This window comes from Brevibacillus antibioticus (genome assembly GCF_005217615.1).
GTDB classification, from domain to species: Bacteria; Bacillota; Bacilli; order Brevibacillales; family Brevibacillaceae; genus Brevibacillus; species Brevibacillus antibioticus.
Genome location: NZ_SZNK01000001.1, coordinates 4,950,344 through 5,008,014 on the forward strand (window position 1 = coordinate 4,950,344; position 57,671 = coordinate 5,008,014).

The window sequence follows — 57,671 nt, forward strand, 5'->3', positions numbered from 1 at the left end:
AGACTGGGACGAATCTAAACTCCCGAATCATGTGAAAGAAACGTATGAGGAAGTGCTCGAGCTGGTGCCGCAATTACAAGAATACGAAAAAAAAGAGGTAATAAATAGTTATGGAAACTATATCATTAACATTGATAAAAAGAAAAGGGGAGAATATCCATCAGCAACGATTGAAATTAATGGGGAAACAGGCGATTTCGTCTATTTCGAGCACATTTCCAATCTCGAGGAATCATCGAATCCGCCTTCTGATGAATTAGCGAAAGAAAAAGCAACGGAGTTCTTGAAAGAAATACTGGATGATAAGTTTGAGCAATACAAATTTGATAACATCAAAGAACATACCGTTAGGACTCGTAATGACGATGAAGATGGAAGCGAAATCATTGTTGAGCGTGATGTCAAACGGGTATATTTCACTACAGAGAATGACAATTTGTTGAATCTTGAAGTGATCGTGGACACTGAAGGTACCATCTATAGCGTATTACCCATTTTAACTGAAGAGAAGTTGGACCAAAAAATACGAAAAGCTGCCGAGCGGGTATTTGAGGTAGTTCCTGAGTTGAAAGAGGGGCCATATAAAATATTTAGAAGGGATCGAAGTGCAAATAAAAGTTTTAAAAGACCTGAGTTGAGCCTAATGCGAGACGAGATCCTCTATAGTAACAATAATGGGGCCTTTATTATTGACAACATCACCGGGGAGTTGAACAATTTATACATTGATGAGACGGATGAAAAATCCAATACCCCCATTAGTAAAGAGGTAGCGAAGGTAAAAGCGGCGCAATTTATACAGCAGGTTATCGAGGACAGTGAGAAGTACAAATTTGTGGCACTTGGAACGCCGTATTCGGAAGTAAATGATTCGGGGACGGTCGTTGGATTTACAACACCTTTTCCAGAGGATGAACGGTATGTAAAACATTTGCAAGTGTATGTAGCTCAAAATGGAAAAATCCTATCGGTAAAAGCTAATGTAGAAGAAGAATCTTTTGATTTTGAACAACACTATAAAGATCTAGAACAACCTTTGGCTAGAGAAAAGAAGTAATCATAGCTGAAAGCCTCCGATCATGATTCGGAGGCTTTCTTCTTGTCGAGTAGATTCACCATATCACCTTTTTACCTGATCTCGCATCAATCCCGGTTCGTGTTGTCTCTTTTTTTATGATCGTATAAATCAATTGCGGAGGTTGATTTGCACCTGATAGCCCGGGGTTGTTCGCGTACACCAATTCCAGCGGACTATCTTCCAAAAGACGCTCGATTGCTGTTTCTTGAAGAATGACGTTAACAGGTTCTGGTAAGGTATCCGTACTTGTAGTCAAATCTCCATCGATGCGAACTGCTTGCTCCGTTTCAAGGTCTATCGAAACCTCGAAGGTACGATCAATAATGGCGATGTTATGGTGCATTGCTTGGAATTGGATGGTTATCTGAGACGTAGATGAATTACGGATGATGTTTTTGACACGTAATTGCTGAATGCTTTTATCGAGAAACTTCTGTAAAAAGAGAGAAGCTGATTCAATATAAGCCTCTGTCGGCTTCGGATCGGGTATCTTTTTACTGCTCTCTTCTTCTTTTTCTTTTTCATGAAAATAATAGCTGACGACCTGGCCTGTATCGGCGATCACATCCATTGAAACACTTTTCTGCTTATTGGCAGAAAACCATTTATAAACAGTAATGTTCTGAGGTTGTTTGCCGTTATTATTGGATGAATCATATTGAAAAGCCATTTCATGCATGGGGAGTTGGAGCTCCTTAGAGAGGAATGCAGCAGCCTCTTTTTCATCACGTACAAATTGCCCCCCATGTGGTGTAATCGGAATGAGTTGCTTTTGCTCTTCTTTTTTAACCGTTCCGTCTATGGCATTGATGTTTCTGAATAAACCGGGAAAATAGACGAGCTTTGATTGATTTCTGACATAAGCGAGCTCCACTGAATCCCCAAAAACTTGTTGAGCCTGCTCCATAGGAATCGCTTTGGCCGGGTCAGGAAACAGCTGCGTATTCCATTGTTTATTTCCGCTGAGTGCCAACGATTGCGTTTTCTCTCCTTGAACCTGCACGAGATAGCCGCTATCCAAGTAAGGAATACCATTTACCAACCTCGTGAAATAATACTGCCCTGTTTTCTCATTGGAGAGAGAGGAGTGAGCCTGGTATTCATTGACGTTTTCGCCCACGATTTTTTGAAGGTGAGTCCAAACAGGAGCAGGAATATCAGGCGGGGCAACCGGTGGACTTATTGGCGGACTTACTGGTTGTCTCTGTTGGCTTTCTCCAGTCGGAGTTTGGTTGATCTGTTCCGGATTGATTTTGGTTTTGTCGACTTGCTCAGTCCGAGCTTTACTTGTTTCCTTTGGAGAAGTCTTTGTAGGGGGATTCTTCTTTTGTACGGTCGGTTCCTTACTTATTGGATGCTTGGGCAATATCGGCAGCTCGGTTTTGGGCGGCTCTACGACTTCAGCAGGTGGAAGAGAAACGGTTTTCGGCTTTTCCACACCCACGTCATGCATATTCGCAAGTCCAAAGACCAAAAAAGCAGCCGCTGCGACTCCACCTGCTTTAGCAAGCACCAGCAGCTTTTGCTGTTGCTTTAATTTTCGTGCCCTTTTTTGCAAATCATTTTGCAGATACGTCACGAAATCTTCTCTGGGCTGTTCAGAAAGAGACATTTCCTTTAGTTGGTCGAGAAGCTCTTTGTCGTTATCGTTTAACGTTTTCAGTTTGCAACCCTCCCGGATAGTAATGAGGCTTGAGCTTCTGCTGCAAGATCTGCAATCCGCGGCTAAAATCTGTTTTTACCTTGGATTCTGTACATCCGAGGATTTCTGCTGTTTCTTTAATGCTGAATTCCTTGATTCCACGTAAATAAACAGCCATACGGTGCGCTGGTTTTAACTTTCTGATCGCATCCATCAATTCATGCTGCGTTTCTTTGCTCTCCCAAGAGCTCTCTGGAATGCCATCTTTGGAATGGAGCCTTTTCAGCCATTCGCTAGGTAACAGCTCGTACATTTTTCTGCGGCGGTACGCGTCAATCGCTGTATATTTGGCAATGGAAAAGATCCACGTCTTCATTTCAGAGCGTCCGTCATAGGTGGGAAGAGCCTTTAACAGACGAATAAAAACTTCTTGAGTCAGGTCCTCGGCTTCGGTGTGATTTCCAGTAAAGTAGAGAAGGAACTGATAAATATCCAAATGGTACTTCTTATGGATGGACAATATCTGTTGCTCTAGATCATGCAAAAAGGCTCCCCCTAAACCCCGAAATATACTGCTCACCTATTAGTCGTAAGAAACTGGAAAAAGGTCGCGTTTTTTTGAGGAAAATAAAAAAAGAGACCGTTCAAACTTAAACGGCCTCTCCTTGTACTTCGCTCACGAAGGCATGTGTATTCTCTTCTGTGTCTTTGAAGAAGGTCATCCATGTTTCTGTTTGCCCCATTTTGGCTACGAGATGTGGCTCGTCGATAAACGGAACGCCCCTATTTTTAAATTCTTCAAAAGCGGTTTGAATGTCATCCACGTGAAAGTAAAGGACGGAGCTGGCGTGTGCAAATTGTTCTTTTTCCGGCAGGCTCAGCATGAGGCGAAGTCCGTTACATTCAAAGAACGCCATATTGCCTGTCTGAAACAAAAGAGGGAGCCCGAGTTGCTCTTTGTAAAAATGGACGGCCTTTTCTAGGTTTTTGACAGGGATGCCGATTTGCCCTACTTTTTGAATCAGGTTCGTTTGCATGATAAAGTCCCCCTTTTGTTCGCGTTTCCTTATCAGAATAAACGAATCCAAAGATTATTTCTTATCCAAAATCACTTTTTTTCTGAATGACAGAGGAGAAATCCCGGCATGCTGCTTAAACATTTTGCTAAAGGAAACAGGGTTACTGAATCCAACCTCAAAGGCGATGTCGGTCATACTGAAGTCCAGTTTGGCTAACAGCTGCTTGGCTCGTTGTATCCGGTATTCCGAAATATGCTGGTGGGGCGTTTTTCCATACACTTGGGCGTACGTTCGCAATAAATGGTTGGGAGATAAACAAGCAATCTGTGCGATCTCATCGAGCCTAATTGGATGATCATAAAAAGCCCGTATATAATCGTGGGCGGTACTGATTCTTCGATATAGCTCTTCGCGCGTTGATTGCCGAAGCGCGTGCAAAGCGTCCATTTCTTTTCTTACATCGAATTGTCCGAGCAATATGGTCTGCATAATCTGGTGAAATTGTTCTTCATAACCGATGGATTCCCGATCAAGGAAGGTGAGACCATCTTTCAAAGTCGTTAACTGGGAAGTGAGTGTATGGCTCGTATGATAGGTTTTTTCAAAGAAACCAATAGAAGCTGTGTCTTTATAAGGATCGCTAAGTAGTCTATTCGTCGATTCCTTGAGCGATTGGAAAATCTTCTCTGCAAAACCATGCTTGAAGAATATACAAAACGATTCCACTTCCTCATCTTCCTCGATGGAAATGGTATACTCCCCTTCATTTAGCAAGAGATACCTGCCCTCTTCCACAGCAAAAAAGCCTTTACTCGTCTTGTAATGTGCTCTTCCATTACGAAATGTTTTAATGGAAAGCTGCCCATCCCCTTCCCAGTAAAATTGCTTGCTTTTTGCGTGGAGAACATAGTTCCTGGAAGGCTTGTCGGTCATTTCACGATATCCTGCAACGTCTTATCGATATGGGCAAAACGGAACTGGTATCCTTCACGCTCAAGCCTTTCTGGAATGACCCAGCGGCTTTTTAACACCAGCTCTGTTTCCGTTCCGATCATTATAGCTCCCATTTCTAGCATCCATTTGGGAGAAGGCAGTCCGAAGCTTCGATTCATTACGCTGCGAAAGTGCTGCATGAATTCACGGTTTGTGACGGGATGTGGAGAAGAACAATTGAATACCCCGCTTAAATCTTCGCGTTCTTTTAAAAAGAGAATAATTTGATACACATCTTCAACATGTATCCAGCTAAAGCGCTGATTGCCCGATCCTTGGACACCGCCAAGACCAAAGCGAACTAGATTCTTGTAAGGCTCGATCACACCGCCGTTTTCGCCTAGCACGATCGCCAGACGTAAGGATACTTGTCTCGTATGCGGCAAATCAAAGGAAAAGAAGGCCGCTTCCCATTGCTTGGCGACATCGACGGAAAAGCCAGTTCCAATCTCCCCGCTCGCTTCTGTCATGGGACGATCCTCCGCGTGCCTGTAAATGGTGGCCGTGCTGGAGTTGATCCAAAGCGATGGCGGATTTTTGCAAGCCAATATTGCCTCGCCGAGTATATGGGTGGTTTCTGTCCGAGATTTCAGGATTTCTTCCTTGTTCTTCTCATGGTAACGACAGTTGACGGATTTGCCCGCCAGGTTGATGAGCAGCTCGGAATCTTCCAAAGCTTCCACGATTTTCGCGTGATTGTCCCACGTTATATGAGGGGAAGTTCTGGCGATGACCGTTACTTCGTAGCCAAGTTGATTGAATTTGTCTGCCAGATACTTGCCGATAAAGCCAGTGCCGCCGGCTAGAATGACTTTCTTTTTCATAAGATCAACTCGCTTTCTGCAGTTTCGAATTTCTTACAATAATTGTAACATAATGTAAGGTTGCGGCAGCATGTATCCGTCATGTCTCTTCACCCAAATGGGAAGAGCTTTTATTGATTAGCGAAAATTTGAAAAGTCCGTATGCCAGATAGATTTCGATAGCATGTAGTGTTCGGAAACAAAGCAACGTGAAAAATTCCAATCATTTTGGCGCAGGTGATCCAGCGATGTTTGCGCAGTCATAAATTGATAGCCGGCGATATATGCTGTGATAAACTCGCTCCAGCTGTTATAGGCTTGCTGCGCTTGTCTCACAGCCTGTAGCTTAAACTGCCGAGCTTCCTCTTTGCTGATATAGCCGCCTTCCCGTCTCGTACCGCTCAGGTAGGAGACCCAGGCATAATCATAGGCGGCAATCCCTTCATCTGGGAGTCTTCGCAGATAGTAATGAACGACCTTTGCCTTGCCGACGCGATCCTGATCTGGTTCCAGAGAGTTGATATATTCCGCGCGTCCTGACTCTGATAACGCTGATAAGAAATGGTGAAGCCGGGAAAAATCTTTCCGCTCGCCTTCATTTAGCATCCACGATAGTCTCTCTTTCTGACTCGCTGCGTCTCTTATTCCCCGTTTGCTATAGTTATCCTTTATTTCGATGAGGACTGTATCTGCCCCGATCCCAATAGCTGAATGCATACTGTTGGTAAAGAAGTGAAATTGTTTTTCTCTTTTACGCTTGAATGTGAACATGTATGAAAAGTTCACTCCTTGTTAATAGACTCGAGTGATGATATACAGCTTGTACAGTGAACCAAAGAAGAAGCGATACAAGACCAAAAGAAGCAGCCCGTAGAAATAAATCTCCAACGGTGGGCTCGGAATCGTCATATACCTTACGTCGATCATTTGATTTTGATGGAGCTTGGTGAAATCGAACATAGGGTTCAACTCCAACTGCTGTAACATCTTCTCTGTGTCCATCAGTACCTTAGGCGGTATATCCATTACCTGCCCCATTTCAAATTCTAAGATTCCGGTTTTTTCAATCTCGATCGAACTTTCCTTCGTAATGACAAGGATAGGCGTATCACCCAGATAGCCAATATTCACCCAGCCTGAAGGAGTAATGCTTCTGATGGCTCCGGTTTCATTGAGCGTTAGATAATTGTCGTAAGCGATGGAGCTATTTCCGTCCTTATTGGTTTTGGAATATCGATAAATTTTCAGATCATGGAGATTCGTTATCTTCGTCTGAACAAACTGATTGGGTCCTATCTGTCCCAAAGCTTCTGGCGATGATATGTTGACCAGTCCATTCAAGTGAAGCTGAATATATGAAATGGGAGTTAATTTTGTATGATCCACAAACGCGTTGAATAGAAGAGATTGAAAAAGCATGATGAGAGCAAGGGCCACCGTAGCTATGGCTACTTGAAAATGAATGGCTGGCTTTATTTGTTTATTCAAGCCTTCCCGTTCGCCCAGCTCCGCAGTCAGTTGCTGTAAGGCAAGCTTCCGTTCTTTGGCTGGCAGCTTCTTTGCTTGCTTCATCATGCTTCCACGAATCTGGGTGAGCAAAATGAGCGCCTCGTAATCGTGCGGACTGTTTGCGAGCAGCTGTTCAAATGTGACTTTTGCTTGAGCTGCATTACCCAGCTTCAGCTGACATTTTCCAAGTAGGCTCAGTGCTTCCGGATGGTTTGGGAGTTGAGACAAGATGTACTCGCAGTCCTTCTGAGTCTCGGTGATATGTTGTTTGTGGTACCATATGTAGGCTCGAGCCAGGTAGCTGTCGATATCGTCTGGCTGAATGCTAATGATACGGGAATATGCGTCGAGTGCACCATCCGTGTCTCCGATGCGCTGGCAATACTCTCCCTGGAGACGAAGCAATTCGGGTTCATCGGCAAATAAGGCAATAGCCGCGTTAAGTGAGCTGCTTGCTTGCTCCAGTTGATTTTCTTTCAAGGCTTGATAAGCTGCATCGCGGTAAGACAAAAATAGATCAAGATCGAGATGGGGCGCCGCAAGCAACGTGTCAAAACGCAATCCTGGCTCGTCTAGCTGCTTCAGATAGTATTGGCAAAAATTTTTCGAGTGCTTGTCCATATAAAGAGGCTTTTGAATAAGCTCTCGCCATTGAAAGCAATCCTCTAGTAGTAACCACACGCTTTTGGGCAAATGGTGGTGCTCGTGTAGAAAGTGAAAGAGGCGATCACTGACGATTCTGCTCTGATGTATATTCCACACTAAGTCAGAACGGAGCAGCTTTGTCCAATTTTCCGGATAGATTCTGGAAGGGAAATCGTCGTACAAAGCTTTTACTTGCTCCATAATAGTGTCTATCTGTGCAACTGGATCATTGCGCTCTGGTTCGGCGTCCATATGTTGAAAGGGCAGCCGACGCTGAACAGTGAGGATGGGAGTATCCTCTTCCATTTGTACAGGGGGTTCTGCATCGGCTATGGATGTCACTTCTGCCTTTGGTTTTCCCTGTCGCTGCTTCGCCATCTTGATGGCCAGATCGTATGCTTCTCCCAGTTGTTGGTAGCCCTCCGAATCCTCTTCCGGGTGATGCAGCTTCAGCTTTTTCGCATAGGCTTTTTTAATCGTCGAAATATCATCGGTAGGATCGATGTCCAGTATCCTCCAAATATTCACAAGTCGTCACGCCACCTTTTACGTGTGATTCATCTGTTGTTTCATGATTATAATCGACTAGGATAATTTTAACTATCATGGAAAAATAAAAAAGACGCAGACCTTCTTTCCTTGTGAGAAGAAGCTCCGCGTCTTTTGACAGGTATGGTCGTTGCAATTTCGAACGGCGTAAACACATCATAGGGTTGCAGGTAGGTAAGACTCTTCCCACTGAGTCGGTTTTGTTTGTCCAATCTAGCCCAAACAGCTATCTACCATCCTGCTGGAATCATCAAAGAAGTATTATATCCCCAGTAATATCTAGTGCACTATATTTCGCGATTTCTTGTGGCGTTAACGACTCAGACTCGCCAATTTCTGTATTAACATCAAAGATGACTGTATTTTTAATTGTACCTTTAATTTCACCTGTTGTCTTATTTAATACTAAAGCAGCATCAGTAAACTTATAGTAGTGATCTTCAACCTTTTTCGGGAAATTTGCACCAAATCTACCTGTTACTTCAATAGGAGCTGTAAATTCCATTGATTCTTTTAATTTTGTACCAACCATCGTTATTTTTTTCTTACTTTTAGCAGGAACCGTGACTTCTACAGTTGCTGTAGCAGTTTTTGATTCTGTTTCAGATTTTGACTCACCTACAGTGGTACTAATCGAAAATTCCAGCCCTGACTGGAAAACTCCTTCGATACCAAAACTCGTTGATATCGTTAAACCTGTCGTGCTTTCTGATGACCATGATTGCTCATTCATCCAGCTCGCTTGAACTTCTAATGTAAGGGTTGCTTTTTCCTTTCCACGATTTACAGCCGTATGACTACTAACTACTTCATCTATTGGAGGTTGACTGGCTCCGTTTGAATAAGAGAATGGTCCTACTGTTTTATAGCATGGATGACCATAACGCTCTGTGATAGCAGGTTCAACAGCATCAAAATACGTTTCACTGTTAAGCGCAATACCATCGGGATTAACCCCGTATCTATTCTTAAATGCCTGCCTAACACTTTCTGGACTTGAATTTAACGCAGGTAAATCTGCAAATAATAGCTTTTCTTGAACTGACATTTCCCAACCTCCCGTAATTGGTTTTTATTTACACTATTAGGTAAGTGATTTGATAAGAACATCAAATTACTCTATTTGGTAAATTCCTCTTATGACCTAGGGCTGTCATCAAGATTTAGCTGTGCCTTGTTTTTGCTGATCAGGACGATGTGTATCCGTAGAAAATAACCATCACGGACATAAGAAAGCCCCACCTTTACACGTGAAAGGTGAGGCAACGATAGTACACCAAGTCGTTAAGTTTTTACTCTTCCGGCGTTCGATCCAGGAACAGCCGCGTTACCTTTGTGTAATCCCCTTTTTCCACTTCTGTTTCCGTCGCCTTTTCTTCCAAAGGATCATGACCGGACATGCTTGGCGCTACTGTAGGCTCGTGCTCGGCAGAACCTTGCTTTTTCTCCATGATTCACCACTCCTTTTGCCAGTAGGGTGTGATGGATAAAGCGTTCTTATTCTCGCACTCATTTATACAAGAAACCCCATCAAGCGTTTCACTTGGTCGGTGTTTTCGCGGGATGTCAGCGACTCCAGAAGAGTAAACGCCACATCAAAAGCGGTCGATGGATTGTACGAGGTAATAATATTGTTGTCGATCACGATGGATTGGTCAGGGATAACATTCGCACCCATTGCTGCCAGCTGCTTTTGTCTCAATTGGTTGTTCAGGTTGTAGGTCGTTGCGTTTCGTCCATGTAAAATCCCACTTTTGCCGAGGGGCAGTGCGCCAACACAGATGGAGGCGATCACTTTGCCTTGCTTTTCAAATTCACGGATGAAAGCGAGAACGTCCTCGCGATAAGCATCCTCATAAAAGCCTGCATGCTCAAAACCGCCAGGCAGTGCTAGTGCATCGAAGTCATTTACATCCGCCTCATCGATCACCATTTCGGGGATTACGGTAAAATTCCACGTGCATTTCAACTCTTTGCGCGTTCCCACCGTCACCAGCTCCGTTGTCCCGTCGCCCTCTTCCTTATTCCAGCCGATTACATCTGTAAATACGCTGGCCTCTACTGCTTCAAAACCATTCGGTAATAACAAGCACACTTTTTTCATCGAAAATCAGCTCCTCTGTTCGAATCGTTCAAGCCGTACCGGTACATACCAAGAATGATATGCTATCATTAGTTATTAGTAAAAATGAAAGTTCTGAAGATGATCTTCAGAATTTCTAATAATAAAACAAGCGGGCAAGGGGGAGTGAGCATGGAAATTCGCCAATTTCAAACCTTTAAGGCAGTCGTCGATTTCAACAGCTTTACGAAGGCCGCACAAGCACTGCAATATTCACAGGCGACGATTACGTCCCATATTCAGCAGCTGGAAGAAGGAATGGGTGTCCCCTTGTTTGATCGACTGGGAAAGAAAATTCAGTTGACCGCCTATGGTCGCGAGCTGTACACGTATGTCGAGGAGCTGTTGACTTCGTACGCGAAGATCAAGGATATATCGGCGAATGAGCAATCACTGCAAGGTGAGTTACGCATCGGAGCCTCGGAGACGCTTACGATCTATCGGCTGGGTGACATTTTGTCCAAGTACAGAGCGAGCTACCCGGGCGTAAATATTTCATTCGTGATGGACGACTGCATTCGCTTGCGGGAAAAGCTGCATGAAGGTCTATTGGATATCGTGATCACGCTGGAGCCAAGACTCGATGATCCGAATCTGGTTGTGGAGCCGTTCTCTACCGAACGGCTGGTTTTTATCGGGGGGCGCGATCATTCGTTTGAAAAAATAGAGGATGCTGGCGAGGAATGTATGATTTTCAGCGGGGAGCATTGTGCTCTGCGGCGGTTTTTTCAACGCTTCTTGGAAAAAAGGGAGATCAAGCCGAGGCACCATCTGGAATTCTCCAGTATGGAAGCGATCAAGCAGAGTGTGGCGAACGGTCTAGGCGTGAGCTTGATGCCGTATATTAGCGTCGAGGCCTTGTTGAACGAGCAAAAAGTGAAAATGATAGCGTGCGAGGAAGAGCTGTTGTTCTATGCGCAAATTGCCTACCATAAAAACAAGTGGCTTTCACGGGCGCATAAGAAGTTTATTGATTTCATGCTGGAAAATCGGGATATCGGGTAAAGCGACAACCAACCAGTCTGTTTTGGGAGAGAACCAGAGCAGGCCGAAGTGAAATAGGAAAAAACAAGCGGGCATGATGGGTGAAAAATCGCATCATGCCCGTTGCTTGTCTATAGTACTTTACTGAGAAACGCCTTGGTTCTCTCATGCTGGGGATTGTCAAAAATCTCGGCAGGCGTGCCTTCTTCGACGATGTATCCGCCATCCATGAAAATCACGCGATCAGCTACTTCACGGGCAAAGCCCATCTCATGTGTAACCACAACCATCGTCATTCCTTCTTTGGCCAAATCCTTCATCACCTGAAGAACCTCTCCGACCATCTCCGGGTCGAGTGCAGAGGTAGGCTCGTCGAACAGCATGATGTGAGGGTCCATGGCGAGCGCACGGGTAATGGCTACACGCTGTTGTTGACCACCAGACAACCGATCAGGGTACACGTCTCGCTTGTCTGCCAAATCTACTTTTTTTAGCAACTCCAGCGCCTTTTGTTCATTTTGCTGGCGCTCTGAATTTTTGACGTGCTTGGGCGCAAGCATGATGTTTTCCAAAACAGTGAGATGCGGGAAGAGATTGAACCGCTGAAACACCATCCCGACACGCTCTCGCAGCTTGTTAATGTCCACTTTGGGGGAAGTAACCGCCACGCCCTCAATCGTGATCTTGCCAGATGTCACCTCTTCCAACTGGTTCAGGCAGCGCAGAAACGTACTTTTTCCCGAGCCGGAGGGACCAATGACACAGACTACTTCGCGCTCTTTAATGGTAGTCGAGATGTCTTTTAAGACTTCCAACGAGCCAAAGCTCTTTTTCAAATTTTCTACATGAATCATTTCGCGTACCTCCTCTCAAGGGAACGGGATAGCAGACTGAGGATGTAAATCATCAGGAAATAGAAGACCGCTACCACAGCCCAAATTTCGAATGAGCGAAAGTTGCTAGAAATGATAATCTCACCACTGTTCATCAGCTCACGGATACCAATGACGGTTAAGAGCGAGGTGTCTTTTAGCGTCACGATGAATTGATTGACGAAAGCAGGAATCATGCGGCGAACAGCCTGAGGCAAGATAACCAGGCGCATGGCTTTTCCGTGCGTGAGTCCCAGGGAACGAGCCGCTTCCATCTGTCCTTTATCAATGGAGAGAATCCCTCCGCGGAAAATTTCAGCCAGGTACGCTCCGGCATTGAGACTGAGCGCAAGAATACCTGCGGTTGTTTCTGGAATTTTGATATCAAGGACAGGCGGCAATCCAAAATAAATAAAGAAGATTTGAACTAACAGCGGTGTGCCGCGGAGAAAGTCAACGTAAGCGGTTGCAAGGCCGCGGAGTATTTTGGAGCGGCTGGTGCTCATTAAGCCAAAGAGCAATCCGATTAAGAGAGCGAAAAACAGGGAAATAACCGTTATTTTTAACGTGACCACAGAGCCTTGGGCCAATACAGGAAGCGCATTGCCAATGACATCCCAACTACTGCTCATTTGGACAACTCCATTCTTTCTAAGGTGAAAAAAAGGCGCGTCTTGCGCCTTTTATTTTTTCGTGCTCAAGTATGTGTTAATGATTTCGTCGTATTTCCCGTTCTCTTTCAGCTTCTTCAAACCGGAAGTGAGTTTGTCCTGTAGCTCTTTGTTCCCTTTTAAAACCGCGATGCCGTAGTGGTCACCATTGAGACGATCGCCTACAATTTTTAGCTTGGAAGCAGGGTCTACCGTAATTTTGTAAGAGATAACCGGATAGTCCTCGATGGTTACATCAGCGTTGCCGTTTTGAACCTCTTGGAACATGGAAGGGCTATCGTCGAAGTATTTGACAGTCGCTCCGTACTTTTTCCCGAGCTCATCAGCAAAGGTCGCGCCAGTCGTGCCTTTTTTGATCGCAATCGTTTTACCAGCCAAATCTGCCTCTCCATTAATCGTTGTGTTGTCCTCACGTACGACCAGGGAAAGACCTGCTTGATAGTAAGGTTCAGAGAAATCTAAAACCTCTTTGCGCTTATCGTTGATGCTGATCCCCGCAATGGCACCGTCCAATTGCTTCGCTTGAACAGCTGGAATGATACCTTTGAAATCCATCGGCTTAATTTCTACCTCAAAGCCCTCTTCTTTGGCGATCGCATTGATCAGGTCGATGTCAATTCCCACGTATTTTCCGTCTTTTTCAAACTCAAAGGGTGGGTAGGTTGCATCTGTCCCAAAAACGTACTTTTGTGCACCGGATTGCCCAGATGTTGAGGCAGCCTGATCTGTGCCAGTGCCACACGCGCTTACCGTAAGTGCCAACAAACTAGAAACAACAGCAAACATTAGTTTTTTCATAAATTACCCCCAAGTATATTTATGACAGATATGATGTGGACATGAATATAGTAATATAGAAAAGTCTGCAAAGTCAAAACAAACTGAAAGTAATTATTATCCATAATTGTATGAACAAGCGCTACGTGCGATAACAGAAATGTTTTTTCATACCTGTTATAATGGTAGGAAATGTATACAAGGGATGGGAAAAACGATGAAGCACGTCACCATATTGATCGCCGACGATGAAGCGGAGATTGCTGAGCTCGTTGCCTTGCATGTGAAAAAAGAAGGTTACCACACAATTATCGCAGCGGATGGAAGGGAAGCCCTCCAAGCGGTGCAGACGCATTCGATTGATTTGGCGATCCTCGATATTATGATGCCTGGGCTGGATGGCTATGAGGTCACCCGTCTCATTCGTGAGCAGCACAATATGCCGATTATCTTTTTGAGTGCCAAGACGTCCGATCTGGATAAAATTTCGGGATTGGTGATGGGCGCAGATGATTATATGACCAAGCCATTCAATCCAATGGAATTGGTCGCTCGTGTGAATGCCCAGCTCCGACGCTTTAAGCAGCTGAATCAACCAGCAGTAGCAGTAGCGAGTAACAAGGTCTTAGAGGCAGGTGGACTTGTCATTTATCCAGAAGAGCGAACTGTGAGCCTGTACGGAGAAACGATTGAGTTAACACCGAAAGAGTTTGATATTCTCTACCTGCTGGCCAGATATCCAAAGAAGGTGTTTAGTGCGGACAATATTTTTCAGATGGTGTGGGGCGAAGCGTACTATGAAGGCAGCAATACAGTCATGGTACACATTCGCACCTTGCGAAAGAAGCTGGGAGAAGAAAAAACCAAGAACAAGTGGATCAAAACGGTCTGGGGCGTAGGGTATTCCTTTCATGGCTAAGATGATACGGAGCTTTCGGTTCCAAATGGTCAAGCTATTGGGCCTAAGTCTGCTTCTATCTGGTTCGGTTACCTATGTGATCTTTAAAGCGCTACAGTTTTACTATCGATCACAGGTGAAAATGGAAAGCATGTTAGCGCCGATTCGCCAGTTTATGCGAGAAATAGGGGACATTTACTTCTTTCTGATTATTTTTGTTCCACTAGCCATACTATTTTTCTTCTTGCTAACCAAACGGTATGCCGTCTACTTTCAGGAGATTTCCAGAGGAATTCATCATCTTGCAAACGGCGACTTTACCCATCATGTTCAAATACCGTCGAACGATGAGTTTGGAGATATTGCCAAGGACATTAATCTGGCGGGTGAAAAGTTGCAGGAAGCTGTACAAAGAGGGGATTTTGCCGAAAGCAGCAAGGATCAGTTGGTCTTGAACCTGGCACACGACCTGCGGACGCCGCTGACTTCTGTTTTAGGGTATTTGGACCTCATTTTGCGGGACGAGAAGTTAACGGTGGAACAAGCGCGACATTACACGAATATTGCTTTTACCAAGTCGCAGCGTTTGGAAAAGCTGATCGATGAGCTCTTCGAAATTACGAGAATGAACTATGGCATGCTCACCATCCAACAGAATCTGATTGACCTGAGTGAACTGCTCATGCAGTTAAACGAGGAGCTATATCCTTCCTTGGAGAAAAATCAGTTGGAAACGAGAATGAATGTGGCCTCACGATTGACGGTTTGTGGGGATGGTGAGCTCTTGGCACGCGTTTTCGAGAACATCATGACGAATGCCATCCGTTACGGGCACGATGGTCAGTTTGTTGATATCAACGGTTTTCTTGCGGGTGAGGAGGTCGTTGTGCAGATTATCAACTATGGCAACGAGATTCCCCCGGAAGATCTGCCGCATCTTTTCGAGGTGTTTTACACAGGTGACAAGGCCCGAAGCCATCAAAACGGAAGCACAGGTCTCGGGCTATTTATCGCCAAAAATATCGTCGAGCGCCACGAAGGGACGATTTCTGCCGAGAGCAATTTGATCCGGACGATTTTTGAAATACGCTTACCTTACGAATTAACTCCCTCACTTTAAAAAAATTTAAGTTTTACCCCACTTTTTCTTTTAACAGTTTTCCTTATCCTGATCGGGTGACGAGCCAGGGTGGAACCTGTAAAGGAAAAAGTGGGTTTTTTTTATTGGCCAAGGATGACCGGAGCTTACAGTTTTGGGGGAGGTAAGGAATATGAAAAAGCGTTTGTGGATCTGGCTGGGGGTAGGCGTGCTTGTGGCTGGGTTTGGCGGCTATGCGGCTTCTTCGGTAGAAAAGAAGAATGGCACTCCTGTCACGTTATCTACGGTGGTAACGGCCGATTTGGAAAGCACCATTTTGACGTCGGGCATGGTCAAAGTACGAAATGAACATACATTGTTCGCTAACTATGCAGGCGAATTGCGGAACTTCTCCATCAAGGAGGGAGACAAAGTGACGAAAGGGCAGGTGATCGGCAATATCGACATGTCCGATGTCAGCAATGAAATCATGGATATCGAGGCACAGATCACCATTCAGGAAGCGAATATCGCAAGGCTCTCCAAAGGTGTGGAGCCTGAGGAAGTCACGAAAATGCAGGAGCAGCTTGCCCAGCATGAACGTGAATACCAAACGGCATTAAAAGATTACCAGCGAACGCAATCGCTGTTTACCGCAGGCGTGTCTACCCAACAGGCTGTAGAGGAGGCGAAGCAAAAGCTACAGACTGCGGAATCAAGAGTAAGAGTCGCGAAGCAAGATTTACTTTTGAAGCAAAAAGGGCCAGACAAGGCAGAGATTCGCTCCTACCAGGCGCAAATTCAAAAGCTGAATTTGGAAAAAGCAAAATATGAAAAGCAACGTGTGCAAAGCAGCATCGTGTCTCCGATTGACGGGACGGTGCTCTCGATGAAGGTGAAACAAGGGAAGTACCTAAGTAAAGGCGAGGAAATTCTCACGGTTGGAGATACCAATGATGTTATGGTCGAAGCAGCAGTCGGAGAATCTGACTTGCGTAAAATCAAAATCGGACAGGATGCGGTGGTCTCAGGCATTTCCTTAGGCGGAGAACAGTTGCAAGGTAAGGTGTCGCGCATATCTCCTATGGCTGTAACCAGCAAAGAGCCGGGTGGAGAGAGTACGGGAGTGCCGGTCGCTGTCCATCTAAATGAGACGAGGGAGTATTTGAAGCCAGGTTTTCACGTGGATGTGAACATCGTCCTGCAAAAAGCAGCAAACGCCATGCAAGTCCCCATTGAGGCAGTCGTGACAGATCAAGATGGATCTTCCTTTGTCTGGGTAGCGGAAAATGGCAAAGTCAAAAAGAAAAAAGTGACGACTGGAATTGAAAGTGAATTGTTTATCCAAATTGAAAGCGGATTGGATGGCAGTGAAGAATTGGTAGCGAATCCACCGGAAACCTTGCAAGAAAATGAAGTGATCTTCCAAGCATCTCCCGAAGAGTTTGCGGGGTAAAGGAGGATACATATGCTGAACATTGAGGGGTTAACCAAACAGTACAAGACGGATGAGCTGGAGCTGTTCGCTTTGCAAAATATCAATATCCACGTAGCTCAAGGTGAATTCGTGGCGATTGTGGGACCGTCTGGTTCTGGAAAATCGACGTTTATGAACATGCTGGGTTGTCTGGATCGGCCAACCTCCGGATCGTACGTCTTGGATGGAATTGATGTTACGCAGTTGAAGGATAGTGGGCTGGCGCAGGTACGCAATCAAAAAATTGGCTTTGTCTTTCAATCGTTTCATCTGTTGCCACGTGCTACTTCGCTGCGAAACGTAGAGTTGCCGATGATGTATGCGGGCGTCGGCATGACAGAACGCAAAAAAAGAGCGAAAGCGGCGTTGCAGCGTGTCGGACTTGCCCAGCGGATGGATCATAAACCAACGCAGCTGTCCGGCGGTCAAAGACAACGGGTAGCTATCGCCAGAGCGTTGGTTAACCAGCCAGCCATTTTGCTTGCTGACGAGCCGACAGGGAATCTGGACAGTCGTTCCAGCATCGAGATCATGGCGATTTTTCAGGAGTTGCATGCGCAAGGGGTAACGATTCTCCTCGTCACGCATGAGGCGGATATCGCCCAGCATGCCGAGCGCGTCATTACGTTTCGAGATGGTCATATCATCCGAGATGAGCGAGTGGAGAAGCGCTTGTTTGCTACTGCGTCCGAGGAGGTGATCCTCACGTGAATTTACTCGAAAGCTTTCGTACGGCTCTGGAAGGGATTGGGACAAATAAGCTCCGAGCTACCTTGACGATGTCTGGGATCATCATCGGAATCATGTCTGTTATTGCTGTGATGACACTAGGAAACGGCAGTCAACAGGCTTATACCGATCAGTTAGAGAAGCTGGGTGCTACTAATTTCAGCGTTACTGTTTGGTGGGGCCAAGGAAGCAAGATTACTGATTTGACAGTGGAGGATGCTTATGCACTTCCCAAACAATCGCCCTACATTGAAGAGGCCGTGCCGTTCACAAGTCTTTATGGAACAATTCGTGGCCCGAAAAAGGGGAAGGACGCAAGTATACAAGGAACAAATGAGGATCTGTTAAAGGTTCAACCCAACTTGAAACTAGTTGCAGGCAGATATTTTACTACGAAGGAAGTAAGAGAGGGGAAGCCGGTTATCGTTTTAACCGAAAAGTTAGCGGCAGGGCTTTTCGGACGTGAAGACCCGATTGGCAAGCGTTTGACTTTCAAAGCAGCATCAGTCGTCGTTATCGGCGTGGTAAGGGAAGCCAAGCTGATGATTGACGATGGTCGATCCGAGGGTGCCTATATGCCGATTACCTTTCTGCATAATATGGACGGGTACAAGTACGTTCATACGATAACTGTAAAAGCCAAGTCGAAGGAAACGATGGAAGCAGCCAAGAGTCAGACAGAGAAGTACTTAAACCGCCGGCACGATCGCGAAAACTACTACCAAATCGATAGTATCGAGAATGCACTGGGGGAGATGGATTCCTTTTCCGGCACGCTCACCACGATTTTTAGTGTCGCAGCCGGGATTGCGCTGTTTGTCGGTGGGATAGGCGTCATGAACATCATGCTCGTATCTGTCACGGAGCGGACGCGGGAAATCGGCATTCGCAAAGCGTTAGGGGCGCGTTACGGAGATATTATGCTGCAGTTTTTGATCGAGTCGATGATCGTCTGCCTGATTGGTGGAACGATTGGGGTGCTGCTCGGCATCGGGACAGCCATGTTTGCCTCGCAATATGTCGATGTACCGACGCTACTATCATGGGAAAGTATCGTAATTGCTTTTGGGTTTTCCAGTGCCATCGGTATTTTCTTTGGGCTCTATCCGGCTCATAAGGCAGCTAGGCTCCATCCGATTGACGCGTTGCGATATGAGTGAGGAACGAAAAAGAAATGACTAGCAGATGTCGCTGCTAGTCATTTTTCTATTAGTCCTGAACTCGGAGTCCTATGAGTAATGAATCGAAAGAAAGTTCCAGTAAAATAAATAGCCAGTATACAGGATGGAGAGTACCGCTGCTGCGCTATTCGCTACCTTCCAGCGATCGCGCTCCTTGGCTGTTCCGATTCGCAGGAGCAAATAAGCGGCGGCGGCCAACGAAACAATCGGTAGGGATGCGACAACGAATTGGTAGAAGGCCGGGTAGCCATAGACAAGCTCTGTGTTTGCATAGGTGAATTGGATGATAAAAAACAAGCTATGAAGCAGAGCCATAATCGGAACGATTTTGGAAATAGCGTGCGATTGTTTGCGCCATTTGCGTAGCCCGAAACGAGCGATCCAGACGAGCGAAAGAAGGATGAACACGATTCCGGGAATCACATACAGAGCCAGTAGAACAGACGGACTTTCGATGAAGGGGATGCGAGGGAGCGAAAAGTTCATCGGTCCGGTCATATAAAATTTCCCTTGTTCCCCGTGAAAATATAGCTGTTCCTCGCCGCCGATCTCTTGAAAGAAATGATCGTCTACTTGCACAAACTTTTTCTCAAGGGATTGCTGTCCTTCATTTTGGAATAAACCAGTCACGGATATCGTCTTCCCGTCCAATGCCTTCACTGTGTAGGTGTAGCTACTGAGCAGCCGAAGCCCTTTGCCCCAGCCATTCTCGGGTGTCAAGGTAAGCAGATATTGACCTTCCAGCTTTTTTATTTCGTCTATGGTGCCATCAACAGGAGTTAGGGGCTTGCGGACTTGCTCTGTCAGTAGCTTGTCGGTAAACGCATTCACGACCTTGCCGTGCAGCTCCAAGCCCGGATGCGCGGCGTTCACCGCAACAAAGATGCCGATTGATTCTGAGGGAATCAGCACCATTTTCGAGGTGAAGCCATCAATCCCACCGTTTGCCCACAGGGTAGGAGTGCCGTTTTTCGTCTCTCCTTTAAAAAAGCCGTAGCCGATCCCGTACATGCGCTTATGGGCAGCGAATTGCTGGGCATGCATAAGCTGGACAGTTTCTGGTTTGAGTAGAGATGTGCCGTTATAGCTGCCGCCAGAAAGATGGGCGATCATATAGGGGGCGAAGTCGACTGGTGTCATATTAGCGGCACCACTCCCTGGGAAAATAATCCCTGAGTAAGGAATCGTTTGATAGGCGTTTCCGTCGTAATAATAGCTTTTTGCCAGCTTGCTCTTGTCCTCCGGGAGATACAATTCGGCGGAATCCATACCTAGCGGGCGGAAGATATTCTCCCGCATATAGTCATGCAAAGATTGACCGGAAGCTTGTTCGATTACACTCCCTAACAATCCGGTGCCCGCATTGCTGTATTGAAATTTGCTGCCTGGCGTGAAAATCGTCTCCTGCATCTGAAGCGTTTCATTTACGGGCTCGGTCGAGAATTCTGGGATCACACTCTCGCGGTTGTCTCTTTTGTAAATTTTTTCATCTATACCGGCTGTATGTGTGAGCAGGTGGTGGAGTGTGATCGGTCCGTAACGATTATTGGTAATTTTGTAGTCTTTTAGGGCGGTATTCAAATCTTCGCGCAAGGAAAGCTTGCCTTTTTCCACGAGCTGCATCGCTGCAGTAGCAGTAAACGACTTGGTCACGGAACCGATTCGAAACACCGTACGTTCAGGATAAACAGGGATTTGCTGTTCGACGTCGGCAAAACCATAGCCTTTTTTAAAAATGATGCGATCTCCCTGGGTAATGACAATGGCTGCGCCCGGGATATGCAAGTTGTTCATTTCATTTTTCATGAGGGGATCAACTATTTGTTCGATGGAAGGAGTAGTAAGCGGCGAGTGAGCATTGGCCACTGATAGAGGCTGTAACAGCATGAGGCAGGATACGAGCAGAACGGCAAACCATTTTCGTAGAGCAAATAATGTCATGTTCATCACCTTTCGGGTTTAGCGTCAGTCCATTGTTGTAAGGCCAGCGACAGGGATGAGTATAGGACGATGAGTGTCACGGTGAGAAGTAACAGAATGTCATTGTTTATCGTGATAGTAGCTGATCGTCATCTGATACTATAATGGAGAAAAGTTTGGATGTAGATGAGGTGTACCAATTGCTTGCATTTGTTAAACGATGGTTATGGGTCGACTGGATGATCTTCACCATCCACTTTATGTGGGGATTGACGATTATTCTCGGCTTTGTCAGCCATCACGATCAATTGCCTTATCCGATAGTGATTACATTGATCGTTTTGTTCTTCGTGCTTGTCGTCCCTATTTGTTTGCGTCGATACTCTCGTAACCTATATTTGTTCGCTGAGATTATTTTGAGTGGAGGCTTGTGCATTGCCTTGAACTTCTATTTTGAAGGAGTAAGATGGCAGTTTATCCCCATCGCTTTTCTCATCGGATATCACAGTGTGGAACGATCTTATCGCTGGACGGGACCATTGGCGATTTTGGTGATTCCGGCGATTCCGTTTCTTGTGGGCGAGGCAATTGGGTTTGATTTCGAGCCTATAGTCGTAAGCGATCTAATTGTGTACCATTTCGCGGCATATGCGCTTGGTTTTGCCTTTCAATTGCTTAGCCGTATGCACAAGCAAGGCCTGATCATTCAACATCAGAACCAAATATTGGAGCAATACACTTCCCAGGTGGAGGAAATCACGCTGCTGGAAGAACGGAACAAAATGTCCAGAGAGCTGCATGACACGATCGGACACACGATGACATCGCTCATTATGGGGATGGAGATGCTTCGGTCTAAAATACCAGATGCGGAGGCTAGTCGGCTGGACATGCTTTTGCAGATGGCCCGACAAGGTTTGGACGAGTCCAGAGGGATTTTCCACAAGTGGGCTCATAATGGCTATGAATCTGCTACGACCATGGAGTCCGCCTTCGTTGAATTGATCGAGCAATTTCAAGTGGCTACAGGAGTGTCCGTCAAGCTGCGTATGTACGGGGCTGAGTATGCGTTGAGCCGTTCCATGAAGCTGACTTTGTACCGCTGCTTGCAAGAAACACTGACAAATGCTGTGCGACACGGAAAAGCATCACAAATTCAAGTGGGGCTTTACTTTGAAGAAGCCCAGATCCGGTTGCAGGTCGAAGATAATGGGGAAGGAAATGGGACGATCGAATTCGGATTTGGTTTGCAATCGATGAAGGAAAGGCTGGAAGCACTTCAGGGACGATTATCGATCCATTGTATGGACGAAGGAGGGGTGACGGTCATTTGTAGTTTGCCAGCTATGAAGTCCGTACCACGTGTAGGCATACGTATCCTGATCGTCGATGATCAGCCCCTTGTGAGGGAAAGTTTGCAACTCGTTTTACAGAATCAGCAAGATTTACAGGTGGTCGGGGTTGCAGAGAACGGCTTGATGGCACTGGATATCATTCCAAAAGAAAAGCCCGACGTCGTACTTTTGGATGTTCAAATGCCTGTCATGGACGGGGCGAAGACACTACAAGCGATACGTGAGCGGTGGCCGGATATGCGTGTCATCATGTTGACGACCTTCGAAGAAACAGCCCTTGCGACAGAGACGCTAGGGAGAGGCGCGAATGGCTACTTGTTAAAATCGGTTAGTCCAGTCGAGCTGGTAGAGGCGATACGAGTTGTTCATCAGGGTGAAGCCTTGATTAACCATAAGATTGCGGATGTCCTTTTCAAAGAAATGCGCTTGCAGCAAGAAGAGCTTAATGGACTTCGCCAAAAGCAAGGACGCGAGTGTCCCTATGGCATGACGGAACGGGAAAGAGGCATACTGACCTCGTTAGTAGAGGGGCTTCGCATGAAAACAATCGCGGAGAAAATCTTTCTTTCTGAAGGAACAGTACGCAATTGTACCACAGTGATTTATGCGAAACTGGGTGTAAAGAATCGTGAAGAAGCCGTTAAAAAAGCACGGGACGAAGGGCTTATTGGTTAGGTGGCCAGATCTTCAGGCTAGTTATGGTAGAATGGACAGTATCGAATGGAGGTTATATGAAAGATGAGCCAATTGCCAAATTGCCCAAAATGTCATTCAGAATACACGTACGAGGATGGAAGCTCCTTGATTTGTCCCGAATGCAGCCATGAGTGGACGTTGCAAGCAGACAGCGACAACGGTGAAGATAATAAAGTCATCAAGGATGCGAATGGAAACGTCTTGAATGATGGAGACACTGTAACCGTCATTAAAGACCTCAAGGTTAAAGGGACTTCATTGGTCGTGAAAATCGGGACAAAAGTAAAAAATATCCGTTTGATTGACGGAGACCATGATATCGACTGCAAAATCGATGGTTTTGGTCCAATGAAATTGAAATCCGAATTTGTGAAAAAGGTGTAAGCCAGGAATGTAACGGACAGGAAAAAGCTGACTGCATGGTAGATTGCAGTCAGCTTTTTTCGTAAAGGCAAAATCTTGTTAGGTGAGACGGTGAATGGACCAGACGATGCCCTCGCCGCCGCCACCTAGGTTGAGGTTGATGGTCAATCCATTGGCCACATAGAACAAACCGATTGTATCACCTGCATTGAGTTGAACGTCACCTGCGAGCGTGACGGTTCCCGCCCCCAGAATGGCTCTTAATATGAGTACGAGCGCAATGTTTACGTTGAGAACAGGAAAATCACCGATAATGAGTTTTGTTGCAGTAGGGGTGATTCTCTGTACTTCAAATGCAGGGGTGATTTCCGGGTCTAAACTACTGGTAATGGCTTCGCTTGTTTCATAGTTAATGGTTGCTTTGATGGCGTAAGTTCCAGTCGCTGGTACTGTATAAGTGCCAGTTAGCGGATTGAAACTTGGGCTGCCATAATAGGGGCTGGCTATTGACCAGTTAACGAATTGGGAAGATTCGCCAAGGGTTACAGTTGATAAAAAGGCTGAGAAGTTTTCAGTGGTGAAAGCAGGTCCAGTCGCGCCAGTGGCCCCGGTAGCGCCAGTTTCTCCGGTGGCCCCCGTCGCGCCAGTCGGTCCAGTAATCCCCGTCGCACCTGTATCCCCGGTGGCCCCCGTCACACCAACCCCCGTGGCTCCTGTAGCCCCCGTTATGCCACCTGTGCTGCTGGATGAAACAGACAGGATGTTGTCCAGTTTCGATTGCAAGAGCATTTCTTTTTTCGTAACGTCTTGCAAGGTTTGGCGAACGCTTGCATTCACCAGAAGGAGATCGCTTACTGAAGCAGGAACAGTCAAGCCTGGTAGTGTACCAATGGCATATTGCATTTTTTCTGCTTCTGCATGAATAATATGCCCGAGGCTGAGCTCTTCGATGGCGATGGAAGTAAGGAGGAGATTGATAGCATCGTCTCTCGTTACAGTAATGGTGGGAGTAATATTGGGAATATTGGCTTGAGACATGGCATTCATCCTTCCTGTTACATTCAAAAACTTATTACTATGCTATGAGGCTTTATCTGTGCGCGTGCCTGGCTGTATAGAAACGGAAAAAAGCCAATCTGATTTCCAGATTGACCTTTGTGTTCACCGGTAAGCACCGTGCTCATCAAAAAATAGACCACCATTACTTATGGCATGTATACATTCACCCACAGGGTGGGTAACTTTTTCATGATCACGAGGGGAGTCAGGTCAGAGACTCAAAGTACTTTTTGTTGTAGAGAATGCTAGGGTGAGTTGGGTTGTATAAGTAGGCAATATCATTGTGGTGACGTGATTTCTCGTTGTCCCCCATTTGAGAATAGCATAAGCAGAGTTGCAGATGAGGTAGCCAGGTCCAGGAAACATGGTCGATGTGTGCGAGCTTTTCAGCAGGTCGTTCTACTTTTGTTGCGAGATCATACCAAAAAATGGCGAGCAGCCAATTTTTATCTTCGACGTGAAAGGCTCCAATCTGGCAGCACGCTTCCGCCCGTGGGCGATCGTAGTTGAACGTACGGTATAGCGACGACAGAACATTTTGTCTCTCATAGAGGTGGGAATAGCAACTCGCCAACTTCAGGCAAGCGTTAATGTTGTCCTCTACCCAGCCTTGTTGGGTGTTCAGGAACTTCGTGTAAAAAGTAATGGCTTCTTCATGATACTGATTGTCGCGTAATTCATTCGCATAATAGTACAAGTCCCGTGGCGAGAATTCTTCTCCTTTGGCATCCCTGCGTCGATAGATTTGTAGATTGCGGTCCGTGTATCCCTTCTGCTTGTTATGCGTGATGGATATGTCACTGTTGATGACGTTACCGCTCACTTCCAAATACTCATGGACGGGTCCGATCCAGCGAAATCCGCGGTCGCGTTTTACGAGGCGATTGCGGCGAATGCTGTATGCCACATTCCCATTGCTGTCTACAGAAAGGTTGTAGTTCATCGTGACACTGTCGATGCTGTAATTCAATGTAAACCTCAACTCGCGGAAAAGCTGACGGTCTTTTTCCAGAAGGATATCGTCTGCATCCAACCACAAAATATAGGGGCATGTTGCCTTGCTGAACGCATAGTTGCGTGCGGCTGAAAAATCATCAATCCACTCGAAATCATAAATGGTACAGCCATAGTTGGACGCAATTTCTTTCGTGCGGTCTGTTGAACCCGTGTCGACGATAATGATTTCATCGACGAGATCCGCAACGGTGGAGAGGCAACGCTCCAGAGCGTCTTCTTCATTTTTGACAATCATGCATAAACTGATTGAAATCTGATTCGCTTTCCTCGCTGTCATGCCATTTTTTTTGCGATAATCGCTCACTCCTGCCAGATCCGACTGACGGTAGATGTGGTACCCGGGAAGATGAGTATCCACATGCAAAGAAAAGCCCATAGCTACAGCCCGAACGCAAAAATGCCGATCTTCTCCCCAGAACGACAAGTTCGCAATTCGTTTAAAGCTGACGCCCGCCTCCAAGACCTTTCGGTGGATTAATGTGCATGCACCGAGGCCTCCTACCTCATACACACCCGGTTTACGCAGCATCTCCAAAAAGTTTTGGTTCTCCGCTGATTCGGAAGCCCCCTCGCGTGTTAACGTGTATTGATCCATCAGCCAAACTTGAGGAAGCTCAATCGAATCAGGCTGCCAGCGTGTCCAGTAAATGTTGGAGATAATATCTTTATTGGCTTGAAGCAGCTGTTTCAGGGTGTGAGGATGTAAAACGAGATCGGAATCGATCAAAAACAAGTAATCAAAACCTTCTTGGAGCGCATAGGAGATAATTGTATCTTTCATTTGCGCTACCTTCCAAATATTCCGTTCCGTCCAATAATGGGTCATTTCATTTCGGACATACGTATCATCGTCTGTGTTTTTGAGGATGACGGTTCGTTTGTTCTCCTTCTCGAAATCAGCCAAGAGTGTACTGGAAAGAGGGTCTTTGTTATCGTCAATGAACATGTAATGGATCAGTTCATTTTTGGTAGTCAACTCCGTGAGGGATTGAAGGAATTCCTCCAAAATAATCGGGAATTGTTGAATGGGACTCCCGATTAAAATACGTTTTTTACCCATGGTACACCCCCATATACAGCTTTTGTTCAAGTGTTTGGCGTGGGTTTGCTGAATAGCAGTAAACCATTGTCCACCTTTGCGACAATTCGGTTCTCTTGCTGTAGTTCTTTTAAATAAGAGCGGATAATCGAGGTAGTCAAACCGTAGCGGTGCAAGTCATCTTCAAGCTCATACTTTTTCATGACCTTTTGGACTACTTGTTCGAGAGTGCTTGGCTGCTCATGAATCCATGCTTCAAGAAAAGCAGAGGTGTCTTTCATAAGGGTGAGATGCCTGTTAATTAGTCCTGTGACTGTCTTGTAGGGTCCGCCATGGTACAGCACATAAGCATTTAATTTCATCATCGAGAGCTTTTTGAAGCTTCTTTTGGCAGCCCTCAGATCATTAAAAAAAAGGAGAGCCTGCTTGTTCAATGTTTTAGGACCAAACAAGGCATCGCCGCAGTAAAGGACATGATCAGGGGTAATAATGCCGACCATTCCCGGCGAATGTCCAGGTAAGGAGACGATTTTGAATGGAATGGTATGGACGTGAAAGATACCATCGGTCGATGGAAGATAATCCGTTACGAGCGCACGTGTATTCTCTTTGTTTTCATCAGGCTTCGTATCAGAGCCTCCACCTGCGTCGAAAACCAAAGGCTCGAGATGCGGATTTTCGATGATATAGGATGCTAGATGTGTCGCATAGATGCGGAGATTGGGGAACCTTTTTATCAAATAGGGATTGCCACCGTGGTTAACAGCGTGACCATGTGTATGAACAACGGCAAGGATTTGATACCCTCGATCGCTGATTCTCGCGCATACTTTCTCGATGACAGTGGTATTCGGGCCGCTATCAATGCAAACAGCAGTTTTGCTGGACCTATCCAAATAGACACCGATCCCGTATTTACCGGAGACCACATAACTGTTGCCGGCCACTTCAATCAATTCCAAACGAGCCATATCCCTTACTCCTTCATTAGATTCAGGTTCATATGTGGATGACCTTGGTGACATTGCCGATACGTACCTTTACGGAGTTCGGTACAAAGGGAGGCTTTGTAGGCGCAGACACTCGCTTAGCGAGCATCTTTTTCTGGCCACGCACTTTTGCCACGTTTGTTACAGGCTTGGGCCGCTTGGTTTTGCTTTTGTTTTTATCGGGAGTAGGGACGGACGCAGCCTGTGCTAATAATGGGGGTTTTTGACGTGCTGATTTCCGGTTTTTGGCCGTATCGATGCGTGCTTTGTTTGCGAGCAATGGAGGGGTTGGGGTAGGCACAGGTGGAACGTCAAGCTGTACAGGTTCGTCGTCTCGAATATCTCCTTCTAGCTCCAATTGCATCGGCTCGTCGTAGGGGGAATCCTCTTCCGGTTCTATCGAGTAAAAAGCTTGTAATTGCCGCAGATGATTTTCTATCAAGGTGGTGATTTGTTTATGTGGACACCTCCATGTCTTTACCAATTCCGATAACTGGGCTATCGCAGCAAGGACAGGAGTGTGCATTTCACTAGTGGGATGGAGGGGGGGATGCGATTCAAAAAAGAAACTGTGAGCAATCTGCTTATTATGTATGTGGGTATGCAGTCTGACGAGCAGATTGATCATCGTTGATATTTGGTAGCCAAACAGCATGAGTTCATAATCTTTGGCATGATGAAAGCGAGATTCCAATCCTTTGACCAACTGGACGATGGAATAGGTCAGCTTTAGAACGGTTTGGTCATCGATACCTTTGTTCTTCATGGCAATTGACCTCGAATTCCTGAAATGAACTCGTTAATAGTCGATGGTGATGTCATCCAATTCATCCCCGAAATCGGATTCTTCCATCTCAAAATTTGATTTAAGCGCCACGGGGTACATGTGAATGGCCGCATCCAGCTTTTTTAACAAAAGCCACTCAGCCATGAGCACCGAATCCAGAATCGAAATGACTGTGCGATTAAAGGTAATGATCTCATCATTAGAGGGGTTGTTGGGGAAGTCCAGATTTTTGCCAACGAAAGCAAGGGCTTTGTCAGCTTCCGCGTTTAGCAATCTGGACAAGGCTTCTTCCTCTAAGGCAATCGATTGCAGCAAATGACTCAAAGCTTCTTCGCGCGTAGGCACATCATTTGATGGAACTTTATCCCGTAAGGTCATCATCATCCCTCTTCAATAAAATTAGGATCCCATGAAAAGCAGTATGAGTAGTAAGGGTTATTCTTTGAAGCAAGGAAGGTCGGGGATGTCAGGGGTGTCAGGTAAGTCATCGTGATGATGATCATGGATCTCCATCTGTTCCAGCTTAAGAATGTCCTCCAGCCTGAATTGCAAGAGCATCTCTGTCTTGATGACATTGCGCAGCATTCGTTCAACACTATTGTTTAGGGCAAGCGCATCATTGATCGAGAGGGATTGCTCCTTCGTGATTTTTTGGATCTTTTGCCCCTCTGCATTAATAAGGTGAGAAAGTCCGATTTCCTCGAGCGCAATGGACGTCAGAAGCAGATTTAATACTTCATTTCGCTTCAATATGATTTCCGGTGTTATATTGGGGACCGTGGGCATTGACATCGTTATCTACATCCTTTGTTTGTATGACTTTGTATACAAAATAAGACTTACCCGAAATAGAAGGCGTACGTAAAAACGATAGGATCGTCACAGGATCGCGTAATTGGTAGTGAATAAACGGAAACTTCCTCGCAGTACATGTTATGTAACCGCGATCTTAATATGACAACTTAATCGTACTCATTCGATAAGGAGGCAAAACCTGAGGGCTGTTGCACAAAGGACATGAGTCATGCGCGGCTCCAGCAAAAGGTTCAAAAGCCAAGGAAATGGCGGCGTTCTGAAAGAAGCAGTCCACTCATAGAGTAAAGGGGGGATAGACTACGATCTCAGTGATGTGTGTAAAAGGAGATGAGCAGCATGTCTGAGGCGCCCAAAATTTCCTTATGTATGATTGTAAAAAACGAAGAAGAGTGCCTTCACAAGTGCTTGGAAAGCGTGAGAGATCTTGTGGATGAAATGATTATCGTAGACACGGGGAGTACCGACAAAACGATAGAGATAAGCAAGTCATTCGGAGCGGTCGTGCACTCGTATGAGTGGCAGGACAACTTCGCAGAAGCGCGTAACTTTGGACTGGAAAAAGCAACGGGCGACTGGATTTTGTGGATGGATGCCGATGAGGAAATGAATCAGGAAGACAGCAAGAAGTTGAAGGAGCTGCTTCGCGGTCAAGAGGATTCTCTTTTTTATATCCATCTAATCAATTACATTGGAGATGAAAAAAATGAAGACGATGCTTTTCATATCGCTCACTCACGTTTGTTTCGCAATGGCATCGGTTTTCGCTTCCATTTTCCCATCCACGAAACGCTCAACGTAGAAGAGGTTCTCCCTAATCTGACCGAAGATCTCCACATTCAAATCTTGCCTGTACGGATATACCATTACGGCTACATGAATGAATTTACTGGGAGAAAGAACAAATTCGAGCGCAATATTGGGCTACTCATGAAGGAATTGGAAAAAGAGGACCACTCTCCATGGATTGAGTATCATCTTGCCAGTGAATTCTCACGTATCCAGGAGCATGAGAAAACGTTCAAGTTTGTGAATCTGTCTATTGTCGGATTTCTTGAAAACCATATGATGCCTCCTTCGCTTCTTTATAAGCTCAAATACTCTACGTTGATCTCGACCGGCAGTGCGGAGGGAGCGTGGCCAGGAATTGAAAAGGCAATCGAGATTTATCCTGACTACGTTGATTTGCATTTGTACAAAGGGATCATTCAGTATTTGAAAAAGGACTATAAACGAGCCTTGATAACGTTCGATCACTGCTTGGAGCTAGGTGAGAGCAACATTCGGCACCTGACCTTGAAGGGATCGGGAAGTTTTCACCCATGGTATTACAAAGGGCTTTGCTACGAAGAATTGGGTCAAGTGGAGGAGGCTGTGGCAGCTTATCAGGCGGCGTTGGCGATGGCGGAGAATCATGCGCCTGCCAAGGAAGCATTAGAGAAGCTGAGCTCGAAGACTGAAGTAAGTCATACGCCAAATAATAAATAGCATCGTGGCGAAAAGCCGTTTACGTCGATGGTTCAGGCGTAACGGCTTTTTTTCGTAATAACGAAGCATGAACAAAATGACGTTAATCATCTTTATTGCGGTAAAAGATTTAATAAGCACAATGTTTCATTTGCGGCAGCGGCTTGTTACAATAAAAAACGCATTTCATCGGTAATAATAATCATTATCAATTACATCGAGTGAGGGACAAAAGATGAAGCGAACAAACGGAATAAAACGTCTCGGTCATATGCTTTGGACGCTTGCACTGGCAGGTACGGTATTACTGACCGGGTGCGGCAGCGCAGAACAAAAACAGCCAGCAACAGGTCAAGATAGTGCGCAAACCGCACAAAAGCGCATCGTGAAACACGAGCTAGGCGAAACGGAAATTACCGGAGACCCGAAAAGAGTCGTCGCGTTGGAGTACTCCTTTGTAGACGGACTATGGGAGCTGGGAGTGACGCCTGTAGGAATCGCGCAGGAGAAGGATAAGGACGTAGAAGGACTGATCGGCAAAAAAATCGAGTATACCCCTGTGGGGACTCGCCAGCAGCCGAGTCTGGAAGTCATCAGCTCGTTGCAGCCGGATTTGATTATCGGTGATTTGAATCGCCACAAGGACATTTACAAGGATTTGCAAAAAATCGCACCGACGATCATCTTGAAAAGCCGCAACTCGACGTATCAGGAAAATCTGAGCTCGTTTGCCACGATTGGGGAAGCGCTGAACAAGCAAAAAGAAGCAGAACAACGCCTGATCAAGCACAAGGAGATCATCGAAGAGTTTAAAAAGAAGGTAACGGCTGGGGATTCCCGCAATGTCATGCTGGGTGTATTCCGCGCAGATTCGCTGTCTGCACATGGTGCGAAATCGTTTGATGGCGAATTGCTCGAAATGATCGGAATCAAAAATGCGATTCAGGATGCACCAGAACCAACAGTAAAAATCAGTCTGGAGCAAATGGTGCAGTGGGACCCAGATGTCATTTTCCTGGCGGAGGCCGACGACGCGCTGTTGAACGAATGGAAGCAAAATCCGCTCTGGAACAACATCACCGCAGTCAAAAATCAGGAAGTACACAAAGTAAATCGTGACCTCTGGACGCGCTATCGTGGACTGAAGTCTGCGGAACGCATTGTCGAAGAGGCAGTGAACCTTTTGTACAGCAAGGATAAATAGAACACATACGATGCAAATTCTGGAAAGGCCGATCACTGATCTGGTCTTTTCGGTGTTCTTGCACGTGGTAATTGATCGAGGTGGCATGCATTGCAGAAAATAACGACACGACAACGAAAAGGTACTTTTGTGCTCATTGCGATCGGCTTGGCAACCCTCTTGCTCATTGGGTTGTTGCTGAGCTTGTTTACCGGAGTAGCGTCACTACAAATTCGATCATTAGTGACGCACTGGCTATCGGGTGAATACTCCAAGGAGCTCTTGATTTTCCAAACCATCCGTGTTCCGAGAGCCGTGCTGGGAGCCATCATCGGGGCGAATTTAGCCGTGGCAGGAGCCGTGATGCAGGCCGTTACTCGCAATCCACTGGCTTCCCCGCAAGTCTTTGGCGTAAATGCGGGAGCTTGTCTGGTGGTTGTACTCGCGATTGTGCTTTTACCGGATATCGGGAAAGCCAATCTCATCTATTTTGCATTTGCTGGAGCGATTGTCGGGGGCCTTGTTGTCTTTGGCTTCGCAGCTTCCCGTGGGATGACCAATCTCAAGATCGCTTTGGTAGGAATGGCCATCCACTTGTTGCTCACCTCCATTACGAAGGGAATTATCATCTTTAACGAACACATATCCAATGTATTGTACTGGTTGTCTGGCTCCATTAGCGGAGCGGCTTGGACGGATGTGCAATTGATTTTGCCGTGGTCGATAGCGGGACTCCTATTGGCGATCTGGCTGTCCGGCTCATTGTCTGTGTTTCGACTGGGGGAGGAAGTCGCGATGGGGTTGGGACAAAAAATCGCCCGCGTCCGACTGCTGTCTTATGTTGTGATCGTCATTTTGGCAGGCGCCTCTGTTGCTGTCGCCGGAGCTGTTGGTTTCGTCGGACTGATGGTTCCGCATATCGCAAGGAGGCTCGTGGGTACGGACTATCGGGTCGTCATCCCTGTGTCTGCGCTTAGTGGTGCTGTTTTAGTGACCTATTCGGATGTCCTGGCTCGGTTGATTTCCTATCCGTTTGAGTCTCCTGTAGGAATTGTAACGGCTCTCTTGGGAACCCCGTTCTTTCTGTACTTGGCGAGAAAAAAGGGGAGGGAAATGGTATGACTTCGCGAAAAAACACCCTACTCCTGGTTGGTCTCGGCGCCTTAGTCTTAGTGGCAGCATTGCTTAGCATGGGGATCGGCCCGATCTTTATCGGCCCTGATCAACTCATTCGAGTGATTATGGGCGAAGCTTCATCGCTTACGTTTATGATTGAAAACTATCGATTGCCGCGGGCGTTGCTCGCGATTCTTGCCGGAGCGGGCTTCGCGATCGCTGGTGTGATTTTGCAAGGAATGATCCGTAACCCTCTGGCATCACCGGATGTCGTAGGGGTGACCAAAGGCGCGGGCTTGTTTGCGGTTGTGGTCATCATTCTGTTTCCGACCGCTTCACCACTTCTCCTCCCGATTGTCGCGTTTTTGGGAGCACTGGCGGTAGCGATTGCGCTCATCTATTTCGCCCGGAAAAACGGTGCACAGCCAACTACGTTTGCCTTGGTCGGCATGGGAGTAGGCGCGATCTGCCAAGCGTTGACGGAGTTCATCATGGTGAAGTATCCGATGCAAGCCAATGATTCTCTTGTCTGGCTGGCAGGGAGCTTGTGGGGGAAAGGCTGGGATGAAGTTTACGCCTTGCTGCCGTGGATGCTCGTATTCATTCCCATTAGCCTTGCCCTGCATCGAAAGCTGGACATTATCAGTCTGGATGAAGGAAGCTCTACGGGGCTCGGACTAAATGTCGTGTGGACACGCTATGTACTCCTGCTACTCGCGGTAGCATTGGCAGGCGCATGTGTAGCAGCGATTGGCTCGATTGGCTTTGTGGGATTGATTGCTCCACATATGGCGAGAAAGCTGTTCGGTCATCAGCATCGTTATCTGTTGCCAGGTGCGGCGTTTCTGGGAGCATTGATTCTCGTCATTGCAGATGCATTGGGGAGGGGACTGAATCCTCCGATCGAGATTCCCGCGGGTATCGTGACGGCGGTCATCGGTGTTCCGTACTTCTTGTATTTGGTGCGTCAAGAGAAGAGAAAGTAAGACCAAAACGGGAAGTACATCGGAACCCAGATACAAGTAGGGGTAGTAGCAGCGTAATGTCAGTTATCTTAACTTTAATGTGAAAACCACTGAAAAATCCGGTAATCCCTGGGCGAAGGAATTACCGGATTCTTTGTCTAGGATAATAGCCGTTAACGCTAGTATGGAAATGGATTATTGGTGTTAAGCTATCTTGTCTTTTCAATTAGTACTTTCCATTGATCATTTTCTTTGACTACTGGAAGAGTTGTATTTTCCGAAGCATGTCTGTTCGTATAATGGAACGTAACACTCATTTTTTCATCTTCGATTTTTTCCACCGATACGGAATCCATATCTATATCCATCTTATCAGTAGCAAAACTTTCGTACACTTTCAGTTTGTCTTTATCATTATCAAACCGCTCATCAATCGTGTATTCAGCCATAGTTGATGCATCGCCGTTCTCAAGCGCTTCCAAATAGATTTGAACCGTTTCTTTTACTTCTTTTTCCTCATTAACCGAAGCGTAGGTGTTGGACGTCCAAATACCACCAGTAACAACAGCAGCCCCAAGCAGTAGGAATGTAGCAACTTTAGTAGACGTTTTCATGCTCTTACCTCCAATCCGATAATGTGTTTACTTGTATATAATTACATAATTTACCAGTTTGGTGAATGGTACAAAAGAACCGCTGCCTACTCTTCCTTAGCAATAACAAAAGAAACAAGCTGTCAGTACAGTAAAAATCATGGAGTTTGGAATTGGTCTGAAGGGTAAGATAGGACGAGAAAAACAGATTGAGTCAAGTGAAGATCGTTTTTTACTGTGCAAAAATTGCTCTACTACGTATGAAGTTATTTATGATCAAAAAAATAGAATCGTTCGAGGAAAACAGATATTACGGTCATTTTAATACCGATATTACACATATTGAAATTTAAAACAATGAGTTCAACCTATCATCTATCTAGTAGAGGAACACCCAATTTCAAACTGATTACCATAGGGCATAGTGAGGATCTGGAAACACTGAAGATTACTCTTATGTCTTTTTATGTTTTTTAAATCAGCTTTGCTTGCGTACTGCGTTAGCTGCTATGGGTGAGATCCACCTATGCAGACCCCGCGACGCATACATCCGGAATGCCTATGATATGCAGAAAACCAAGCCGCTGGTGGTATGCAGCTACTACGGAAAGTTGAATCTTCTCTTACGTTGGTTGCCGCCGGTCTTTCCATTCGTCAACTTCTCGAGGATCAATACCGAAGACTTCGGAGATATGCAAGGCTATTGTGACCGTGGGTATTGTGATCCCATATTCGATGTTCTGGTAGTGCTTGAGAGATACATTTACAATCCGACTTACTTTTTCCTGAGACAAGCCCTTTTGTGTGCGTGCTTCTAATAGTTTCAAGCTGGAAAGCTCTCCTTAGTCCGTTTACTACTATGTTAATCACTTCGCTAATTTTTAATCACCCATTATGATTGGCGAATTAAAATACACGTAGTATACTTACTTCTACTACCAAGTATTTACAGTTTTTTAACTCTGACTGTTTCTTAAAATTAAAGGAAAGTGAGGAGAAAGAATTCAGTAATCAACCCCAATGAAAAAAAGATCAAGTGTTTCGACAGAGTGTACTCTAAATGAACAAATCTTGAAGGATGAAAGGTTTTTTGTAAAATATTTACATTAATTCGCGACTTCTGTAAAATATAGGAAGTTTAGTGTTTCCTGTGCTAAGGAGGAGTAGATGTAATGGGGGAAGGTAAGACAGTTCAACAATCAATACGATCAGAGATTGAACATCATCTTAAAGAACGTGGTTACACACTGACTAGACTTAGCGAGATAACAGGTATTAATCAGGGAGTATTGAGCGACCTCTTAAATCGAATTCCACCACGAGCAATGACGATTGGTCACTTGGATGCACTTGCTCATGCGTTTGAGCAATCTCAAGGCTGGCTGTATGAATTGTACGAGGCCGAGTGTTTTGTGGAAGGAAGAGTATCGCGATCAAGGGTTGTCCCGTATCTGGTTCGATGCGCGGAAATTGGTCGGCGGGATTGTGTTGATTCGATTGTCTACAAGGTACTGGACAATCAGAAAAACACGTCCATTCTCTTTCAGGTAGCTGAGGAACTCTTTACCAAAGGGAAACGTAAGGAATCGGTTCTTTTTTATCAGCTCGTCATTGATACGGATAAAAACAGTCACAATGAGCGCTTCGTCATCGCACAGTATCGATTATTTCGAGCTCTACAAGGTACCGATTCCGAGAAAAATTGGGGGGCTGTCATACAATTTGATCCATATCGAAAGAGACTACCTGAAAACTATCAATTGGATGCCCTATTACAGCTTGCCAATGTATGCTTTTCGCTTCACAAATGGAAGGATGTAGAGCGTTATGCAGATGAGCTAAGAGAGTTGGCAACTGCTGTTTATCAGGATGAGTTGCGTGGGAGAAACATCAACAGAAAAATCCTTCCGCTGCAGACAGAGCGGCATTTAGTTGTATACTACGGTCAGGGATTCCTTTTGAAGAGTGCTGCTCTTGAAAAACAAGGATTGTATGAAGAAGCGAAGGAATATATCTCTGGTTATGCTAATCTGAGTTGGTTTGAACTGTTGGATGAAACAGGACAGATGGAGGTAGAAAAGTTTCGACAGTGGGCAACGGCTAATCACTATACGTTAAATGTCCTCCTGGGTGACATCGATGTTCTACCAACTTACACTCGCTTCCTTATGGATCACCCAAAAGAGATCCTTTCTGGCCTAATAGCCATTATGGAATCGGCCAATAGGCATGGATTTTTAGTGGATGGGATTCTCAAACAATTTTCAAACCAGATCAATGATTTTAATGATTATGATAACCTCATCCAGACGGATCGTTATTTTCGTTTTCGATATGAGCTAGCTATGTATCGACTTCACAATGGTCAGTACGTGAGCGGAATTGAGGATACTTTACGCTGCCTGGTTTTATCGATTATCATGAAGAATGACAGTGGCTTCATACGTTGCGTTACACTATTCGAAGCTTTCCGATCACATGCAACAGATCAACAAACAAGGGAGTACAAGCGAATCATGGAGGCGGTACGAAATGAAGAGGTCGATTTTGCTATCAATAGCTTTAGTTTTGGGACTGTGTAGCAGCGTCACGAGTGGACATGCAGCAATCCCTAAAGGAACCGTTATACAATATGAACACGGTGTTGGTGGGTAAACACCAAAGGGAATCATCCTCTTTTGAGGATGATTTTTTTACTATTCAAATTTTATCAACCGCCCACTTCCTGAATGCTAGTATATAGTTATAAATGTACTTTAATGTAATAAAATAGGGGGTGATAACCATAGGAGCTATTGCCTATAAAAAGGGCGTTCCACCCCTTTGCCAGGTTAACGGAACGCCCACAGAAGGAGCAGTTACAGCTCCTATAAGTAAATGTACCACGCTACCTATAGATCGGGAAGGAGGAACTTATCAAGATATCTGTCACTTGAAAAAAAATGTAGAACAATTGCGCGAACAACTGGTGCAATTGTATTTAGAGAAGAATAATTTGTTGGATGATGAAGTCGTGGATTTAAGCCAGCAATTGGATAAATACATTCTAGCAATTCAATTAAAAATGATGAAAAAAGAATAAGAGTGAAATGCTAATTCATACTTTATTGAAAGGAATGAATTAAAATGAATTTTAAAAGAGTAATACCGTTTGGATTGTTATGCTTACTATTGGTTTTTGGTAGTTTAACCACAGCTTTGGCACAAGAAAACTCTTCAACATTTTTGGAAAATATTAAATTAGAGGATATTGGTAACCACTCAGATATTGAAGATTTCATTAGAGAGCAAGGATTTGAACATCTATTAAGCACTGGGAACGAGAAGTATAATTTCCTATCAGAACATATTGATTTTACTGAGATGGAAAAACCTTTAATCCTGCGTGAAATTAGTGATAGTGATATTGAGGAGATAGTGAATGAGCTAGGATTGAACATGCCCGAACCGCAAGAAATTACAATTGATGAAAATTTACTTGTAAAGCGTTCGCCAGATAATGCAGTGAGTAACGTGTGGTACCTTGCATACAGTACGACTGGTTCTGATTTTTCTGTTGATATTCTAAATGTTGGTAGGGATAAAATTGATTCGATTTCTGGAACCTTAATGAAATATAATAAACAACGACAAGATTGGCGGTACGATAGCCACATTAGATTCGACAAAAAAGGAGTTGGTACTGGTAACGTATTTAAATGGATACAAAGCAAGGAAGTGGTTTCTGATTATTTTGAATATGATATAACCGTAATTGAGGATGGAACAACTTGGATATATAAGAATAAAGTTGGCGACAACAAATTCACTTGGCAAAGATATAACTTTGATGCTAGTGCCTATAGTTCAATGGAACCTTTGGGAGGAGAAAGACACCACATCGTTGCAGCTAGCTCATTACTGAAAGCTGGTTTTCAAAATACTGGAGAGTTTCCTGCTGTTAGAATGATGTATGATGACCATGTACAAACGCCTAACTGGGGGAATTACACTTCTTCTCAAAGATTTAGAGACTTAGAAGTGAGTTATATGAATGACAAAGATTATATGGGCTTACTTAAATTTGAAGTCGACGGTTTAAAAGGAAAAAATGACCCGGAAGGGAAATATAAAACCTTAGCAGATAAGTATAACGATTATATTGTTGCGGCATCCTACTTGGCACTACAATTTTGGGGTGTAAAGTAATATAAAAGTAACATTAATCTGAACACATCCTTACTCTTCTAATAGTTTAAGGTTGTGTTCAGATTTTCCATTACCAAGATACTAGGGGGATAATATGAAAAATTTAATTATTGAGGAAGGACACTCAATAGATGTAATTAAGCTTGGAATGACTAAAGAAGAAGTCGAGAGATATGTTCAGTTGAGTAAGAATGATTCTATTGAAGGGCATTTTTATGAAGATGTTCAATGCGAATATGATGCAGATGGAAAAGTGTCTCATATTCATATCTCCAATTCATTGAAAGACTATTACTATTGTTTGTTTAGAGGTATTAATGTGTTTAATACGAAAGCAAGTAAGCTCGTAGAAATACTAGATAAGATTTCACCGTTCGATAGAAATGAAGAGGCTTCTTTAGGCTACTCATATACCTTTCCGCATTTGGGATTGTCCCTTTGGAGAGGAAACGTACTTAATGATAAGGATTTAGAAGCAGATTGGTTTAAAGAACTTAAACCAAGTATACAAGAGGATGAGATGAAGAATTTGTATTTTGAAACTGTAAGTATTTATTCGATTTCTAATTCCCCAATTGATAATGCCGGTAATCCTTAGCGTACAGGATACCGGCTTTTTTTCTGTCATCCAGGGCTTAGCGTACAAAATCCGCATTTTGTTGGTGGTACCCCTATGATATGCAGACAACCAAGCCGCTGGTGGTATGTCGCTACTAAGAAAAGTTGAATCTTTTCTTATGTTGGTTGCCGCCGGTCTTTCCATTCGTCAACTTCTCGAGGATCAATAATGAACAAATTTTGCAGGACGATAGTTACTTCTGGCTACCACCTACTGATGGAAAGGTAATCCACTGCGCCTGGTGACAAGCTAGAAATACCATCGTTAGGGTAAAATTATAAAAAAAGGAAATATTTACATGTATCAGAATCGTTTGTAAAATATAGTAAGCTTGTTGTTTTCTTGTGTTATTGCTAAGGAGGAGTAGATTTAATATGGGGGAAGACACGATAGTGCGACGATCATTACGTTCTGAGATTCAAAAAAATGTAAAAGAGAATGGATTTACGCTTAGCAAACTAAGTGAATTGAGCGGTATTAGTACCGGACATTTGAGTGAGATGCTAAATAGCAATCCGCTGCGAGCCATAACGGTGAGCCAGTTGGATGCTATGGCTACCGCTTTTGCGTATGTAAACGGAAAAACGGACAGGGATGAAACTGTTTTCCGATTCTAATTTAAGGGAGGAGTATATTTATGAAAATGAAAGCGAAGATAATTCTAAGCGGCTTACTCGTTGCTGCTATATCAGTCACTGGCGTGTCCGTTTTCGCCGGTAAGAGTGATAAAGCTGAATACAAAGAGTATCTGAAACAATACACAGAAGAAAAGCTTACTCTTGCTTACGATAATGCAACATCTGCATTGGGTTTTGACGACAGCGATTATCAACTTTTCACGGCAGATAGTAGTGAAAAGCCGGAAGACATGACAGAGGATGACTATATTTTATTGCGAATGACGATGGGACAAACCATTTTCGACACTAACGAAATTGAGCAAGGGGATTTTGCTCCCGCAATTTATGTGAAAAATAGTTTGGATGAAGCTGTTGTTTTGGTACAGAAGAAGAATGGCGAAAGTAAAATGTTTGTGTACGAAAAAGATGATAGCGAAGAATTCAAATGGAAGTTAGTCGACAAAAAGGAAGCTAAAGGTGATGAAGTAGAAATACCTGAACAGAAATCATTCGAACGATTCGTGCAGGAAAAAGCATCAAATTAGTGTTTGAAATGAGGACGCGAGAAATCGCGTCTTTTTCTTTTCTCAGTACCCAATTGATTCCAAGAATTGGACATAATATGAATATGATTGAGATAACTTTTAAAAAGGAGAGACGAGCCTTCCCCAGGAAACCGTAGGCTTTCGGTGGACAAGATTCTTTGTCTTTCTAAAGATCTCTCGTTTAATACGCTCGAGCTGCCTGTCATCCGATTCTGGCCGGGAACTTTACGGCGCTACCAGTGCTTCTGATTCCTGGCAACACCTGTAGCTGCGATCGGGGGGACGACTTACGCACGCCGTACGCCTGGTTGCTCCTCCTGTGTTCTGTGAAAATAAAATTGACATACTAAAAGGTGTGGAGGAAATGGAGAGGTATCCTTCGCGAGTCTAATAAAATGTGGACTGGAGCTTTGACTTACTGAGTCCTGTACATTGAGGAAGCCATTACTAGGAATTTGTCCATCATAAATTGGCGTGCAGCTGCTCATGATACTACTGACAGCTCATTCCCGATCATTTCCTTCCATGGTAAACTGTCATGTAAGTGTCATGCTTCATCCATTCTTTCTTACTAGGTGGTACATACATGCGGTCTATATGGAAGATTTACAAAACGGACTGGATTAACATTTTCAAGGTCCCGACTGGGATTTTTCTGATCATCGCCATCATTCTCCTTCCTTGTTTATACGATTGGATCAACATCAAATCAGTATGGGACCCTTACGCCAATACGCAAGGGGTCAAGGTGGCGGTGACGAGCGAGGATCAGGGAGCTACGGTTGGCGATAAAAAGGTTAACATCGGAGACGAGCTCATAAAGAGCCTGCATACCAACCAGAAACTAGGGTGGACCTTTGTGGACAAAGAAGAGGCCAGAAGGGGCGTGGAGCGGGGCGATTATTATGCCAGCATCCTGATCCCGGCTGACTTTTCTACAAAAATCACGGGAATTGTCCATGGCAACCTGAACAAGCCCGAAGTGATCTATACGGTCAATGAAAAAGTGAACGCCGTCGCTCCCAAAATCACCTCGTCAGGTGTTTCGGCGATTGCCAAGCAGATCAATGAGAGTTTTACGGAAAGCGTCAGTGAAGCCTTGCTCACGAAGCTTACAGAGATCGGCATTAAAATTGAAGAGCAATTGCCGACCATCCGCAAAATCGAGAGTGGCGTTTTCCAATTGGAAAAAAGCCTGCCTGAGATTCATGCCGCAGGGCAAAAAGTATTGGAGATTGAGAAGAAGCTTCCCGAGATTCATGAGAAAGCGCAGATCATTCTGGAAGTGGAAAAAAGAATCCCTGAAATCAATCAAGCTGGGCAGGCCGTGCTCAAAATTCAGCAAAACTGGTCGAAAATCAATGAGTCGGCGTCTGTCATTATCGCGATGGAAGACAAGCTGCCGGTGATTGAGCAAGCCGTCGGACGAATTGAAGAGCTGGATCAAAATTTTGATAAGGTCGCAAACGCAGTGACGACGGCCACAGAAAAAGCGAGTCAGGCCATTGAGATCGTTTCAGCTGCTCAAGAGGTGTTGCCGCGTATCGCTGATTTGACTGATAAGGGTGCGTCTGTTGCCGATCAGCTCAATGACTTTTTTGCGAAGCATGACGGTGCCTTTGAAACGATTGCACCGCTGATCAAGCAAAATCTCATGCTAGCCCAGCAAGCTACGGATGCACTCACTCAGCTCACAGACAGGCTGTTGCAAATCAATCCGGATCGCTTGCCTACTGCGAGCGAGGTAAATGCCGTGAAAGACAGGTTATCTCGAGCCGCGAATGTTTTGGGGCATACCGCATCGCTTGTAGAGAAGGTAAACAGCTATATTCCTGGACAGCCATTGAGTCTTTTCGCGGAGAGGCTGCGAACGATTGAGAACAGAATGAACCGGCAAATCGAGATTCTCGGCATGATTGCAAGCGCGCTGGAAAACGGCAAGCAGCCCGCGAAAGACTTGGTCGAGAGCCTGAATCAGCTCTCAAAAAATGTCAGTGCGGAATTGGGAGACATCCTGTCCCGTTACGATAGCGAAATCGTCCCGAAAATATCCGAAGGCATTGAAAGGCTGAAGGTCATCACAGGAGAATCTGCCGATCTACTGCATAAGGCCCAAGAAAAGCTTCCGGATATCGAAGCGATTCTCCAAGAGACAAAGACGGGCCTGGAGCTGGGATTGGCAGAATTGAAGCGAATCCAGCAGGAGATGCCGCAAATACGGGCGCACGTCCACGAGCTCGCTCAAACGCTCAGAAGCAAGTCGGATGCTTTTGCAAATGCCATTCGCGTAGCAGCTCCGTTCTTGAAGGGGAATCTTCCTACTATCGGGAAGAAGCTCGACGAGGCAGCGGCATTCGTCCAGAACGATTTGCCTAAAGCGGAGGCGAATTTGACCAAGCTGGCTGATTTTGTGCGCAACAAGCTCCCGGAGGTGGAGGCGGGCGTCCACCGAGTTGCCTCATTGGTTCGCGACGATCTGCCCAAGCTGGAGAGTGCCATTGGACAGGCCGCCAACAAGCTGAGAGAAGTAGAGGCGAACAACAACTTCGCCGAGCTTGCCAAGCTATTGCGCGGCGACATTAAAAAAGAGAGCGAATTCCTCGCGAGTCCCGTGCAGATCAAGGAAAACCGCCTCTATCCGATTCCGAATTATGGTTCGGCCATGTCACCTTTTTACGGTGTATTGTCACTCTGGGTAGGTGCCACCTTGCTGATTTCCTTGCTAAAGCCGAATGCAGAAAATCCCGGAGGAGTGTACAAGCCGTATCAGTTGTACCTAGGTCGCTTGGGGACGTTTGCGACAATCGGACTGTTTCAGGCGTTGTTCGTCACGCTCGGTGATATTTACATCCTCGGGGCCTATGTAGCGGATAAAACTCCGTTTGTGTTATTCGGTATGCTGGTCAGCCTGGTGTTCGTCACGATTACGTACACGCTGGTGTCTGTTTTCGGCAACGTGGGCAAAGGCATCGCGATCATCTTCATGGTATTTCAATTCTCCAGTTCGGGCGGTACGTTCCCGATCAGCATGACCTCACCGTTTTTCCAAGCGCTGAACCCATACATGCCCTTCACGTATGCGATCAGCCTGTTACGTGAAGGGGTGGGCGGCATCCTCTGGGAAACGGCGATTCGAGATATACTCGTACTTTTCGGCTTTATCGGTATCAGCCTGTTTGTGGCGCTCGCACTGAAGCGTCCGTTGAGCGGAATCATTGAAAAGTCGATGGAGAATGCGAAGAAGACCAAGATTATTGGGTAAAGGTTACATGATGGAATAGAGCAGGGTGTCCCCACGTAGATATCACTACTGGAGGCACCCTTTTTTTAAGGACAAGTAATTGTATGGCTTGGTAAAATATAGGGGATTCCTGAATCGTAAAGGGGAGTGAACCATGGGGAGATGGTTTGGATACATTCTACTGACGATTTTGATAGGCGGTGTGTGCTTTTTTGTCATTACTCCACAAATCACCTTGATATTGGGTATGTTCGTCATTATCGGAACCCTGTTTTATATTGTACACATTTTGAAAAATGAATTGTCCAGAGTAGTCGAGGATCGGCTGGAAAGACGATTCCACAAGATAGACAAAAGCCTGGAGGAATTAAAAACCCTGTACAAGCAGGAGACTGAATAGGGATGTATCAAGGTCGGCCACCTCACGAGACGTACGTTAAGAACTGAAGGAGGTGAAAATGGTGTTTGAAAATAAAACTAAAAAATTTCTTGCTTTATCATTTTGTAGTGTTGCTATTTTGAGTGCTGGGAGTTTTCTCGGCTATCAAGCTTATGCAAATGATTTGTCTAAAAAGGAAATTCTTGAGCAAAAGAAAAAGGAGTATCAAGAATTAGTGGACCAAGATGATCCTAATGCTCCTAGCGAAGAAAGGGAAAACGTTAAAGAGATGGGGTGGGAAGTAGGAAAGCTCCAAAAAGAACGTAACCCCGAAAATCCTGAAGATATATTAAAACGTAAGTTAGCTATTTTCAAAGAGATGACTCTCATTCATGAATCAAGTTATGAGGGTAGTGATGTAGATTTAAGTGACCCAAAAGTGATCGAAGTTTTAGATCAAATAGAACAAAGAAAACAACTCGTTGAAAAATTTGAAGAGAAACTAGCAGCGTACAAAAACAAAATAAACAAGGCAAAGCAGTCTAAAGACGCCAAACAAGAAGCAGAACAGTTATTACAAGAATTTCAAGAGGAAAAAAGTGCTATTAGTATACAAAACGAGTAATAAAACAAGCCGCCGACGAAAAATTCGTCAGCGGCTTTTCGCATCATCTAGGGTGTCCCTTTTTCTTGAACAGGCACAGAACCTGTCGCCAGTCGGGCAGCAGATACCAGCCCCAGTATGACGATGAACGTCTGAAGGAGCAGAGAAACAGTAATCCCAACAGAAAGTGAAAACGCAAAGGCTGTCATCACAGATACGATAGCTCCTCCTACCCCAATGACAATCGCTGGCGTGAACGTATCCGCGATAGATAGTTCAGCAGATACTTTTCCCTCTTCACCAGATTTCGCAAGAGAAAACGCAATCGCACCGCTTGTCGGGTGAGCCAAACCGATTCCGAAGCCCATAATGATCTGGCTAACAATGGCGACGACGACACCGAAAAGGTCTTGTTGAATCAACGTCAGCGGTACGGTGCATGCGACTCCGATAAGCATAATAACGAGACCGATGATAATTCGTTTTTTTCGACCGGCCCCTTGGTCTTTCTTATCCAGCTTTGCTTGTACATTGGCTGCCAGCGACCAACTGATTGCTGCGGAGGCAACAGCTAAACCAGCTTTGTCGGCGGTTAATCCTAAAATCGAGGTGAGTCCAAGGACGAGATACGTTTGTGTGCCGTAATAGGCAGCGACAAATAGCCCCCGAGACGCGATGACAGCAGGTAAGCCTGGACGTGCGAGAAGCGTCCCTTTAGGCATCAGCTTATACAACGGTACACTAAGGGAGAGCAAACCCGCGATGGATAGCAGGAAACCGTAGATCGAGGGAATTTTGCCGAGTCCAAAAAGCAAGGCACCAGTCCCTAGGGCCAAGAAAAAAGGCAGAAGAAGACTACGGTTGTTTGCCGCGCTTGCCTTTGGCGGTTGTAAGCCTCGAAATGAAGGGGTGGTTAAGAGTGCAGACAGAAAGATAAAGGGAAGGATCAACCAGAAGACATATCTCCACGACAACTGTTCAGCAATAATCCCGGCGACATACGGTCCGAACAGGCCTGGAAGAATATAAGCACTGGAGAAGACAGCAAGAATCTGAGGACGAAGAGAATCAGGGTACCGCAAAGTAATCATGGTATACACGCAATTGACCAAGGCACCGGCTCCGAAGCCTTGCATCACTCGCCCAAGCAGTAAAGTAAGCATATCTGGCGCAATGGCAGCAACGACAATGCCAACAGCAAAGAGCACGATCGTGACAATGAAAGGTTGGGCAGGCCCTTTTCTATCGACGAATTGACCTGTGACCACGGTTCCAATCAGCTGAGCCAACAAATAAGCGCTGAATACCCACCCATAAAGATCCTCACCTTGTAGCTCTCGGGAAAGAGCGGGGGCGATTGTCGTGACGGCCAAGCCTTCAAATGCTGTAGCAGTTACCACCAGAATAATACCAATCGTCAATGCTCGGTAATGCGTGCTCCAAATCCCCTCTGTGCTCATTATTTTCACTCCTTTTTGTATATAGATGCTTTGAAAAGTTGTTGTAAAAACTGTTGTTATAACAACTAATTATATACAAAAAATGACATCCTGCAATATGTTTTCTTTTTACAAGTTTTTCACGTTCTCATAAATGATATTGAGTGTTCTTTGAAATTGGTTCACTTCTTCTTCCGTCAATCCTGCAATGGTTTTCTCGTACGCTTCAATGGAGGGGGGAAGGACCTCGTCTTTTAAAAGTCGCCCTTTTTCCGTCAGATAGACACGAAGGGAGCGGCGATCCTTTTTATCTGTTTCGCGATGAATGAACCCTCTTTCTTCCATGAGAAAGAGCATCCGCGCGATATTCGTTTTATCCTTGTAGGTGCGTTCTGCCAACTCGTTCTGGGTCAGACCCTCTTCTTCCCATAACACGACAAAAATCATCCACTGATCGATAGTAATGTTATACGGATTGCATACTTTTTGATAATAGTTGTTCAGTTTTAAATCCGTTCGTTTCACGATGACGCCGATATACTCATCCAATCTCATTGCGAAACCTCCTAGGTTTGGCAGTCAGGGCAACTGTTGATAAGACAACTATAAGGATGCTTCCGAAATGTGTCAATTTGCAGGGCTGATGTATTAGACGCATGAAAAAGCCAAATTTGCTCAAAATAACAGCGGGATTCACTACTTATTAAAAAAGGAGAAGGGATAGATGACTTCAATGCTCAGGAAAGCAACAGTGTTGATGATTTGCGTGGCATTACTTGGTTTGCCGGGAATGGCAGCAGCCAAGGAATCGCAAGGAAATGTACAGCAGAGAGAATGTATAAAGCCAAAAGAAGTAAAGCTGCAAGGGGATATGCGCAGGCTCTGGATTGACCATTTGCTGTGGGACCACACCTATATGGTAAGTGCCCTGGCAGGGTTGGAAGACAAAGACGCCGTAAAAGCACGACTTTTGAAAAACCAGGTAGATATCGGGAACGCAATGAAGCCGTTTTACGGAGAGGAAGCAGGTAAAAAGGTTACCGAATTGCTGACCGAACATATTACGATAGGCGGCAAAATCATTGACGCAGCCAAAAAAGGCGATCAGGCTACTGTGGCAAAGCTTGATAAGGACTGGCACCGGAATGCGGATGATATCGCCAAGTTCTTAAGCAGTGCCAACCCCAATTGGACCGAGAAGGAACTAAAAGAGATGATGTACGTGCATCTGAAGCTGCTTACTGATAATCTCCAGGCGAGATTGAAAAAAGACTGGGAAGCGGATATTGCTGCGTTTGATCAAGGTGAGGATCATATCATCTCATTCGCTGATGTGCTGACAGCAGGCATCATTAAGCAGTTTCCGAATCAGTTTTAACTAAAGGCGTACATGAAATGAGCGGACACCAGCTAGTGGGGTGTCCTTTTTTTTGTGAAATGAATGAAAGAATTGTTTTGATCCAAAATAACAATGGAACCTATTACATACCGATAACAAGGAGAAGACCAAAAAATACTTCCATATTCAGGAGAGCAACACTGTTGATGATTTGCCTTGCTTTGCTAGGTCGTACCGGTAATGGCTGTAGCCAAGGAATCACAGGGAAACGCCCAGCAACATGGAGAGGAAGCAGGCAACAAGCTCGGCAAGCTTCTCACAGAGCATATTGTCCTTGCAGGCAAAATTATTGATGCTGCGAAAAATGGCGATCAGGCGAGTGTGGCAAAGTGGTTCCGGAACGCAGATGATATCGCCAAGTTTTTGAGCAGCGCGAATCCCAACTGGACCGAAAAGGAACTAAAAGACTTGCTGTACAAACATCTGGAACTGCTCACCGGAAATCTCCAGGCGAGATTGAAAAAGGACTGGGAAGCAGACATTGAAACTTTTGACAAAGGTGAGGATCACATCATCACATTGGCGGATGTACTGACAGCGGGCATTATTAAGCAGTTCCCGAATCGGTTCTAAAAGAAACTTCCCCATGGCACTTTTCTGCCCATTGGTCAATCATTCCAAATAAATAAAAACGATGAAAACCCATCAGATGTTCTTAACCTGATGGGTTTCATAATGAGGTTATTGCTGTGTTTTCGAATGTTCCAGCAGCTTCGTCGGATCAACGGGTGTACCATTTTCGAGAATTTGGAAAGCAAGATGCGGTCCCGTGCTGCGTCCCGTACTTCCCAACAGCCCAATGAGCTGGCCTTGGGTCACAGTAGCGCCAGCGGTGACCTCCAGCTTTTCCAAATGAGAATAAACGGTTTGATACCCGCCTTCATGCTCCAGAATGATCTGGTTGCCTTTCCCTGTTTTTGTATCGTACTCAGCTTTAACCACTTTACCAGCCGCGGCTGCTTTGACTGGAGTGTTCAGGCTGTTGATTACGGACAGGCTAGTTTGATCAGGTGCGCTTATCGTTTCCCCTTCTGCTGGTATAGCGAAGATGACCTCATTCCCTAGCGCTGTTTTTGCATTAGTCAAAGTGAAGACGCCTAAAGCCAAGACGACCACGATACCAGATAGGGTCCACGAATACGCTCGTTTTTGAAAGTGACGAATCATTTCTATTCTCCTTTTCACCTGTTTTTTGGAGCCGGAGAACCCGGCTGTAAAGCGAATCTGTTTGGGCTCGGCATACAGCTCGAGCATTTTGATCATGGTGTAACCGTAGCGAGGTACCTCTGTCTCCTGCAAATAAGTCAAAGCCAAGGCATCACAAGCCATTTCTTGATCCTGACGCATGCGGGAAGCAGCGTACCATAACAGCGGGTTAAACCAGTTGAGAATCAGCAGCACGGTCATGATGCTGTTCACAGGAATATCTCGTCTTTTCCAATGGGCCAGCTCATGCAAAAAGATGTGGCGCAGCTCATGCTCGTTGAGCTTGTCCAAAAGATTTGCTGGCAGCCAGATTTGCGGTCGCCAGATTCCCATCAAGGCAGGGCTTGTCATCTGATGACTCATGCGCAGGGGAATGGATTTGGTGATGCCCATCTGTTTTTGGCACTGGGAAAAGACGCTCAAAATAGCTTCATCCTGTACAAACACATCATTCGTTAGCTGAGAGAGCAATCGGTATGTACCGCGAGTCATGGTGATAGCGAAAATGGCGACACCGCTGATCCAGATGAGGGAGAGCAGGCTAATCCAGGAAAAGCTCGCTTCGTTTGCTATAGAAGCAGGGGCAGATTCATGTAGATGTAGTGCCTCAGTAGCAAGAACAATCGGTTCCGTAAGCGGGTGTGCTTCCTGCATGGATGTCCAGGGCGAAGTAGGCAGCCAGTTATACAAACTGATGGTGCTGTCTATCGACCAAGGAACCGCGAGCTTCCAGAGAAGCAGGAACCATACGGCATGGTGCCAGCGGATGGAGAAATGCTTTTTGCCGAGCTGCTGGCAGAGCAAGATCAGGATCACAAGAAGACTAGCCTCGATGGAGTTATGCAGTGTCCACGTAAATGCCTGGTTGAGGGTGAGTGTGAGCCATTGCCAATCCACCAGCTTATTTCTCCTTTTCGGAAAGGATGCTTTTCAGCTCGTCAATCTCTTGGGACGAGAGCTTTTCTTCTTTTAAAAAGTGGACCAGCATGGGCTTCAAGGCTCCGCCGTACACGCGCTGCAAAAAGGATTGCCGCTCTTGGCGCTTGCATTCTTCCTCGGTGAGCACAGGAGAGTAATAGTAGACGCGGTTGACCTGCTCATAGGTGAGAATACCCTTTTGCAACAGGCGGCTAAGCAAGGTTTTGATTGTGTTGTCTTTCCACGTCTTGTTGTCTCGCAGGGCGTGGATGACATCGGCTGCGGTAGCGGGTGACTTTGCCCAGATGACCTTCATAATCTCCCACTCGGCATCCGAGATTCGTGGTTGCTCGTCCAAGTAAGACACCTCCTTCGATTACATTTGTAGTCGTTGGTTCTGTTTAAAGACTACACTTGTAGTCAAGGGATGTCAACTATCATTTTTGTAAATAGGTTCCATGTGACCGTCGTTGGAAGATGACGAGCGAATTGGTACACTAAAGAAAATTCGGATAAAGGCTGTGATAGATATGAATCTGGCCGAACAGTTTGGCGATATAGATATTTACTTGTTTGATCAGTTGTTAAAGGGACGGGTTACGAAGGAAATGCAGATACTCGATGCTGGTTGCGGCTCGGGGCGGAATTTGGTCTACTTTTTGCGAAATGGCTATTCGGTGTACGCGGTTGACCAATCGGCAAAAGCCATTGAGGCTGTACAGCGGGTGGCATCGCAATTGGCACCGAACTGGTCAGCTGCGCGCGCTCGTGTGGAACCGATTGAGAGCATGAGCTTTGAAAACGAAAGCTTTGATTTCATCATCAGTAATGCCGTTCTGCATTTTGCCGAAAACGAAGAGCAATTTCGTCAGATGCTAGACGAGTTGTGGCGGGTACTGAAGCCAGGAGGCATTCTATTCATGCGTCTTGCTTCCTCGATCGGGATTGAGGATGCTGTACAGCCGCTGGGAAATGAACGTTATTTGTTGCCGGACGGAAGCACCCGTTTTCTCGTAAATGAACAGACAATGGTGGGCATGACGGAAAAACGGCAAGGTGTGTTCCTAGAACCAATCAAAACGGTGAATGTAGCCGGACAGCGCTGCATGAGCACGTGGGTAATCAAAAAGAATGGCTAAGCACAAAAAGCCGCCCTCCTGTAGGAGAGGCGGCGTCTTTTTTTACTCAAAAATCACGTGTCTGATCAAAAATAGCAAAAAGCTCGTCCACATCTACTTCTACACCCGCAGTAGCCAAATTCTGTTTTGCCGACTGAAGCAGCTCATCGAGCACAACGAAAATTTCTTCCCGCTCAACCGTTTCAATAAAGAAAGTCCGGCGATCCATTTTGTTGAAAGTCTCTGTGTACTCTTTGACCCATGTACGCAAAGCCGTTTGTATTTCTTCTGCATTCGTTGCGTCTTCCTTGCTTTGTTTTTCAAGCGCACTGATCGCGGTGCTCATTTTTTTATAGAGACTGGCGGCTTTGTTGGCGTGGGTTGTTGAGATGTGCTCCCTGCCATCCCAATCTCGAAACGGATTGGTCAAATTATTCGCCAGCCATTCAGGCTTGCGCGGCTTGGTGATGCACAAATCTAGCCCGTTTTTCACTTCTTTTTTGTAGGCGGCTTTAATGGTCTTGGCCGCTTCTGCTGGGAGGCTTGTCATCCAGAGACTGGAGAGCTTGGGACATTGATCTGGCGAAGGGAACTCGTCCCCGGAGAAGCCGAACAGATCGTAGGTAGTAAACGTCAGCAGCTCCTTCAAGTGCTTGATACTGCCCAGATTGCTGAGGGTACCAGGCTTGCCCCGCAGACGGATTTCCTGGAGCGAGGGATACCGCTGGACGAGTGGCTGCAAGTCCAGCTCCACCACATTATGGAGATCGAGTCCTCCTAGCTGGTCGAGTCCGCGGTGAAGCGGCAGCGAATCTGAGAATGAGGCGGTCAGCCAATGTCCATCCTGTTCGGCTTCTATGAGTAGGTTCGGTGAAAGCGACTTACCCAGTATGAGTTTTCTTAGACCATCGTTCAGATGCAGTGACTCCAGCCCGTCCGCGTTGTGGAGAGAGAATTTACTGAGGTGGCTTCCTGTCAGATCAAGAGAGGAGCCATTGGTTTTTTCCAGGTGAAGCTCCAGAATAAACGGATTGTTTTTGACAAAGGCAAGCAAGGAATCCGTGAGCTCCTCTGCATAGATTCTTGTCAGGCAAGGGAGCTTTTCCAATTCAGAGATGTCCGTCAGGCTTCGCAGGGTGTCAGCATGAATAACGTTGTTAGATCGGCGCAGGCTCTCCCCGCCCAGCGAGATCATCGTGTCATCCTTTGCGGCCTGTTTGAACTGCTGGCGACGTTCCTCGGGAATTTGATTCCATTTGTGTTGACGGTACAGGCTCCCTCCGACATCCCAACTGCCGTAACTCTTTGTCTCTTCTGTCACGAGAGGTGGTACATTCCCTACTTTTATGTAGCCTTTGGGTACCGCTGGATCAACATAGATGTGATCGAGCTTGTTGCTCCAGAAGAAGAAATCGCAATATAAGGGCTTCATCTGGTACAGCTCTGATTCATCAGGCAATGTATCGCTGCTCCAGTCCAGCTTGAGGATACTGATGAGGCTGGATTTACTCGTGCCCGGATCCTTTATCGATGTGACCTGGCAAGCTGTGTACTTTTGCAGCTTCTCGACAAAAACGCAATAGATGTCTCCGGCTGTGGGTGTCATTTCTACCATCCTTTCCATCTCGCAAGGCTTGTTATTATCGCCATTTTTACATATTTTTCATAGGTTGTCGTTGTTCTTGCTGTTTTCTATAATGAAAAAATAAACACAGATCGGATACAACGGCGTGTGAGAGGCGGCGAAGAGATGAAGAGAGAAGAGAGCACAGAGAAGTGGATGAGCCGCGTATTGGAGGCCATTGTTGAAACGTCTCGCGATCATTTGTTAATCACGGACCCTGAGGGCTACATCCGGCTGGTTGGCGATTCGTCCTATGAAATATACGGCATTGGAAAGGAAGAGCTCTTGGGCAAAAACGTTATCGAGATGGAAAAAAGGAAGGTCTTTTCTCCATCTGTCACGCGAAAAGTCATGGATGCCAAAACAACGCAGACGATCATGCAGGAAATACCCGGGGGTCGAAAGCTGATGGTGACGGCTTTTCCCGTCTGGAACGAGGATGGCAGTATGCATTCGATTATTAGCTATTCCCATGACCTGACGGAAATTCTGGAATTGAAACATCGCTACGAGGGTCTGACAGAGCAGCTCAAGCAGTTTGAAACCGAGATTGAGGAGCTGCGCGAAAAGCATCAGGAGGGCTTCGTGGCAGTGAGTCAGCCGATGCAAGCCATTGAGCGTCTCAGCAAAAAAGTCGCGGCTGTCGATTCGACAGTCCTGATCCTCGGGGAATCGGGGGTCGGGAAAAATGTGATCGCGAAAGAAATTCATCGCAATAGCCGTCGGGCGGGTGGGCAATTCGTGGAGATCAACTGTGGCTCGATCCCGGAGGGCTTGCTGGAATCGGAGCTGTTCGGCTATGAGGCGGGTTCGTTTACAGGAGCCGCCAAGCAGGGCAAGCAAGGGATTATCGAGATGGCGAACCAAGGAACTCTCCTCTTGGACGAGCTGGGGGAACTGCCGCTGACGTTGCAGGCCAAGCTGCTGAAGGTGATTCAGGAAAAACGGCTGCAACGCGTTGGGAGTACACAGTACCGCGACGTGGATTTTCGTTTGATTGCCGCCACCAATCGCGATTTGGAGAAGATGGTGAAGGAAGGGAAGTTCCGGCAGGACCTGTATTTTCGCCTGAATGTTGTCCCCATCTACGTCCCGCCGTTACGAAATCGCCCAGAGGATATCGCGGCTCTACTAAAGCGCGTCGTGCGCTCGCTCAATGAACGATACGGAATGGACAAGCGCCTGGACCCTGCCGTGACACATGCCTTGATGCAGTACGAGTGGCCCGGTAATGTGCGCGAGCTGGAGAACGTCTTGGAGAGAATGGTGGTCACAGCGGACGAAGAGGTGATCACTTCTTTGCATCTGCCTGCGGAAATCAGGTTGGCAGGGGAAGAGCAGGCAGCCATGGAGCCGAGTCTGGCTACTTCCAAGATGTCGCTTCGAGAGGCACTGGAGCAGGTAGAGGAAAAATGGCTGCGCTATGCATCCGAGCACTGCCGGACCACGGGGGAAATCGCAGAGTTTCTCGGCATTAGCCAGCCTTCTGTCGTGCGGAAGCTACAAAAGTATCAGATTCGCTCCAGATGATTCAAAAATGAATCGTTTATTCAAAAATGAATCGAACATTCTGGTGTTTTGATTCATTTTTGAATAATTCGATGTGACCGTAGTGCCAAAAACGTGATTTCATCAAGTTCTGTTGGTTTGGCATAGGTATTGCAATATATTTTGGTTGAGATTACAAGCAAGCAATCCAACCAATACCATCTCGAACGAGGAGAGTTGAAACGATATGTCCAAACAACGTCAATTTGTAAACGTAGCTGCTGGAGTGCCAGGTCCAAAGGGAGCGGCCTTGATTGAAAAAAGAAAGCAGTTCGTTCCAAAAGGTGTCGGCAACAACACCCCTGTTTTTGTTGAGTCAGCTTCCGGTGCATTGGTTACGGATGTTGATGGCAATACGTACATTGATTTTGCCGGAGCGATCGGTACACTGAATGCCGGACACTGCCCGCCAGAAGTAGTTGAGGCACTAAAAGCGCAGCTCGACAAATACATTCATCCTTGCTTCCATGTAGGCATGTATGAGCCATATGTGGCCTTGGCTGAGAAGCTGACGCAAATCACCCCAGGCAGCTTTGAAAAGAAGACGATGCTCGCAAACAGTGGGGCTGAAGCAGTCGAGAACGCGGTGAAAATCGCCCGCAAATACACTGGACGCCCAGGCATTATTTCCTTTAGCCGCGGCTTCCACGGTCGTACGCTTCTCGGCATGTCACTGACATCCAAAGTGAAGCCGTACAAATTCCAGATGGGCCCATTTGCTCCAGCTACGTATAAAGCGCAGTTCCCGTATCCACTGAACAAGCCAGAATCCATGACAGATGATGAGTACGCGCAATTCTGCGTGCGTCAGTTCGAGGACTTCCTCTTGACGGAGGTGGCACCGGAAGAAGTGGCTGCTGTGATTATGGAACCGATTCAGGGAGAAGGCGGCTTTATCGTTCCACCTGTGTCCTTCGTTCAAGGTGTTTATAACATTTGTAAAAAGCATCAAATCTTATTTATTTCTGATGAGATTCAAACAGGCTTCGGTCGTACGGGCGCCATGTTTGCTTCTACCCATTTCGGTATCGAGCCAGATATCATCACCATGTCCAAATCCATCGCGGCTGGCTTGCCCATCTCTGCGGTTACGGGACGCGCAGAAATCATGGACGCGCCAAACCCGGGTGAGATCGGCGGTACCTATGGAGGAAGCCCGCTTGGCTGCGTAGCGGCGTTGGCAGTCATTGAGAAAATGGAGCGCGAAGACCTGTCTGGCCGTGCACAGGTGATCGGGGACAAGATCAAGGCGCATTTCCACGCGTTGCAAAAAGAGTTCCCTGTAATCGCAGAAGTGCGCGGACTGGGTGCGATGTGCGCCGTAGAATTTATCGATCCTACAACCAAACAACCAGCGAAAGAGCTCGTTGCTGGCTTGACCAAAGGCTGCTACGAGTCTGGCGTCATCGTGCTTTCTGCTGGCGTCCACAGCAACGTACTGCGCTTCTTGTCTCCACTGGTTATTACAGACGAGCAACTGGAAGAGGCGCTGGACATTATGACGGATGTTCTGAAAAGCCAATACGTGACGAACTAAAAAAGCCCGAGGGGGGTCTCCATACTCATGAAAAAGCATCTCTACATCAACGGACAATGGAAAGAAGCAAAAGAATACGCACCGCTCTACTCCCCTTATTCCGGGGAGCTGGTGGCTGAAATCGCTCAGGCAGATGATCATGACGTCGACGAGGCAATTAAGGCGGCAAAAGCCGCTTCCAAAGTCATGGCGAAATTGCCAGCGAGTCAGCGCGCCATGATATTGGAGCGTGCCGCTGCGATTATGGAAGCACGCAAGGAGGAATTGGCGGTTATCCTCGCACAGGAAGCCGCCAAGCCACTTCGCACGGGTCGTGTAGAAATCGCTCGGACGATCCAGACCTACAAGTTCGCAGCAGAAGAAGCGAAGCGCATTCACGGAGAGACGGTGCCGCTCGATGCAGCACCGGGTGGTGAAGGACGTCTTGCTTTTACGGTACGCAAGCCGATTGGCGTAGTCGGAGCGATCACGCCTTTTAACTTTCCATTCAATCTCGTGGCGCACAAGGTCGGTCCTGCCATTGCCGCAGGAAATACCGTTGTGCTGAAGCCAGCGAGCCAGACGCCGCTTAGCTCGCTGATCCTGGCCGATATTTTCGCAGAGGCAGGCTTGCCGGCAGGAGGGCTCAATATTTTGCCTGGAAAAGGCGCAGTCGTAGGCGAAAAGCTGGTCAGTGATAGCCGGATTGCCGCGATTACGTTTACCGGAAGTCCTGCGGTTGGAATCGCCATGAAAAACAAAGCGGGACTCAAGCGCGTGACCTTGGAGCTTGGCTCCAACTCTGCAGTGATCATCGACCACAATGTGGAAATCACGCAAGCGCTGATTGATCGTTGTGTGACGGGTGCCTTCTCCTTTAGCGGTCAAGTATGTATCTCGCTGCAACGGGTTTATATTCACGAGAGCAAGTACGGAGAGTTCCTGGAGAAGTTCAAGGCTGGCACAGAAAAGCTCGTGCTGGGTGATCCGTTAAACGAAGAGACAGACATGTCCTCCGTGATCTCCGCCAAGGATCATGAACGCATGGGAGCATGGGTACAGGAAGCAGTAGAAGCAGGCGCACATGTCGTTACTGGCGGAAAGCCTGTCAGTGACAACCTCTTTGCCCCTACGATTCTGACCAATGTGGGCGCAAATGTTGCTGTCTCTTGCCAGGAGGTATTCGGCCCAATCGTAGTCGTTACACCGTTTGAGACGATGGACGAAGCGATTGAAGCGGTAAATGACTCCCGATTCGGTTTGCAGGCAGGCATCTATACGAGTGACATTCATGCGGCTATGCGCGCAGCAGAAGAGCTGGAGGTCGGAGGCGTGATGATCAACGATATTCCGACGTTCCGCGTAGATAACATGCCGTATGGCGGGGTAAAAGACAGTGGCTTTGGCCGCGAAGGCATTAAGTATGCGGTCGAGGAACTGACCGAACTAAAATTAATCGCGATCAAGCTGTAACAGCGAAAGACGGGCCCGATGAGGTCCGTCTTTTTTTGAAAAGAGCTTCTTGAAGGGTATTTTTGTTAATTCCATAAATTGTCATAAATGAAACCGCTTCATATAGTTGTTTGGTATAGGTGGTTATGTTAGTCTTGCGTGTAGGAGATAGACTATGTTCATTTTTGCGGAAGAGTGTTGCTTACACTTTATTTGTTGCGCAGATGAAATAGTCGTTTTTTTATGCGTAAAGGGCATTTCTTACATGAAAAGGGGACAATCATGATTCGTCATAGGAAAGGGGCCAGTGGGTTCCGAATATTTCACTGGATCTCCCTTATAGCGATTGTGGCATTGTTGTCAGCCTGTTCACCGTTTCAGGGGAATGAAAACAGTGCAGATAACAGCCTAGAGCCAGCCAAACCTGAAAAAATAGAGCGTTACCACGGGGAAAAGAGCAAGGCAGTATCTATGGTCTACACGACGCAAAGACAGCTTGCTCTTACTTTTAATGGGATGGCAGATAAGGACACGATGAAGAGATTGTTAGATGAGTTGGACAAGTACCACATCAAGGCAGCTTTTTTCGTGCCAGGAATGAGAGTAGCGGAAGAGCCTGACATTGCGCGAGGAATTGTCGCCAGAGGTCACGAGATTGAAAACAATACGTTGAACAAATCGGACATGCAGGGCCAACCTTACGAGAACATGTACAAAGACATCAAGTTGACCAATGACATTATCAAAAGAGAGACGGACAAAACGCCAAGATATATCCGAACGAAGTCGGGTGATTATAACGACGATCTTCGCATAGTAGCCGCTCATAATGGACAAGAAGCCGTCGTGTCTTCCAGTCTGTTTCT

The 57,671-nt window shown here is 46.0% G+C and carries 56 protein-coding genes (2 of these 56 running past the window's edge); 29 read left to right on the forward strand and 27 right to left on the reverse strand.

The features are described 5' to 3' along the window. On the forward strand, nucleotides 1–1,057 hold the 3' portion of the coding sequence (locus E8L90_RS24040; RefSeq protein ID WP_137031640.1) for a hypothetical protein. It extends 74 nt beyond the left edge of the window; only the last 1,057 of its 1,131 coding nucleotides appear in the window; its start codon lies beyond the left edge, outside the window; the stop codon is at nucleotides 1,055–1,057. Between the two features lie 55 nt (nucleotides 1,058–1,112). Here E8L90_RS24040 and E8L90_RS24045 read toward each other — a convergent pair whose 3' ends face one another. The 10 genes from E8L90_RS24045 to E8L90_RS24085 all read right to left on the reverse strand — a co-directional run bounded on the left by E8L90_RS24045 (nucleotide 1,113) and on the right by E8L90_RS24085 (nucleotide 10,342). Beyond that, the gene (locus E8L90_RS24045) at nucleotides 1,113–2,657 is read right to left on the reverse strand and encodes a YcdB/YcdC domain-containing protein (RefSeq protein ID WP_137031641.1); all 1,545 of its coding nucleotides are present in this window, start codon (nucleotides 2,655–2,657) and stop codon (nucleotides 1,113–1,115) included. A gap of 64 nt (nucleotides 2,658–2,721) precedes the next feature. Continuing rightward, on the reverse strand, nucleotides 2,722–3,264 hold the full coding sequence (locus tag E8L90_RS24050; RefSeq protein WP_137031642.1) for an RNA polymerase sigma factor: 543 nt from the start codon (nucleotides 3,262–3,264) through the stop codon (nucleotides 2,722–2,724). 106 nt (nucleotides 3,265–3,370) lie between these two features. Continuing rightward, nucleotides 3,371–3,757: a VOC family protein gene (locus E8L90_RS24055; RefSeq protein WP_137031643.1), complete on the reverse strand. Its 387-nt coding sequence runs from the start codon at nucleotides 3,755–3,757 to the stop codon at nucleotides 3,371–3,373. A 54-nt stretch (nucleotides 3,758–3,811) separates the two neighbouring features. After that, complete coding sequence (locus E8L90_RS24060; RefSeq protein WP_137031644.1) at nucleotides 3,812–4,672, reverse strand: helix-turn-helix domain-containing protein; 861 nt, start codon at nucleotides 4,670–4,672, stop codon at nucleotides 3,812–3,814. Then, nucleotides 4,669–5,556: a TIGR01777 family oxidoreductase gene (locus E8L90_RS24065; protein ID WP_137031645.1), complete on the reverse strand. Its 888-nt coding sequence runs from the start codon at nucleotides 5,554–5,556 to the stop codon at nucleotides 4,669–4,671. The genes E8L90_RS24060 and E8L90_RS24065 overlap by 4 nt, the downstream gene beginning before the upstream one ends. Nucleotides 5,557–5,673: 117 nt before the next feature. After that, nucleotides 5,674–6,306 (reverse strand): DUF1266 domain-containing protein, encoded by a 633-nt coding sequence (locus tag E8L90_RS24070; protein WP_137031646.1) that lies wholly within the window; start codon nucleotides 6,304–6,306, stop codon nucleotides 5,674–5,676. 21 nt (nucleotides 6,307–6,327) lie between these two features. After that, on the reverse strand, nucleotides 6,328–8,217 hold the full coding sequence (locus tag E8L90_RS24075; RefSeq protein WP_137031647.1) for a tetratricopeptide repeat protein: 1,890 nt from the start codon (nucleotides 8,215–8,217) through the stop codon (nucleotides 6,328–6,330). Between the two features lie 271 nt (nucleotides 8,218–8,488). Further along, nucleotides 8,489–9,286 (reverse strand): hydralysin-2, encoded by a 798-nt coding sequence (locus E8L90_RS24080; protein WP_137031648.1) that lies wholly within the window; start codon nucleotides 9,284–9,286, stop codon nucleotides 8,489–8,491. A gap of 244 nt (nucleotides 9,287–9,530) precedes the next feature. Next, on the reverse strand, nucleotides 9,531–9,689 hold the full coding sequence (locus E8L90_RS30375; RefSeq protein ID WP_167497619.1) for a hypothetical protein: 159 nt from the start codon (nucleotides 9,687–9,689) through the stop codon (nucleotides 9,531–9,533). Between the two features lie 62 nt (nucleotides 9,690–9,751). Further along, the gene (locus E8L90_RS24085) at nucleotides 9,752–10,342 is read right to left on the reverse strand and encodes a DJ-1/PfpI family protein (RefSeq protein WP_137031649.1); all 591 of its coding nucleotides are present in this window, start codon (nucleotides 10,340–10,342) and stop codon (nucleotides 9,752–9,754) included. A gap of 150 nt (nucleotides 10,343–10,492) precedes the next feature. Here E8L90_RS24085 and E8L90_RS24090 point away from each other — a divergent pair, with 150 nt between their 5' ends. Beyond that, nucleotides 10,493–11,365: a LysR family transcriptional regulator gene (locus E8L90_RS24090; RefSeq protein WP_137031650.1), complete on the forward strand. Its 873-nt coding sequence runs from the start codon at nucleotides 10,493–10,495 to the stop codon at nucleotides 11,363–11,365. Between the two features lie 110 nt (nucleotides 11,366–11,475). Here the strand turns inward: E8L90_RS24090 and E8L90_RS24095 are convergent, their stop codons facing one another. From E8L90_RS24095 to E8L90_RS24105, 3 genes are read right to left on the reverse strand one after another with little or no spacing between them, the layout of a single operon-like run. Continuing rightward, a complete protein-coding gene (locus E8L90_RS24095) occupies nucleotides 11,476–12,198 on the reverse strand; it encodes an amino acid ABC transporter ATP-binding protein (protein WP_137031651.1) in 723 nt (240 codons plus the stop codon). Next, nucleotides 12,195–12,848 carry an amino acid ABC transporter permease gene (locus E8L90_RS24100; RefSeq protein ID WP_137031652.1) on the reverse strand — a complete coding sequence of 218 codons (654 nt, stop codon included), beginning with the start codon at nucleotides 12,846–12,848 and terminating at the stop codon, nucleotides 12,195–12,197. The genes E8L90_RS24095 and E8L90_RS24100 overlap by 4 nt, the downstream gene beginning before the upstream one ends. A gap of 51 nt (nucleotides 12,849–12,899) precedes the next feature. After that, on the reverse strand, nucleotides 12,900–13,685 hold the full coding sequence (locus tag E8L90_RS24105; RefSeq protein ID WP_137031653.1) for a transporter substrate-binding domain-containing protein: 786 nt from the start codon (nucleotides 13,683–13,685) through the stop codon (nucleotides 12,900–12,902). Between the two features lie 196 nt (nucleotides 13,686–13,881). Here E8L90_RS24105 and E8L90_RS24110 point away from each other — a divergent pair, with 196 nt between their 5' ends. The 5 genes from E8L90_RS24110 to E8L90_RS24130 all read left to right on the forward strand — a co-directional run bounded on the left by E8L90_RS24110 (nucleotide 13,882) and on the right by E8L90_RS24130 (nucleotide 19,006). Continuing rightward, complete coding sequence (locus E8L90_RS24110; RefSeq protein ID WP_137031654.1) at nucleotides 13,882–14,583, forward strand: response regulator transcription factor; 702 nt, start codon at nucleotides 13,882–13,884, stop codon at nucleotides 14,581–14,583. Further along, on the forward strand, nucleotides 14,576–15,682 hold the full coding sequence (locus E8L90_RS24115; protein ID WP_137031655.1) for a sensor histidine kinase: 1,107 nt from the start codon (nucleotides 14,576–14,578) through the stop codon (nucleotides 15,680–15,682). The genes E8L90_RS24110 and E8L90_RS24115 overlap by 8 nt, the downstream gene beginning before the upstream one ends. 151 nt (nucleotides 15,683–15,833) lie before the next feature. Beyond that, on the forward strand, nucleotides 15,834–17,096 hold the full coding sequence (locus E8L90_RS24120) for an HlyD family secretion protein (RefSeq protein ID WP_137031656.1): 1,263 nt from the start codon (nucleotides 15,834–15,836) through the stop codon (nucleotides 17,094–17,096). Between the two features lie 12 nt (nucleotides 17,097–17,108). Next, on the forward strand, nucleotides 17,109–17,828 hold the full coding sequence (locus E8L90_RS24125; RefSeq protein ID WP_137031657.1) for an ABC transporter ATP-binding protein: 720 nt from the start codon (nucleotides 17,109–17,111) through the stop codon (nucleotides 17,826–17,828). Beyond that, nucleotides 17,825–19,006: an ABC transporter permease gene (locus E8L90_RS24130; protein ID WP_137031658.1), complete on the forward strand. Its 1,182-nt coding sequence runs from the start codon at nucleotides 17,825–17,827 to the stop codon at nucleotides 19,004–19,006. The genes E8L90_RS24125 and E8L90_RS24130 overlap by 4 nt, the downstream gene beginning before the upstream one ends. 69 nt (nucleotides 19,007–19,075) lie before the next feature. Here E8L90_RS24130 and E8L90_RS24135 read toward each other — a convergent pair whose 3' ends face one another. Continuing rightward, nucleotides 19,076–20,968, reverse strand: a complete 1,893-nt coding sequence (locus tag E8L90_RS24135) for a serine hydrolase domain-containing protein (protein ID WP_137031659.1) — start codon at nucleotides 20,966–20,968, stop codon at nucleotides 19,076–19,078. Nucleotides 20,969–21,123: 155 nt separating this feature from the next. Between E8L90_RS24135 and E8L90_RS24140 the strand changes: the two genes are divergently transcribed. Both E8L90_RS24140 and E8L90_RS24145 read left to right on the forward strand, forming a co-directional pair. After that, nucleotides 21,124–22,977, forward strand: coding sequence for a helix-turn-helix transcriptional regulator (locus E8L90_RS24140; RefSeq protein WP_137033583.1), 1,854 nt, complete (start codon nucleotides 21,124–21,126; stop codon nucleotides 22,975–22,977). Nucleotides 22,978–23,040: 63 nt separating this feature from the next. Then, entirely contained in the window at nucleotides 23,041–23,382 is a 342-nt protein-coding gene (locus tag E8L90_RS24145) for a zinc ribbon domain-containing protein YjdM (protein WP_137031660.1), read from the forward strand. A gap of 78 nt (nucleotides 23,383–23,460) precedes the next feature. On the opposite strand, the gene E8L90_RS24150 is transcribed toward E8L90_RS24145, so the two are convergent. The 6 genes from E8L90_RS24150 to E8L90_RS24175 form a co-directional block, all read right to left on the reverse strand. Then, a complete protein-coding gene (locus E8L90_RS24150; RefSeq protein WP_137031661.1) occupies nucleotides 23,461–24,399 on the reverse strand; it encodes an alpha-helical endospore appendage domain-containing protein in 939 nt (312 codons plus the stop codon). 226 nt (nucleotides 24,400–24,625) lie between these two features. Further along, nucleotides 24,626–26,497 (reverse strand): glycosyltransferase, encoded by a 1,872-nt coding sequence (locus tag E8L90_RS24155; protein ID WP_137031662.1) that lies wholly within the window; start codon nucleotides 26,495–26,497, stop codon nucleotides 24,626–24,628. A gap of 26 nt (nucleotides 26,498–26,523) precedes the next feature. After that, a complete protein-coding gene (locus tag E8L90_RS24160) occupies nucleotides 26,524–27,447 on the reverse strand; it encodes an MBL fold metallo-hydrolase (protein ID WP_137031663.1) in 924 nt (307 codons plus the stop codon). Nucleotides 27,448–27,475: 28 nt separating this feature from the next. Continuing rightward, nucleotides 27,476–28,231, reverse strand: a complete 756-nt coding sequence (locus E8L90_RS24165; RefSeq protein WP_137031664.1) for a hypothetical protein — start codon at nucleotides 28,229–28,231, stop codon at nucleotides 27,476–27,478. A gap of 33 nt (nucleotides 28,232–28,264) precedes the next feature. Then, on the reverse strand, nucleotides 28,265–28,630 hold the full coding sequence (locus E8L90_RS24170; RefSeq protein WP_137031665.1) for an alpha-helical endospore appendage domain-containing protein: 366 nt from the start codon (nucleotides 28,628–28,630) through the stop codon (nucleotides 28,265–28,267). Between the two features lie 57 nt (nucleotides 28,631–28,687). Beyond that, nucleotides 28,688–29,044, reverse strand: a complete 357-nt coding sequence (locus tag E8L90_RS24175) for an alpha-helical endospore appendage domain-containing protein (RefSeq protein ID WP_137031666.1) — start codon at nucleotides 29,042–29,044, stop codon at nucleotides 28,688–28,690. 360 nt (nucleotides 29,045–29,404) lie between these two features. On the opposite strand from E8L90_RS24175, the gene E8L90_RS24180 reads away from it, so the two are divergent. From E8L90_RS24180 to E8L90_RS24195, 4 genes are all read left to right on the forward strand, one after another. After that, nucleotides 29,405–30,553 carry a glycosyltransferase gene (locus E8L90_RS24180; protein WP_137031667.1) on the forward strand — a complete coding sequence of 383 codons (1,149 nt, stop codon included), beginning with the start codon at nucleotides 29,405–29,407 and terminating at the stop codon, nucleotides 30,551–30,553. Nucleotides 30,554–30,767: 214 nt separating this feature from the next. Further along, complete coding sequence (locus E8L90_RS24185; RefSeq protein WP_137031668.1) at nucleotides 30,768–31,736, forward strand: ABC transporter substrate-binding protein; 969 nt, start codon at nucleotides 30,768–30,770, stop codon at nucleotides 31,734–31,736. A gap of 90 nt (nucleotides 31,737–31,826) precedes the next feature. Beyond that, on the forward strand, nucleotides 31,827–32,837 hold the full coding sequence (locus tag E8L90_RS24190) for a FecCD family ABC transporter permease (RefSeq protein WP_137031669.1): 1,011 nt from the start codon (nucleotides 31,827–31,829) through the stop codon (nucleotides 32,835–32,837). Then, complete coding sequence (locus E8L90_RS24195; protein WP_137031670.1) at nucleotides 32,834–33,817, forward strand: FecCD family ABC transporter permease; 984 nt, start codon at nucleotides 32,834–32,836, stop codon at nucleotides 33,815–33,817. Before E8L90_RS24190 ends, E8L90_RS24195 begins: the two co-directional genes overlap by 4 nt. Nucleotides 33,818–34,005: 188 nt before the next feature. On the opposite strand, the gene E8L90_RS24200 is transcribed toward E8L90_RS24195, so the two are convergent. Continuing rightward, nucleotides 34,006–34,410 (reverse strand): Rv0361 family membrane protein, encoded by a 405-nt coding sequence (locus E8L90_RS24200; protein ID WP_137031671.1) that lies wholly within the window; start codon nucleotides 34,408–34,410, stop codon nucleotides 34,006–34,008. Nucleotides 34,411–35,012: 602 nt separating this feature from the next. Next, nucleotides 35,013–35,216, reverse strand: coding sequence for a helix-turn-helix transcriptional regulator (locus E8L90_RS24205; RefSeq protein ID WP_137031672.1), 204 nt, complete (start codon nucleotides 35,214–35,216; stop codon nucleotides 35,013–35,015). A gap of 345 nt (nucleotides 35,217–35,561) precedes the next feature. Here E8L90_RS24205 and E8L90_RS24210 point away from each other — a divergent pair, with 345 nt between their 5' ends. The 9 genes from E8L90_RS24210 to E8L90_RS24250 all read left to right on the forward strand — a co-directional run bounded on the left by E8L90_RS24210 (nucleotide 35,562) and on the right by E8L90_RS24250 (nucleotide 44,606). Then, nucleotides 35,562–36,971: a helix-turn-helix domain-containing protein gene (locus E8L90_RS24210; RefSeq protein ID WP_137031673.1), complete on the forward strand. Its 1,410-nt coding sequence runs from the start codon at nucleotides 35,562–35,564 to the stop codon at nucleotides 36,969–36,971. 194 nt (nucleotides 36,972–37,165) lie between these two features. Then, nucleotides 37,166–37,471 carry an aspartyl-phosphate phosphatase Spo0E family protein gene (locus tag E8L90_RS24215; RefSeq protein ID WP_137031674.1) on the forward strand — a complete coding sequence of 102 codons (306 nt, stop codon included), beginning with the start codon at nucleotides 37,166–37,168 and terminating at the stop codon, nucleotides 37,469–37,471. Between the two features lie 44 nt (nucleotides 37,472–37,515). After that, complete coding sequence (locus E8L90_RS24220; RefSeq protein WP_244297377.1) at nucleotides 37,516–38,577, forward strand: hypothetical protein; 1,062 nt, start codon at nucleotides 37,516–37,518, stop codon at nucleotides 38,575–38,577. A gap of 94 nt (nucleotides 38,578–38,671) precedes the next feature. Continuing rightward, a complete protein-coding gene (locus E8L90_RS24225; protein WP_137031675.1) occupies nucleotides 38,672–39,175 on the forward strand; it encodes a hypothetical protein in 504 nt (167 codons plus the stop codon). A gap of 413 nt (nucleotides 39,176–39,588) precedes the next feature. Continuing rightward, nucleotides 39,589–39,813 (forward strand): helix-turn-helix domain-containing protein, encoded by a 225-nt coding sequence (locus tag E8L90_RS24230; protein WP_137031676.1) that lies wholly within the window; start codon nucleotides 39,589–39,591, stop codon nucleotides 39,811–39,813. A 20-nt stretch (nucleotides 39,814–39,833) separates the two neighbouring features. Beyond that, nucleotides 39,834–40,361: a hypothetical protein gene (locus E8L90_RS24235; protein ID WP_137031677.1), complete on the forward strand. Its 528-nt coding sequence runs from the start codon at nucleotides 39,834–39,836 to the stop codon at nucleotides 40,359–40,361. A gap of 586 nt (nucleotides 40,362–40,947) precedes the next feature. Next, the gene (locus E8L90_RS24240; protein ID WP_137031678.1) at nucleotides 40,948–43,623 is read left to right on the forward strand and encodes a YhgE/Pip domain-containing protein; all 2,676 of its coding nucleotides are present in this window, start codon (nucleotides 40,948–40,950) and stop codon (nucleotides 43,621–43,623) included. A gap of 133 nt (nucleotides 43,624–43,756) precedes the next feature. Next, on the forward strand, nucleotides 43,757–44,002 hold the full coding sequence (locus E8L90_RS24245; protein WP_137031679.1) for a hypothetical protein: 246 nt from the start codon (nucleotides 43,757–43,759) through the stop codon (nucleotides 44,000–44,002). Between the two features lie 58 nt (nucleotides 44,003–44,060). Further along, nucleotides 44,061–44,606 carry a hypothetical protein gene (locus E8L90_RS24250; protein WP_244297378.1) on the forward strand — a complete coding sequence of 182 codons (546 nt, stop codon included), beginning with the start codon at nucleotides 44,061–44,063 and terminating at the stop codon, nucleotides 44,604–44,606. 47 nt (nucleotides 44,607–44,653) lie between these two features. Here the strand turns inward: E8L90_RS24250 and E8L90_RS24255 are convergent, their stop codons facing one another. After that, nucleotides 44,654–46,045: an MFS transporter gene (locus E8L90_RS24255; protein ID WP_137031681.1), complete on the reverse strand. Its 1,392-nt coding sequence runs from the start codon at nucleotides 46,043–46,045 to the stop codon at nucleotides 44,654–44,656. Nucleotides 46,046–46,153: 108 nt separating this feature from the next. Then, nucleotides 46,154–46,579 (reverse strand): MarR family winged helix-turn-helix transcriptional regulator, encoded by a 426-nt coding sequence (locus tag E8L90_RS24260; protein ID WP_137031682.1) that lies wholly within the window; start codon nucleotides 46,577–46,579, stop codon nucleotides 46,154–46,156. A gap of 169 nt (nucleotides 46,580–46,748) precedes the next feature. Between E8L90_RS24260 and E8L90_RS24265 the strand changes: the two genes are divergently transcribed. Both E8L90_RS24265 and E8L90_RS24270 read left to right on the forward strand, forming a co-directional pair. Next, nucleotides 46,749–47,402, forward strand: coding sequence for a glycosyltransferase (locus E8L90_RS24265; protein ID WP_137031683.1), 654 nt, complete (start codon nucleotides 46,749–46,751; stop codon nucleotides 47,400–47,402). Between the two features lie 201 nt (nucleotides 47,403–47,603). After that, the gene (locus E8L90_RS24270) at nucleotides 47,604–47,996 is read left to right on the forward strand and encodes a hypothetical protein (protein WP_341870818.1); all 393 of its coding nucleotides are present in this window, start codon (nucleotides 47,604–47,606) and stop codon (nucleotides 47,994–47,996) included. Nucleotides 47,997–48,104: 108 nt separating this feature from the next. Here E8L90_RS24270 and E8L90_RS24275 read toward each other — a convergent pair whose 3' ends face one another. Both E8L90_RS24275 and E8L90_RS24280 read right to left on the reverse strand, forming a co-directional pair. After that, nucleotides 48,105–49,526 carry a M23/M56 family metallopeptidase gene (locus E8L90_RS24275; RefSeq protein WP_137031684.1) on the reverse strand — a complete coding sequence of 474 codons (1,422 nt, stop codon included), beginning with the start codon at nucleotides 49,524–49,526 and terminating at the stop codon, nucleotides 48,105–48,107. 4 nt (nucleotides 49,527–49,530) lie between these two features. Beyond that, on the reverse strand, nucleotides 49,531–49,905 hold the full coding sequence (locus E8L90_RS24280) for a BlaI/MecI/CopY family transcriptional regulator (RefSeq protein ID WP_137031685.1): 375 nt from the start codon (nucleotides 49,903–49,905) through the stop codon (nucleotides 49,531–49,533). A gap of 172 nt (nucleotides 49,906–50,077) precedes the next feature. Between E8L90_RS24280 and E8L90_RS24285 the strand changes: the two genes are divergently transcribed. Beyond that, nucleotides 50,078–50,686, forward strand: coding sequence for a class I SAM-dependent methyltransferase (locus tag E8L90_RS24285; protein ID WP_167497620.1), 609 nt, complete (start codon nucleotides 50,078–50,080; stop codon nucleotides 50,684–50,686). Nucleotides 50,687–50,732: 46 nt separating this feature from the next. Here E8L90_RS24285 and E8L90_RS24290 read toward each other — a convergent pair whose 3' ends face one another. Continuing rightward, entirely contained in the window at nucleotides 50,733–52,271 is a 1,539-nt protein-coding gene (locus tag E8L90_RS24290; protein ID WP_137033586.1) for a hypothetical protein, read from the reverse strand. Between the two features lie 144 nt (nucleotides 52,272–52,415). Between E8L90_RS24290 and E8L90_RS24295 the strand changes: the two genes are divergently transcribed. From E8L90_RS24295 to E8L90_RS24310, 4 genes are all read left to right on the forward strand, one after another. Continuing rightward, nucleotides 52,416–53,819: a sigma-54 interaction domain-containing protein gene (locus tag E8L90_RS24295; protein WP_137031687.1), complete on the forward strand. Its 1,404-nt coding sequence runs from the start codon at nucleotides 52,416–52,418 to the stop codon at nucleotides 53,817–53,819. Nucleotides 53,820–54,024: 205 nt separating this feature from the next. After that, nucleotides 54,025–55,374 carry a 4-aminobutyrate--2-oxoglutarate transaminase gene (gene gabT / locus E8L90_RS24300; RefSeq protein WP_015893916.1) on the forward strand — a complete coding sequence of 450 codons (1,350 nt, stop codon included), beginning with the start codon at nucleotides 54,025–54,027 and terminating at the stop codon, nucleotides 55,372–55,374. Between the two features lie 27 nt (nucleotides 55,375–55,401). Next, nucleotides 55,402–56,826, forward strand: a complete 1,425-nt coding sequence (locus E8L90_RS24305; protein ID WP_137031688.1) for an aldehyde dehydrogenase family protein — start codon at nucleotides 55,402–55,404, stop codon at nucleotides 56,824–56,826. A 261-nt stretch (nucleotides 56,827–57,087) separates the two neighbouring features. Next, nucleotides 57,088–57,671 carry the 5' end (the start) of a polysaccharide deacetylase family protein gene (locus E8L90_RS24310; RefSeq protein ID WP_137031689.1) on the forward strand. 871 nt of this gene lie beyond the right edge of the window, so 584 of the gene's 1,455 nt are visible here — the first part of the coding sequence; it begins with the start codon at nucleotides 57,088–57,090; its stop codon lies off the right edge, out of view.

Bases quoted from the DNA above. Each gene is read 5' to 3' on its own strand.
- E8L90_RS24055 (WP_137031643.1), bottom strand. From the start codon at position 3,757: ATGCAAACGAACCTGATTCAAAAAGTAGGGCAAATCGGCATCCCTGTC.
- E8L90_RS24060 (WP_137031644.1), bottom strand. From the start codon at position 4,672: ATGACCGACAAGCCTTCCAGGAACTATGTTCTCCACGCAAAAAGCAAG.
- E8L90_RS24065 (WP_137031645.1), bottom strand. From the start codon at position 5,556: ATGAAAAAGAAAGTCATTCTAGCCGGCGGCACTGGCTTTATCGGCAAG.
- E8L90_RS24070 (WP_137031646.1), bottom strand. From the start codon at position 6,306: ATGTTCACATTCAAGCGTAAAAGAGAAAAACAATTTCACTTCTTTACC.
- E8L90_RS24080 (WP_137031648.1), bottom strand. From the start codon at position 9,286: ATGTCAGTTCAAGAAAAGCTATTATTTGCAGATTTACCTGCGTTAAAT.
- E8L90_RS30375 (WP_167497619.1), bottom strand. From the start codon at position 9,689: ATGGAGAAAAAGCAAGGTTCTGCCGAGCACGAGCCTACAGTAGCGCCA.
- E8L90_RS24085 (WP_137031649.1), bottom strand. From the start codon at position 10,342: ATGAAAAAAGTGTGCTTGTTATTACCGAATGGTTTTGAAGCAGTAGAG.
- E8L90_RS24090 (WP_137031650.1), top strand. From the start codon at position 10,493: ATGGAAATTCGCCAATTTCAAACCTTTAAGGCAGTCGTCGATTTCAAC.
- E8L90_RS24095 (WP_137031651.1), bottom strand. From the start codon at position 12,198: ATGATTCATGTAGAAAATTTGAAAAAGAGCTTTGGCTCGTTGGAAGTC.
- E8L90_RS24100 (WP_137031652.1), bottom strand. From the start codon at position 12,848: ATGAGCAGTAGTTGGGATGTCATTGGCAATGCGCTTCCTGTATTGGCC.
- E8L90_RS24105 (WP_137031653.1), bottom strand. From the start codon at position 13,685: ATGAAAAAACTAATGTTTGCTGTTGTTTCTAGTTTGTTGGCACTTACG.
- E8L90_RS24110 (WP_137031654.1), top strand. From the start codon at position 13,882: ATGAAGCACGTCACCATATTGATCGCCGACGATGAAGCGGAGATTGCT.
- E8L90_RS24115 (WP_137031655.1), top strand. From the start codon at position 14,576: ATGGCTAAGATGATACGGAGCTTTCGGTTCCAAATGGTCAAGCTATTG.
- E8L90_RS24120 (WP_137031656.1), top strand. From the start codon at position 15,834: ATGAAAAAGCGTTTGTGGATCTGGCTGGGGGTAGGCGTGCTTGTGGCT.
- E8L90_RS24125 (WP_137031657.1), top strand. From the start codon at position 17,109: ATGCTGAACATTGAGGGGTTAACCAAACAGTACAAGACGGATGAGCTG.
- E8L90_RS24135 (WP_137031659.1), bottom strand. From the start codon at position 20,968: ATGACATTATTTGCTCTACGAAAATGGTTTGCCGTTCTGCTCGTATCC.
- E8L90_RS24145 (WP_137031660.1), top strand. From the start codon at position 23,041: ATGAGCCAATTGCCAAATTGCCCAAAATGTCATTCAGAATACACGTAC.
- E8L90_RS24150 (WP_137031661.1), bottom strand. From the start codon at position 24,399: ATGTCTCAAGCCAATATTCCCAATATTACTCCCACCATTACTGTAACG.
- E8L90_RS24155 (WP_137031662.1), bottom strand. From the start codon at position 26,497: ATGGGTAAAAAACGTATTTTAATCGGGAGTCCCATTCAACAATTCCCG.
- E8L90_RS24160 (WP_137031663.1), bottom strand. From the start codon at position 27,447: ATGGCTCGTTTGGAATTGATTGAAGTGGCCGGCAACAGTTATGTGGTC.
- E8L90_RS24165 (WP_137031664.1), bottom strand. From the start codon at position 28,231: ATGAAGAACAAAGGTATCGATGACCAAACCGTTCTAAAGCTGACCTAT.
- E8L90_RS24170 (WP_137031665.1), bottom strand. From the start codon at position 28,630: ATGACCTTACGGGATAAAGTTCCATCAAATGATGTGCCTACGCGCGAA.
- E8L90_RS24175 (WP_137031666.1), bottom strand. From the start codon at position 29,044: ATGTCAATGCCCACGGTCCCCAATATAACACCGGAAATCATATTGAAG.
- E8L90_RS24180 (WP_137031667.1), top strand. From the start codon at position 29,405: ATGTCTGAGGCGCCCAAAATTTCCTTATGTATGATTGTAAAAAACGAA.
- E8L90_RS24185 (WP_137031668.1), top strand. From the start codon at position 30,768: ATGAAGCGAACAAACGGAATAAAACGTCTCGGTCATATGCTTTGGACG.
- E8L90_RS24195 (WP_137031670.1), top strand. From the start codon at position 32,834: ATGACTTCGCGAAAAAACACCCTACTCCTGGTTGGTCTCGGCGCCTTA.
- E8L90_RS24200 (WP_137031671.1), bottom strand. From the start codon at position 34,410: ATGAAAACGTCTACTAAAGTTGCTACATTCCTACTGCTTGGGGCTGCT.
- E8L90_RS24210 (WP_137031673.1), top strand. From the start codon at position 35,562: ATGGGGGAAGGTAAGACAGTTCAACAATCAATACGATCAGAGATTGAA.
- E8L90_RS24220 (WP_244297377.1), top strand. From the start codon at position 37,516: ATGAATTTTAAAAGAGTAATACCGTTTGGATTGTTATGCTTACTATTG.
- E8L90_RS24225 (WP_137031675.1), top strand. From the start codon at position 38,672: ATGAAAAATTTAATTATTGAGGAAGGACACTCAATAGATGTAATTAAG.
- E8L90_RS24235 (WP_137031677.1), top strand. From the start codon at position 39,834: ATGAAAATGAAAGCGAAGATAATTCTAAGCGGCTTACTCGTTGCTGCT.
- E8L90_RS24240 (WP_137031678.1), top strand. From the start codon at position 40,948: ATGCGGTCTATATGGAAGATTTACAAAACGGACTGGATTAACATTTTC.
- E8L90_RS24245 (WP_137031679.1), top strand. From the start codon at position 43,757: ATGGGGAGATGGTTTGGATACATTCTACTGACGATTTTGATAGGCGGT.
- E8L90_RS24250 (WP_244297378.1), top strand. From the start codon at position 44,061: ATGGTGTTTGAAAATAAAACTAAAAAATTTCTTGCTTTATCATTTTGT.
- E8L90_RS24255 (WP_137031681.1), bottom strand. From the start codon at position 46,045: ATGAGCACAGAGGGGATTTGGAGCACGCATTACCGAGCATTGACGATT.
- E8L90_RS24260 (WP_137031682.1), bottom strand. From the start codon at position 46,579: ATGAGATTGGATGAGTATATCGGCGTCATCGTGAAACGAACGGATTTA.
- E8L90_RS24265 (WP_137031683.1), top strand. From the start codon at position 46,749: ATGACTTCAATGCTCAGGAAAGCAACAGTGTTGATGATTTGCGTGGCA.
- E8L90_RS24270 (WP_341870818.1), top strand. From the start codon at position 47,604: ATGGCTGTAGCCAAGGAATCACAGGGAAACGCCCAGCAACATGGAGAG.
- E8L90_RS24285 (WP_167497620.1), top strand. From the start codon at position 50,078: ATGAATCTGGCCGAACAGTTTGGCGATATAGATATTTACTTGTTTGAT.
- E8L90_RS24290 (WP_137033586.1), bottom strand. From the start codon at position 52,271: ATGACACCCACAGCCGGAGACATCTATTGCGTTTTTGTCGAGAAGCTG.
- E8L90_RS24295 (WP_137031687.1), top strand. From the start codon at position 52,416: ATGAAGAGAGAAGAGAGCACAGAGAAGTGGATGAGCCGCGTATTGGAG.
- gabT (WP_015893916.1), top strand. From the start codon at position 54,025: ATGTCCAAACAACGTCAATTTGTAAACGTAGCTGCTGGAGTGCCAGGT.
- E8L90_RS24305 (WP_137031688.1), top strand. From the start codon at position 55,402: ATGAAAAAGCATCTCTACATCAACGGACAATGGAAAGAAGCAAAAGAA.